The sequence below is a fragment of the Virgibacillus sp. MG-45 genome, from assembly GCF_036409425.1.
Lineage (GTDB): Bacteria > Bacillota > Bacilli > Bacillales > Amphibacillaceae > LDC-1.
In genome coordinates, this window is the sequence record NZ_JAXOFU010000009.1 from 1 (window position 1) to 57671 (window position 57671).

A 57671-nucleotide genomic window follows, 5' to 3' on the forward strand; every position below is an offset into this window, starting at 1 on the left:
TATTCAGCAAAGACGCCAGCTTCCTAGATCGAACCATTGCGGCAGTTAGTCTCGTGCCTGTGCCAATCGGAAAAGTGCTTAAGGTAGCTAAGCTAGGAAAGTTAGGCTTCAGCGCCAATAGTTCAGGTAAAGCTACACGAGGCAGTGGTGCTGCAAGTAATGTGAGTAGGGGTACTAAGGGTACGGGTAAGATTGACAAGACATATAGCCGTCCGTCAGGTTATAGAAAAGGTGTTAGGGATGAAGCTTGGGAAAAAGCTAAAGGTGCAGATGGTGAAGTAAGAGACCCAGGTACTGGAAAAGTAATGAACAAAGAAGAACCATGGGATATGGGACATAAACCTGGATACGAATTTAGAAAGCATCAACAGAGTGCCCAAGAAAGGGGTATCTCAAGAAAAGAGTTTCTAGATGAACACAATAATCCAGACCATTACCGACCTGAATTACCTTCTTCTAACAGAAGCCATAAAGGTGAAGACTTGACCGACAATTATTTCGGAGATTAAAATTGTAAAGATTGATAAGGAGGTTTACTTTGAGTATTTCTAATGAGAATAAAATAATTGCAAAGACAGCACTACATGCTTTTGGTGGTAAACCTAGTGTCTCGAAATACTGGGACGAAAATAATGTCAGTAACATTGATTTGCTAACAACAGTCAATAGACCCTTTGACGGTGTATCATCATACTCAACTATTGGACTATCTGACCATTCAATTGAATTGACTGTTGATGAAACACCTTTGCAAATAGAAATAGTAGGAGCAAGTGCAACAGATTATGAGCAATTTCCCAATATACTGGCAAGCTGTGCATTTTGTATTATTAACTCAAAATTTTCAGTTTCCCATGGTAAAGTATTTCGAGATATAATAAAGATGTATTATCCCAATACTGAGATGAAACATGTGTTATTTGTGTCACCTTTCTTGTGGGAAGATTTAAAGACACTTGAATTTCCAAACAAAAAAGTGGCTTGGCTGCTAGCTGTTCCAATATCTGAGAATGAGTATCTATTTGCTCAAGAAAAAGGAACAGATTCATTAGAAGAATTATTTGAACAGGAAGAAATAGATATCTTTGATTTAGAAAGAGAATCAATATTGTAATTTTCTAGTTTGTTGACCTTGATTGGCTTAATGCCTTTCAAGGTTTTTTTAATAATTTAAAACGGATTATTATAACAAAACACCTTTGAATTTAAAGCTCATAATGGTGCAAACTTACGAGATTGGTTGCAGTGGCATTTAAATAAAACAACCACACTTACTACTCGATTTAAATTTACACACGAGAATGACAAAACTCGTTGTGATAAATAAGGAAATACACTTGTACAGAAGAAAAGGAATGAATCAATAAAAGGAAAAGTTTTATGTTAGGTAGACATTGAATAATGCTTAAGTGAAATTCAGAGCTCATGAAGGTAGTACCATCATGGAGTTTGGTTTTAATACTCGGATATGGTGACAAGTACGATAAATAGGCGAGATGACATTTTACATGGCAGGGGTGGTTATGACTTGGAATGACCCACGGACTAACGAGAGCGTACAAGCTCGTGGCGTTCAACAACGGGTAACGTTTAAGGATGTGTTTTTGCTAACTTGGCTTAATAGTTTTGGGTTGTATATTTACTAGAGACGGTCGTATAATACTCGCTATTCGTTTAAAAAGCGTTACATAAATTTTAATTTTCGTAACGGGAGGGTGAAGATTTGAACATTGCTGGGTATATACGAGTCTCAACGCAAGGGCAAGGCTTGAGATGGATATGGCTTGAAATATACGGATAGCTGTAATAATAAAATGTAAGCAGATGGAGCAGTGTACACCAGAGCCGAAAAGTCCGTCAATATTTGGTAAACTAGGATCATGGGCGAAAAAAGCGACTAAAAAAGCAGCCACGGGGTTACAGCAAGTAGGCGCAGGACTTGTCGTAGGAGCAAAAGTAGCAGGGAAAATCGGCATGAAATCGGCGAAATTCCTTGTGTTCGATGATGTAAATACCCTATTCAGCAAAGACGCCAGCTTCCTAGATCGAACCATTGCGGCAGTTAGTCTCGTGCCTGTGCCAATCGGAAAAGTGCTTAAAGTAGCTAAGCTAGGAAAGTTAGGCTTCAGCGCTAATAGTGCGGGTAAAGCTACACGAGGCAGTGGTGCTGCAAGTAATGTGAGTAAGGGTACGGGTAAATATCAAGTTGGAGCATATAAAGATATTAAAGGAGTAGAAGGACTTGATGCCCATCATGCAGGACAGAAGGCAGCAACGAAGAAATTAGTAGATAATTATGATTTAAATACGGCACCTGCAATTAATGTTCCAAAGGTGGGGCACACCATTAAAGGACCTAATGGAATAGTTTCTAGAAGTACAAAAGGAATAGATAATCCTAGACAGTTATTGGCAAGAGATATTAGGGAACTTAGAAGAGTCTATGATGACATACCGAATTCTGCTTTAAAAGAACTTATTGAATTAAACAAAAAAATGTATCCAGAAATGAGGAAGTAAAATGAATGATATTTTTGTTAAATGGCTTTATGAGTCTATCGTTAAAGAAAACCTTCAACTATATAAAGACTTGTATGAAACAACGAATGTTACTCCTAAAACAGATGATTATTGGAAAAAAGCTATTGGTTTTTACGACAGTTTAACTGAAGAAAATAAAGATACATTAATGAGGATTATTGAACAAACCATGATCGATACCATATCAAACATGCTAGGAGTAATTGATGGAAGTTCAACTTTAAAGGATTGTTCGTTAGAACCTAAATTACTGCTTGACTCTATTGATACAGAAGGAGAACTGCAAGAATCATTTTTAGAATTCATAGAAGAAAGAGGTAGTAACAGCTAATTGAAATTTTGATTAATGAGGTTTCCATAAAGCTCTTAAAAGATATTAGAAAGTTTAAATGAATTCTATAACCTTGATTGGCTAAATGCCTTTCAAGGTTTTTGTTTGAATACTAGCTACCATTTCCCGGAATGGTAGCGTTATTTGTACCGAATTAATCATTTTTTTGACTAATGATTTGCTTGCTTGGGAACGATGCACGTTTGCTTAGAGCAAGCTTGCGAATGGTATTCTTCTGGCTTCTTGTTGCAAGTTCCACGACGAAGCTATGGATGACGGACGCAATAATGATAGAAGCAATGACATCGAGCACAACATGCTGTTTAATAAATAATGTAGACAAAATGATTAATATTCCCATCATGTGTACGAACAATGTATTGAACAGATGCTTCTTTTTTATTTGAATAAAGGCGAGCATGATGACATACGTTGTTAATACATGAATGCTTGGGAAACAATTGTAGGGCTCATCGTTTTGATAAATAAATTGCACCATGCTTGTAATCCAGTCATTGCCTGCTAGCACAGGTCTTGGTACCGTTGTTTGAAAGAAGATATAAAATAAAAAACAAATTACTTCCCCAATAACGATCGTGATTAATGCATGATAATAAACCTTTAGATCCTTAAAGCAAAAGTAAATCATATAACCAAAAATAAAGGCGTACCAGATAATATAAGGAATAACAAAAATCGGTATAAAGGGGATATAGCTATCCACCTTTAGTGGAATTTCGATTGCTTTACTTGGTTGTGTATTTAAATAGGTATATATAAGTCCAAGAATTGGAAATATCAATAAAGAAAGTAAGTGTGGTACTTTTCGTTTCCAGCCACTCATTGGCTTTTCCCCCTGCGATTCAATTTTCTACGCGGCAAATGGGTCGAGTGTTTACCCCATTTATGCTATACCCAAAATAAACGAAACCAAAAATAGATAGTAAAATAAAAACGCTTTAACTCTGTAAAAAGGGTTAAAGCGTTTCTCCGTTATGGAGCATAGCGGGCTCGAACCGCTGACCTCTTGCATGCCATGCAAGCGCTCTCCCAGCTGAGCTAATGCCCCGAATACTGACCGTGATCTATTATATACTGAAAGTTCGTTCTTATCAAGCTGTTTTCATACTGTTACGCGTGTAACGACGGTACATCGTAACGCATTATATGCAATGGCTTTATCAAAGGCTACTGCCTACTTATACAACAAACGACAAGCTTGTTTCCCTCTTCTTTTGTTATTTGCCTCTTTTATACCATCACATAGAATAAAACAAAGGACCACCTTCATACGTTCGTAAGTCTACCCGATGGAGTAGGCTTTCCGGTAAGAAAGGGTCCTGTTTAGAAAGCTAAATAATAAAGTAAGCAAAGATTGATAAACAGATGGAAGCAATGGTCATTGCAAGTAAAGGCTTGAGCGCTCGAGCGCGTAAGTCCTTAAAGCTGACATTTAGACCAAGTCCAACCATAGCAGCGGTTAATAGCCATGAAGTAAGTGTGTACACTCCTTGCATGACATTATCCGATACGGGGATAGAATGCCCAAATACATAGCTTCCTAAAATACTTAACAGGATAAAGCCAAGCAAAAAGTATGGAAAGGCTACCTTTGTATTTTGTTCCCCGTTTGCAGCATTTTTGCGACGCATAAGGAAGATCAATATAAAGCAGAGTGGAACAAGTAAAAATACACGTCCGAGTTTTGCAAGTAATGCGATCGCAAGCGCATCCTGGCCAGCAGGTTCGGCTGCAATTGCTACATGTGCTAGCTCGTGTAGGCTCATACCTGACCAGATACCATAATCCAATGCATCAATTGGTAGGATTGGACGGAGTACGGTATAGACGATAGAGAAAACCGTTCCCATTAACGCAATAATTCCTACACCGATTGCAGTATCTTCATCCTTGGATTTGACGATTGGTGCAACAGCAGCAATAGCAGCAGCTCCACATACACCTGTTCCTACCCCAAGTAGTAAAGATATCATTTTATCTGCTTTGAGCACTTTGGCCAACCACACGGTCAACGATATAGCAAATAGGATGATTAACGCATCTCGAGCAAGTAAACCGAGCCCATCTCTTAATACGATATCAATATTCAGCTTTAAGCCATAAAGGATGATTGCTACACGAAGTAATCGTTTTGAAGAAAATGTAATCCCTGCTCGTAATACTTCTGGGTATCCGAATAACTGCCGATAAACAACGGCAATAATAATTGCACTTGCTAATTGTCCAACATGATTAAAACCTGGAACCATTGCTAGTAGATAGCCTAAAAAAGCAATAAAAAAAGTAAAACCGATGCCAGCTATCCAATTGTACATTGTGTTTGGATTTCTTTTCGGTGTTTGCTCTGTTTCCGATGTTGTGCTCATGAAAAACACCTCCTGATATATAGCATAGTTATTGTTTAACTATAAGTAAAATAAATCATTGTTATATATATGATAAGCAAAATGATATAGTAGGCATAAAAATGTGGAGTGAAAAGAACGTGGATCAACACTTGCTAGTATTTGTCACGGTAGTGCAAAACGAAAGCTTTTCCAAAGCAGCGAAGGAATTACATATGACCCAGCCTGCTGTAAGTCAATACATACGTACATTAGAGGAAAGCCTGGGGGCCAGGTTGCTCGAACGGACGAATAAGTATGTGCGCTTAAATAAAACAGGAGAAATTGTGTTTCACCATGACAAAGAAATAATCGGCCTCTATTCTAAAATGCAACACTTAGTAGAGGATGTAACAAATAAACCCCAAGGCGATATTACGATTGGTGCAAGCTATACGTTTGGAGAATATGTGCTTCCACATATTTTGTCCGTCTTGCAAAAGAAATATCCTGCCATTCAGCCGACTGTTACAATCGCCAACACGAAAACAATTGCTGAGCTTGTAGAAAGCCACCAATTAGATGTAGGCATCGTGGAAGGAGAATTAACAGATAACGAACTTATCGAAGAAAAGCTGGCAAAGGATTACATGGTGGTTGTTGCGTCACAAAAACATCCATTACTGGAAAAGGAGATCGTTACATCAGAAGCACTCGAAAAAGAGCGGTGGATTTTGCGGGAGGAAGGTTCAGGTACGAGAGACGCGAGTGAGAAGGTGTTTGCTCAATTAGAAATAAACCCGTCGAAGCGGATACATTTTAGTAGCACCCAACCAATTAAGGAAGCAGTTGAGGCTGGCTTAGGGGTTAGCTTGCTATCAAAGTGAGCCATTCAAAAGGAGCTTCGAAACGGTGATTTAAAGGTGCTAGAAATAGAAGGACTCCCATTAACGAGGCAATTTTCAATCATAACGAACGCGGTATATCAGACGAAGGCATTAGAAGTGTTTGTGGATCTTCTTCGAAAAAATGATGTATTAACTATCTGAATTTAGATTTGTTTATCCTGGAATGGTAAATCGCTTGGTGGGTAAAATGAATCATTTTTGCATGATAATAGCAAAAGCAGTGCTAAATTACTAGAAATTTACAAAAACTTAATTGTTTCCTCTTTGTTGGTATGGCATATTAAAAGTGTGTCATATTTCAATAATGTGTCATTCTATTATGAAATATGACAAAAACATTAAAAATGGAGGGAACCAATGAGACATGCAAATGTAAGGAAGGTACTTCATCTATTTCTTATTTTAGCGCTGATTTTTATGAATTATTCCACTGTATTCGCAATGAAGACCTCAGCTGCTAGTAATACAGCAGTGGCAAGTGAGCTGTTTATTTCCGAGTATGTGGAAGGTAGTTCCTATAATAAAGCGATAGAGCTTTATAATGGAACTGGACAACCAGTAGATTTAACCAATTATGAATTAGAGCTTTATAGTAATGGTGCAACACAACCAAGCCAACAACTTGCATTAACAGGAAGCTTGAATCATGGTGACGTTTATGTTATTGCACATAACCAAGCTTCAGCAGACGTATTAGCCAATGCGGATTTGCAAAATGGTTCCATCGTTAATTTTAATGGAAATGATACAATCGTATTAAAGAAAAATAATCAAGTCTTAGACATCATTGGAACGGTTGGCGATAGCGCGTATTTTGCCAAGGATGTGACGTTAGTAAGAAATGCTTCCGTTACTGCTCCGAATCCGATTTATACAATTTCAGAATGGACGGAGTATGCGAATGATACCTTTACGTATCTAGGAAGCCATCTAATGGATGGCGTCGATCCAGGAACACCACCTGACCCAGGAAATGGGGAGTATTCGATTGCTGATGCTCGTCAGTTAGCTGATGGGACAGAGGTGATCGTAGAAGGGATTGTTCTTGTCGATAATGTCGCAATCAGTACTGGCACACAATTCACGACTTACATACAAGATGCGACAGGTGGAATTAATCTATATAACTATAATCAGGGACAGCTTGCGAATGTTCAAAAAGGAGATAAAGTAAGAGTTACTGGTGTGCTAGATTCGTATCGCGGCTTAAAGGAAGTTGTCCCTACGACAATAGAAGTACTCGATTCTGGATTACCACTCCCAGCACCGAAATCGCTCACATTAGCACAGCTTCAAGATCCTGCAGTTGCGGAGACGTATGAAGGACAGCTTGTTACGGTGAATGGATTTATTAACAATATCCCTACCTCTCCTGCTGGTGGTGGATATAATGTTTCTTTCATAGACAAAGACTTTCATGGCACAACATTACGAGTAATGGAGAACGCCTTGGATATTACACAAGTTGCATCAGATCATTGGTATGATGTAACAGCAATTGTTAGTCAATATGATAGCTATCAGCTCATTCCTACTGAACAAGCTGATATTCAATTAGCGGCAGAGCAGCCGGCACCCCCTTCTGCAGAAGGAACCTATCAATCTACTGTAAAAAGTGTTACTGATGGGGATACGATTCACCTGCAAACCCCTGTATTAGGAGCAACAAAAGTACGTTTTCTAAACATGGATACACCAGAGACGTATACGGCACATAATAGTGATCCGGCTAGACAGGAAATCAACCAAAATCAAAAATATCATGGCGATTTAGCTACACAATATATCGGTCAACTTTTACAGCCGGGTGATGAAGTGCTTGTGAAGGTTGGGCAAGAGGCTACTGATAATTATGGAAGACTGCTGGCAGAAATAATTCGCAAGCAGGATGGCATGAACATTAATGTAGAAATGGTGCGGCAAGGCTATGCTGTAACCTATTTTATTGCGCCGTTTGATGAAGCGGTATATCCGACCTATCAGGCTGCAGTAAAAGAAGCAAAGGATGCGGGACGTGGTATTTGGAATCCACAAAATCCATTGCTTGAGCTGCCTTTTGAATTTCGAGCAAATGATGATCAAAAAGGATTTTCAAAATTTGTTGGAAACTCAGATACAAAAGAATATGTTCAACCAAATGATTGGGAGCTTGTACCAGTAGATAAGCGTGTGTTTTTCTGGGATGAACAGACAGCAATCGATTATGGCTATTCGCCTGTTGGCACAGGAAATCCAAATCCACAAAATGTACACGTTCAGCTTTTAGGCATGAATGATTTACATGGGAAAATTGATCAAGAATATGCACTCGATCCAGACGGTGACGGTACTTCAGATATGTATGGTCGTATGGATTATGTTGCTACTGCGATAAAAGAAAGAGAACAGGATAACCCGAATACATTACTTGTCCATGCTGGAGATATGATTGGAGGGAGCTCGCCTGTATCTGGCCTACTACAGGACGAACCAACCGTAGAAATCATGGAGGAAATTGGATTTGATGTAGGTACGGTCGGGAATCATGAGTTCGATGAGGGAACAACGGAATTATTACGGATGGTAAACGGTGGTGAACATCCAGACGGACTTGGTACAGCCGATTATGATGGCATGAATTTTCCACTGCTATGTGCAAATTGTGTTTACAAGGATACAGAAGAAACCATTATACCTCCTTACCATATAGCGGAAGTTGATGGTGTCGAAATTGGATTTATCGGTGTCAACACACAGGATTCCGCAAATATGGTCATGCCTGCGGGGATTGAGGATATTCGCTTTACAGATGAGACAGAAGCAGTTAACAACGCTGTTAGTGAGCTTACTTCGCAAGGAATCGAAGCAATTGTTGTGTTGGCACATATTCCAGCAGAACAAGACGGTACTAGTGCAACTGGTGAAGCCGCTGATTTAGCACGAAATATCGATGATGCCGTAGATGTTATTTTTGCGGGGCATAATCATCAGGTAGTAGATGGTGTGGTTGATAATAAGTTAATTGTTCAGGCGTATGAATATGGCAAAGCCTTCGCTGACGTGGATTTAGAAATTGATCGTACAACTGGCGATATTGTAAAGAAAGAAGCAGAAATTGTACACGTTAAGCAGGCAGACTTTACACCAGATGAAACGGTATCGGAGATTTTAACGACGTACACGAACCGAATCGCACCGATTTTAAATGAAGTAATAGGTTATAATGCCCAGGATCTCACAGGTGATTATTCGAATAACGGAGACCATGGTTTAGGGAACTTAATTGCTGATGGAATGAATGCTGCCATGAATAGTGATTTTGCAATGATGAATGGTGGAGGTATTCGAGATGATCTATTAGCAGGAGAAGTGACCTGGGGTGATTTATATAACATCCAACCGTTTGGCAACACATTGATGACGTTTGAAATAACAGGCAAGGATTTATATCCGATTGTAAATGCACAGCTATCGCCAACCTATGGCCCAGATTTCAGTATTAGTGGATTTCATTATACATGGGACCCTAATACGAGTCAGGTGGTAGATATTACACTTCCAGATGGTAGTCCAATTGATATGAATCAAGTGTATACGTTAACGGTTAACAATTATATGGGCACGTCTAATGGATCAAAATATCGTGCGATTAAAGAGCTAGGTAAAAATCCGGTAATCGGACCTTCAGATCTAGACGCAACTGTTGCGTTCGTCAAGTCACTGCAAAGCTCGGAAGTGAATCCAATCGTCTACGGTTCGGAAGGTAGAATCGCGATTGCGCAAGCGCCTACACAGGTTGAAATACAGCCAAAGAAAAATAATGGTACGGCGACTGTTCATACGAAGGATTTGCAACAACTTGAACAAGGAGCACATGTGCTAATTAATATTTATAATGAAAAGAAGCCACGAAAGCTATTGTTGAACAAAAAGCAAGTACAGATTCTGAAAGAAAAAGAAGTAATCCTAGAGGTTACGGATGGGCAAGTATCGAAAACATTTAATATGAAGGATGTTCCATCAGGTGTGCTGAAAGTAGATTTACAGCAAAAATAAGCCAATCATAAAAACTGTCCTACGGGGTTAAACCTATAGGGCAGTTTTTGTTTCCTGCTTTATTCTACTATTCATTTGTAAAAAATAGTAGGAAGCTAACGTTTAAATGTTTTGTGCGCAGTCAAACTGGTAATTTATTGAAAAATTTTTTTGGGGTATAGCTTGTAGGTCTTAATTTATAAATGTTTATAGGAAATAGGGTTAATAAATAAAAGATTCTATTAATTGACGAATATTCTATTTTTGACTAAAATACTTTTGTTACAGAAAATAATTATCAGTCTATTCTGTTATTACAGAGAGGATGCAAGACTACATGACAACACTTGATAAGGAAAAAATCGTCCAAAGCGTTCCCCAGAGAGGTTTTTTTGGACAGCCTAAAGGACTATTTACATTATTTTTCACAGAATTTTGGGAACGTTTCTCTTACTACGGAATGCGAGCACTACTTTTATTTTACATGTACAACGAAGTGGCCAATGGTGGATTAGGGATTGAAGATGGTACAGCTAAATCGATCATGGCGGTTTATGGCTCCTTAGTTTACATGTCTGGCATAATTGGCGGTTGGATCGCCGATCGGATATTAGGCACACAACGGACGGTATTCTATGGCGGGTTATTTATTATGCTTGGGCACATTGTTTTAGCATTGCCTGCAGGAGTGACCGCTTTATTTATCTCCATGTTCTTCATTATCATTGGAACAGGACTTTTAAAGCCGAATGTTTCTAATATTGTTGGTGATTTATATTCTCCACAAGATAATCGCCGTGATTCAGGCTTTAGTATTTTCTATATGGGAATTAATATGGGTGCGTTTATTGCACCGTTTATTGTTGGTACGCTTGGACAAGAGTACAATTACCATCTTGGTTTCGGAACAGCAGCAGTTGGGATGCTCATTGGTTTAATTGTATTTCTGGCTACACGTAAGAAATATCTAGGTTTAGCAGGATCTTATGTACCAAATCCGTTAGAGGATAATGAGAAGAAAAGGATTTTCACTCGAATTGGAATTGGGGTATTGATCATTCTCATCTTAGGTGCGATAACTATTCCAACAGGTATTTTAACAATTGATCGCTTTACTTTCTTAGTGAGTATGCTTGGAATTGTTATTCCAACGATTTATTTTATCGTTATGTATCGTAGTCCAAAAACGAATGAAGATGAAAAGTCTCGTCTGATTGCGTATATTCCATTGTTCATTGCAGCAATGATGTTTTGGGCAATTCAAGAGCAAGGGTCGATCATATTAGCTGAGTATGCTGATAAACGAACACAACTTGAATTTATGGGGATAGAGCTACAATCAGCATGGTTCCAATCCTTAAATCCATTATTTATTATTGCGTTAGCGCCATTGTTTGCAGGGCTATGGATTAAGCTAGGAGATCGTCAGCCATCGACTTCCAAGAAATTTTCGTTCGGGTTGTTTTTTGCAGGGCTATCCTTCCTTATTATGATCGTACCTGCATATATGAATGGAACAGATACTTTAGTAAGCCCAATATGGCTCATATTAAGCTTTTTACTAGTCGTACTCGGAGAATTATGTTTATCTCCGGTAGGGTTGTCAGCGACTACGAAGCTTGCGCCAACTGCTTTTTCAGCACAAACAATGAGTCTTTGGTTTTTAACAAATGCTTCCGCACAAGCGATTAATGCACAAATTGTAAAGCTTTATACACCAGAAACGGAAATCCTTTATTTTGGTGTGATTGGTGGAGTATCGATTTTGCTTGGTATTTTACTATTTACGATGTCTCCGATTATTCAAAAGTTTATGCGTGGTGTGAAATAGTCTAACGCATTTGCTTCGGCAAAGCGTATAACTGCAGGAAACGAGGAGGAAATTCACACTGCTTAAGTATCACTATTAAATATGCCTGTCTTCCATGTGAGAAGGCAGGTTTTCTTTATTTTCAAAGGGTTGCCCGTATTTTGCAGTTCATTTCTCGTAGGATTTACGTTATATTGTTACTAAGATACTAGTACGATTGTTTGTGCAATCTATTTTTAAAGGGTAAAGCCCATCTAGGAATATCACGGAGCGTCCAAGGAGTTTGGACACTTATTTAGTTCAATAGGCGGAAATAGTGCCTAAACAATATACGAGGAGGTATAACGGTGCACGATGTTGATGAGCGTTTTAAGATAGCGAATCGAGAAGCCTTAATTGGTGTAGGGCTAGTGTTGTTCAATTTTATCTGGTGGTTTGGCTTTGCTTATGGATTAGGCTCTAAATCTCCAGAAGAATATACGTATGTACTAGGAATGCCGGCATGGTTTTTTTATAGCTGTATAGTTGGTTTAATCGTGATGATTGTTCTCGTTACAATTGTCGTGAAAGTATTTTTTAAAGATATTTCCTTTGATGAAGAAGGAGCTGGCGAACAATGAATATGCAAGCATTGCTTCCTTTAGTTGCGATTGTCGTTTTCATTTTCTTAGTCGGGATATGGGCAGGAAAGTCTTTGAAGGGTTCGACTTCCTTTTTACAGGATTATTTTTTAGGAGGAAGAAGTCTTGGAGGCTTTATTCTTGCAATGACAATGACAGCTACTTATGGAAGCGCAAGTAGTTTTATTGGTGGCCCTGGTGTTGCGTACACACAAGGTCTTGGCTGGGTCTTGCTAGCTATGACACAGGTTGCGACAGGGTATTTCGTATTAATGATACTCGGGAAAAAATTTGCCATCGTGACGAGGCGTTACCAAGCAATTACGCTAGTAGACTTTTTAAAGGAACGGTACCAATCCAAGTGGGTAGTACTTCTTTCAGCATTTAGTATTATTATTTTCTTATTTTCAGCTATGGCTGCTCAATGGATTGGTGGAGCTAGATTAATTGAATCTCTAACAGGTCTTTCTTATTTAAATGCGCTGTTTATTTTTGCGATTACGGTTCTTCTTTATGTGACGGTTGGTGGGTTCCGAGCTGTAGCGCTAACTGATGCGATTCAAGGAGTCATTATGTTTGTTGGAACATTAATCTTATTAATCGCCGTCATTATCGCTGGTGGTGGTGTGCCACAAATTATGGCGGATTTACACGCGGAAAATCCGAACTTGTTAACGCCATTCGGTGCGGAAGGAAGCTTGACTCCAGCTTATGTGTCCTCCTTTTGGATTTTAGTCGGAGTCGGAGTAGTCGCACTTCCGCAAATCGCAGTTCGGGCCATGTCTTATAAAAGCGCTCAATCGATGCATCGGGCGATTATTATCGGTACGATTGTTGTTGGCTTCATTATGTTAAACATGCATCTCATTGGCGTATTTGCTCGCCCGATTTTACCAGGAATTGAGGTTCCTGATAAGGTCATGCCGTTAATTGCATTAGAGGTAATGCCGCCATGGCTAGCAGGTGTTGTATTAGCCGCTCCAATGGCAGCGATTATGTCAACCGTCGATTCGTTACTCTTGCTCGTAAGCTCTTCTGTAGTGAAGGACATTTATTTAAACTATATTCGACCAAACGAATCGAATGAACGCGTAAAAAAAATAAGCTTTGGTATTACGGCCTTGCTTGGGATACTTGTATTTGTCATGGCGTTAAATCCACCAGATTTAATTATTTGGTTAAATTTATTTGCATTTGGTGGATTAGAAGCTGCCTTTATTTGGCCAGTGGTAATGGGATTGTATTGGAAAAAGGGAAATAAATATGGTGCACTTGCTTCGATGGTAGCAGGAATTGGGCTGTATATTATTGGGGATCTCTTTTTACCAAAACCGTTTGGTATGCATGCGGTTGTCATGCCTGTAATTGTATCGTTTTTTGTTTACGTACTCGTCAGTTTGGGAACACAACGTAGAAATAGGTTGCAGCAAATGTAACGATGTTTCGAGCTGGAGGGGAAATAGATGGAGCGAATCATTTTATTTGATGGTGATTGCCATTTTTGTGATAAAAGTGTTCAATTTATTTTAAAGCGCGATCCAAAGGGTTATTTTAAGTTTGCTTCACTACAAAGTAAAGTAGGGAAAAGGATTAAGATCGCATTGCAAATTCCTGAATCAATTGATAGCTTTCTTTTCATTGATGGAACAACCTACTATACAAAATCGACGGCAGCATTGCGTGTAAGTGGAAAGTTAAAAGGGATATGGAAACTCGGTATTCTATTCCTCGTTATTCCAGTGCCGATAAGAGATTTTCTTTATGATCAGTTTGCCAAAAGAAGATATCGCTGGTTTGGAAAAAAGAAGGCGTGTAGGCTTCCTTCCAAGGAGATGCAACAACGATTTTTATCGGATGAAGAAGATATACCCGCTAATATAAAACAGCAATGAAAATATCCGCCTAAAGACGGACATCTCCTCCGTCTGAGGCGGCTTTTTATTAGCGGAATCCATGGTAAAATAAATGTACAAGCATAGGAAGTGGAGGGACGCTGATGCAGAAGAAGCGAAGAAGGGGATCTAAATTGCTCGGGATTGTTGGTCTTCATAATAAATCTACATTTACACAAACAGGGAATATTGATGCTACTGATTTAGCAAGTGTTAACATAATAACGAAGCATGCTAATGTGGAAGTTACTGTCCATGATGCGCCAAACATTGTGATTCGATTGCACACCTATGATGGGGGGCCAATGCTTTTTGTAAGACGGGATGGAGCTGTCGGTCATATTACTGCGCATTCAGAAGAAACGATGCTGTTTTCCAACACGCTTACAACTGCACGGTTACAGGTTACTGTTCCGAAGAATAGTGACCTATCATGGGACGTTCAAACAAGCTCTGGAAATATGACGATAGAAGAGCTTTCAGGTGAAAATATAAATTTAGCTGTACAATCAGGTGATATTTTTTTCAGGAAAGCAGATTTTCAGAATGTCCGGGTAAAAACAACTACAGGAGAAATAAAGGGATTGGATCTAGCTATGGAAGAGCTGCGAATTGAAACGTCATCAGGGGATGTTCGTTTAAATAAGATTACTGGAAATACATGGGTAAAAACAAACGCAGGGGATATTGATGTGGTAGACATGGAAGGAAATCGTATTGACCTACAATCCGCTTCAGGTGATATAGATATGGTGAACGTTTCTGTTCAACAGGCATTTTCCCAAACGGCTTCTGGCGATATAGAGGCAAAAGACATGTTCGCGACTAAGCTAATGACGATCGCTTCATCGGGAGATATGGTGTTTCAGAGCTTCACAGGGAAGGCGATGGGGCATTCGAGTTCTGGGGATATTCGTTTCATCCTCTCTGAAAATGGCGCGCTCGATTTAGAAACTAGTAGTGGGGACATTACGGTACGTTTTGAATTTGCCGAGGTTGATGCACATGTAACGATTGGGACGAGCAGTGGAAAAATAAATACGACCCTTCCGCTCCAAATTGATGAACAAAAGCAATTAACAAAGCAAAGGTCTGGCGTGATTGGAAATGGCACCAATGCGATTCGCTTAGCCAGTAGCTCAGGAGATATTCGTACCTTTTATTCCGCAAGCAACCAAAAGGAACCTCTCGTATGAGCCTGAGTGGAGGATGAAATAGAGAACCATCAGTAGGATGAAAGATAGCCCTCCTGATGGTTCGTTTCCTATTATAAAGAGGTTTTTGCAAAATCAATAAAGTAGTTTAATAGTGTCGGGTCATTGATGGAGTCTTTGTTAACCACTTTATTAATGTCATGTCCCATAAGAATTTTTTTAATTGGCACTTCAAGCTTCTTGCCGTTTAATGTTTTTGGTAAGGCGGGAACGTGATAAATAGCAGTAGGAACATGGCGCGGTGAGCAATGCTTACGAATTTGCTCCTTTATTTCTTTTTCTATTTGTTCAGTCAGACTGTTACCATACTTAAGCTGTACAAATAACGGAACAAATGAATCCCCATCCTCCTTAGGTATATCGACAATTAAGCTATCCTCTATTTCTTTAATATGATCAACTGCCCGGTAAATTTCACTCGTTCCGATTCGTATGCCACCACGATTGATTGTTGCATCAGAACGTCCGTATATAATGCATGTACCGCGTTCGGTAATTTTTAAGTAATCCCCATGACGCCATATTCCTGGAAACATATCAAAATAGCTTTCTTGTAAACGTGTACCTTCAGGGTCATTCCAAAAATAGATTGGCATGGATGGAAAAGGCGCAGTTAGAACTAGCTCACCAACATGATCGATTTTAGGTTCGCCATTATCAGTATAGCTTTCAATTCTTGCCCCCAGTCCTCTACATTGAAGCTCGCCAGCATATACTGGTAAGGTAGGTATTCCAAGTATAAAGGCAGTGCATACATCTGTCCCACCGCTAGCAGAAGCAATCCAAAGGTCCTCCTTTACGTGATCATAGCACCATTGAAAGCCTTCTGGAGGCAGTGGTGAACCTGTAGAACCGATACATTTTAAGCTGCTTAAATCGAATGTGCTTTTTGGATCGATGTTTCCCTTCATGCAAGCGGTAATATAGCTTGCACTCGTACCGAATACGGTCAGCTTCGTTTCTTCTGCTAGCTGCCAAAGCGTAGTTTGGCTTGGGTAAGCTGGATTTCCATCATATAAAACGATTGTACTCCCGGTTAGTAGGCCACCGACTAGAAAATTCCACATCATCCATCCTGTCGTTGTAAACCAAAAAAATCGGTCATCTTCATGAAGGTCTAGATGGAATGTCAATGCCTTTAAATGCTCAAGCAAAATGCCACCTTGGCTTTGCACAATCGCCTTTGGCTTTCCAGTAGTACCAGAAGAAAACAATATCCATAGCGGATCATTAAAAGCAACATGTACATAGGATAATGTCCTTTTTTCAGACTGTTGCTGCAATGCGTCCTGCCAAGTAATGGATTGTGTTAGAGCGCTAAAGTCAGCTTCTTGATTTAAATATGGAATTGTGATGGTCGTTTTTAAACTAGGAAGTGACTCTTGGATCGTTTTTGCTGTGGAAAGACGGGGAAAGGCTTTTCCGCCATACATATACCCATCTACCGTAATAAAAATTTTAGGTTCAATTTGCTGAAAGCGATCAATGACACTTTGCGTACCAAAATCTGGCGAGGCACTAGACCAAATAGCTCCGAGACTGGCAGTTGCTAAAAAAGCCACAACTGCTTCATAAATATTGGGAATATAAGCGACAACACGATCTCCTTTTTCCACACCAAGCTCTAGAAGTGTATGTTGGAGGGATATAGTATCCTGGTGTAGCTTTCCCCAAGTAATCTTTCTATTTTCACGGAGCTCAGAGGAATGAAGGATTGCTGTTTTGTTCCAATCGCGATTACGAAAAATATGTTCTGTATAGTTAACCGTTGCTTCAGGAAACCAGCTTGCACCTGGCATGCTATGACTACTTAAAACGGATTGATATGGCTTTTTCGATTGAATAGAAAAATATTCCCAGATGGATTCCCAAAACAGCTCTACCTCATTTACAGACCATTCCCAAAGAGAATGGTAGTCAGGAAAGCTTAATCCTTTATGCGTGTGAAGCCATGTTATGTATGCTTGAATATTCGATTGTGCTTTTCTTTTTTCATTAGGCTTCCAAAGCAAGGTGCCTTCTCTTATTTGCTTCATGTAATCCCTCCTGAATATTTTGATGATTATTACTATTATATTGGAAACGCTTACTAAATGTAAATGATGGACAACATGATTCAGGAATCGTACTTGTTTCTTGTTTACATAGAAAGCGATTTTCGATATAAGAAGCGAAAATCGCACCGCCTAAGGATAGGGGTGCGATTCTCCGAACTTGATAAACGTTTTTTCATCCTCAATAAGCCCACAAACGGCACATTGCACGCGATATTTGGGACCATTATAGGTTAAATGAAACGCTTCTGGCTCTTCAGACGTATAGTCATGTAGGATTTCTCCCGTTTTTGGATCGAGCTTCACCGGCTTTACTTGCTGTGTAATAACGTTAAAGCGTGAGCGATTCGTCTGACAGCTTGGACAAAGATAGCGATGAACCATTGTAACACCTCCATGTATAGTATTGCTTTTGAACGTGTTTTTTATCCCGCATGTAACGGCTGTTAATACGCCGCTTATGGACCTTGAACTATGTTTTACCCAATCGCTTAAAAATGAGCCTGTTCTAAAAGATTTCGACATATCCGGTCACCATTTGCTATATTATAGTATAATAGTGAAAGCAGTCATTTTTTTATAATGTTTGAGAGCAGGGTTTAAGATGAGTGTTTGGTATGAGTTGATTGGACAATATGGGTATATTGGTATTTTTTCTTTATTAACATTAGGAATTGTAGGACTCCCAGTGCCAGATGAAGTGTTATTAGCGTACCTTGGCTATGTAACATCCATTGGAACTATGAATTTTTCTCTAACATTTATTGTGGCTTTACTTGGATCGATTTGTGGCATATCAGTTAGCTACTTGTTAGGTATGAAGTTAGGAGAGCCGTTTATCAAAAAGTATGGCTCCCGTTTCTTTTTATCCGAAAAAACAATACAGCGTGTAAATCGGCTTTTCCATCGGTATGGTCCTATTGTATTAATTGGAAGTTACTTTATCCCTGGAATACGTCATGTGGCAGCATATATTGGAGGAATCTCTCGTTATTCCTTTAAACGCTTTGCTTTATTTGGCTATATGGGAGCTTTTTTGTGGGTGATGTTGTTTTTAGCATTGGGAAACGGATTGGGAGCAAATTGGGATATCATAACATCCTTTATGCATAAATATATGTGGGGATTTATATTCTTCCTTATGATATCGCTCTTCATTTTTTCAGGCTTCTATATTTATCGTACCTTTGGTGGAAAAAATCCCCCTTCACAATTTTAAGTGAAGGGGGAGGGGGAAGCTTTCTATCTATCTTCCCATTTTCCAATGGTTTGACCAACTTGAACTTCTTTGTTTTCATGGATGCAAGGTGTGAAGGATGCATGTTCTTCTATAAATAGAAGAACAGTAGATCCAAAGGTAAAGTAACCTAGTTCTTCTCCCTTGTTACAATCATTTTCAGCATGAAGTAGCTGTATGCTATTGATATTCAATGCCCCAACCTTAACAACGGCAACATTACCGTATCGCGTAGAAAGCTCAGAAATTAATCGATAGTTTGTTGAAAAGGGTTTGTCACCATAAGTCATTCCAAAATTGTTTACGGGGAAGGATTTTTCACCTAAAGCATATCGAGAGGCTAATGTGCCTGTTATTGGATAATGAATCCGGTGATAATGTCGTGGTGACAAGTATAAGACATAATAATATCCATTTTTATAAGTAGCTGCCTTCTTTTCACTTCCTAAGATTTCTGGTAAGCTGTATAAATGATCTTTTATGTAGAATGTCTGATTATCTACTATTTTTCCTGCACAACTTAACACACCGTCGACTGGCGAAACAAGTGTACTTGGATCAGGATTTATGGGGCGTATGCCATCTTTTAGCTTGCGAGTAAAAAAATCTTGTAAGCTATCATATTGATGAAGTGGTCGATCCATTTCCTTCTCGTTTATTTGAAACGATTTTGAGAAAGGACGAATAAGCGGTTTGCTTACTCGGGAACTCGTGAATTTTTTTAACATGGAAGAACTAACCGGATTACCAGTAAGTTCAACGAAATATTTTAGTGCAAATCTAATCATTCGTTTCAAATCCTTTTCTTTTTTTAGACGATCAGGCGTATTGTCTGCTCGTCGTAATGAAATGCAAGTAACGTAATACAACGATTTAAGGAGGTCTGTGTATGTTTCTAATTCGACGTTTGGATTATACAAAAATAAAAGCACATTTAGCAAACGCAATTACATTAATGAATTTAAGCTTTGGTATTATTGCTATCTTACTTATTTTAAAAGGTTATGCACATATGAGTCTACTATTTATTTTTTTAGCTGCATTTTTTGACCGATTTGATGGCATGGTTGCTAGAAAATTTCACATCGAATCTGCTTTTGGAAAGGAACTTGATTCTTTATGTGATCTTGTTTCTTTTGGGGTTGCTCCTGGATTATTGATTTTTCAAGCAAGTCTTTATAAAATGCCGGCTGTTGGTCTTACCATTGTAACACTTTATATTTTATGTGGTGCCGTACGTTTGGCTCGTTTTAATGTAAAAGAATTTGATGGTGCCTTTTATGGAATTCCTATAACAGCTGCTGGAATTATACTTACGTTTTTCTCATTATTTGCATCGTCGTTACCAGTTTCATTTTTTGTTGTTCTCACATCAATTTTAACTGTGCTGATGGTAAGTAATGTTCGAATCCCTAAAATGTAAATATGTGATAAAAGGTTGTCCTAGTTGGAATAAAGATCCGCTCGGACAGCCTTTTTGTTTTCGATTACGATTATGAGAACCATTTTTTAACCTTTGAGAAAAAAGATTGATCGTGATTGGTATTCGTATTCTCCGTTGTTTCCTCTTCGGCTTCCTGTTCCTCTAGAAAGATGGTTTCTTTATCAATTGCATAATCATAAGCAAGCACAGCACCGATGTCCGTTTCGATCTCTTCATTTGAAATAATTGTATAGGGGATATGATATGCGTCTGCTAAATCCTTCTCTTCTTTTAAATATTTATAAGCAACGTCTCCATTAAAAACTAATGTTGCCTTCGGGTGATTTTGCATGGTTTCTTCTAGTGCTGCTAAGCCTTTATCTGACATCACCTGGCCGATCGTAAGTGCAAGGACAATGCGTTCTCTTAACGTACCAAGAAAATAATCGCGTTCAGCTTGCTTTGGAAGCCGCTTGCCATATATCCCATCCATGAGATAATCATCCATGTTTTTCTTTGTCATGTACTATCCTTCCTTTCATGCTGTCTCTCTTTATTGTACGAAGAGAATGAAAGCGATGCAATTGATTATACCTTGGTAATGGAAAATGAATAGGAAAGAGGTGAGAAAAGAGGCCAACAAATGATTCGAAAAACAAATCCTGTTGGCGCACGATTAGTTATTTGTTGCTCGCTCGATTATCTGCTTGTCTGCTTCTAATCTGAGCAGCTTTATCATCATCGTCAGCAAGCTCTTCAGAAAACTCGATATCAACACCATCGGATAACTGTGATTTAGGTGTTTGCGCTAGCGTCCGTTTGCCGCGACTTGTTCGATGCTCATCTCTACCCATCTCATCACCTCGTTTCCTATATTTTCATGTTAGTATGTGCAAATCATTTTATTATCATGTACAAAGGATTTTCACCAAAGAAAAACCCGTCGGCATTGTATCATTTTTGCCTGACGGGTTAAATTATGCTTGTTGAAGCAATTAAAATCGTTATTCGGTTTGTTCTCCATTTTCTTCTTGAAGTGTGTCATCCACATTAGTTGTTGATTCATCTTCTTTAAAATCTTCGTCTGCTTCTTTACCGTATTTGTAAATAGAAGCATCAACTGGCTTCCAGTCCTCTGATGGTGTATAGAAACGTAGAAGGTCTCCATAAAGCAGCTTATCTGAAAGTGATAATTCATGCTGTACCTTTTTCCGCAAGTCTTCCATTTCAGCAGTAGGCTCGATTTCTTCACCAGTATTGTCATAATACACGCCAGAAATAACACTGTAGTCTGGAGTAATGAAGTCACCTTTACGGAAAGCTACATATTCTTTATGATCTTTTGAGAACATATCGGTTCCAAACTGAATATAGTCTTTTGCATCGATGCCAAGTAAATGAAGCAGGGTTGGCATGACATCAATTTGACCAGTAAATTCATGAACTGTTCCTTTACCTTCAACACCAGGTATTTTAATCATAAACGGCACACGTTGTAATTGCGCATGTTTATATGGTGTAATTTCTTCACCAAGTAATTCTGCCATTGCACGGTTGTGGTTATCAGATATACCGTAATGGTCTCCGTAAATCATAATAACAGAGTCATCGTATAAACCAGATGCTTTCAAGTCATTAAAAAATTGTTCTAACGATTCGTCTAAATATCTTGCTGTTTGAAAATAGCGGTCTACCGATTTATCTCCTGTTTCAGCAGGAGCAATGGTTGCATCCTCTTCATCAATTAAATATGGGTGATGGTGCGTTAATGTCATCATATGGGCATAGAATGGTTGATCTAACGATTCGAGTAATGGCATTGATTCTTTAAAGAAAGGCTTATCTTTTAGTCCATAATTGATAACTTGACCTTCACTCATATCATAATAGCTAGAATCATAGAACTTGTCGATTGCAAATTCTTTATATACTTCATCGCGATTCCAAAAGGTTTTGCGATCTCCATGAAATACTGCTGATGTGTAATTTTGCTTTTGATTCATGATCGCTGGTAAAGCTTGATACGTGTTACTTCCTTTTGTTACAAATGCAGCCCCTTGTGGGAGTCCGTAAATGGAGTTATCGAGCATAAATTCTGCATCTGCTGTTTTTCCTTGTTCTGTTTGGTGGAAGAAATTATCAAAGTACGTAAAATTCTTCTCCTGTTCATGAACTAAGGAGTTGATAAACGGCGTAACTTCTTCACCGTGAAGCTTGTAATCAATTAAAAAAGATTGAAAAGATTCTAAATGAATCTTAATAATGTTTTTTCCTTCTGCTACGCCAAATAATTCAGGATTTGGTGCAGCATATTTTTCTTTTGTATACTTTTCAATTTCCTCAATATCACTACTATCCGCGAATACACGCTGGGAAGAGGATTTTAAGTTTTGAATCGCATCATAGATTGCGAAGTTATACGCACCTAAATACTTAACGATATAGTTTCGATCGAAGGTACGTTTTAGTAGCTGTGGACGATCTGCCTCAGCCATACCAAGATTAACAGCAAAAGCAATGACACCAGCCATTAAAACAAGTAACGGCTTTTTAAATTGCATTCTGCTTGTTGACCAGCTGCGTCGGCTCCAAATAAATAAGCCAATTAGAATTAAAATGTCTAGTGCATAAAATAAATCATGCCACTCTACTAAGCTAGCAATACTTCCGCCTAGGCTTCCAAAATTACTAGTTTGTGTAAGCGTTGGTAGTGTTATATAGTCTGAATTAAAACGATAAAATACAACATTGGCATATAGGAATACACTCATCAACGTGTCAATGATAATGATCCAAATTCCCGCTCTTTTTCCTCTCGCAAATAAAGCAAGACCTAGAAAGATTAGGGCAGAGCTAAGAGGGTTAAAGAATAATAGGAATTCTTGAACACCATTTTTAATATCTAAATTAAATTCGTTGACATATATAAGATACGTTTTTAACCAAAGTAATACCACAGCTACAAAAAAGAAGTTCATCCTGGAAGAGAATAGTTTCTTCATTGTGAATTTTCACCTCTATTTAAATACATTTCGTAAAACTTTATCAAATCATCAAGTCATTATTTTAACCTATTTGCTTTTTAGTTGCAAGTATGTTGGTAATTTTTTCTAGTGGGAATGGGTGGAAGTGTAGGATATAAAACGGTAATGAAATGTCGCCTTCACGTTTAACAACTCTACACTAGGGATGTGTGTCACGCAGCATGGAAAAGACTCGTGAGCATACCTTTTAATCTGGATGCGATTAAAGCCTCCGTGTAATTGATTTGGATATTTGGTTCGCTATGTTTCTATGTTAAAATATTAATTGTTTGAAAAAACTCGATAGATTTAACACATATACAACTATATATATCCAAATTAAACGATTTTAAAACCACTTTCTATTTTCAGGTGACCATATAAAAAATCACACAACATTCCACCAAGGATATTCGCACTAGAAAGGAAGAAACGACATGAAGAACCTCACAGCTAAACAAAGTTTTAAAGAATATAGCTATATAATTATAGGAGCTACGCTAGTTGGGCTTTCCTATAATGTTTTTTTATTACCAGCAAAGCTTGCAGCAGGAGGTTTGTCCGGAATTAGTACAATTATTTATGAGTTAGCTGGATGGAGCCCTGCTTACGTTCAATTTTTAATGAATATTCCTATATTTATTATCGGCTGGCTCGCAATGGGAAAGGACTTTAGTGGAAAGACACTTCTTGGAACGTTTTGGGTTCCATTTATTATTTGGCTTAGTGCAGATATTCCATATGTAATCACAAACCCACTGCTAGGGGCATTGTACGGCGGCATTGTATTAGGTGTCGGTTTAGGCATTGTATATAAAGGAAACGGATCAACTGGAGGAACAGCTGCAATTGCGCAGATCGTGAAAAAGTTTACCGGTATTTCTAGTGGTTACTCCCAGTTAATTGTTGATGGCGTTGTTGTTGTTGGTTCACTCATTGTGTTTAACTTAGAGCTAACGCTATTTGCGTTGATGGCCATTTATGTAACAAGCAAGACGATTGATATTGTCCAGCTACGAACATCCTCTACAAAGCTAATCATGATTATTACGGAGGATGAAGAAAAGATTCAACATATTATTCGTGATGGCATTGATCGTGGCATGACGAAGGTCCGCTCAATTGGCGGCTATTCGAATACAGAGAAAACGATGATTTTATGCGTCGCTGAGCAACAGGAAGCGGTTTATTTAAAACGGATTTTGCAGGAGGAAGAGCCTGCAGCCTTTGTTGTCTTTATTAATGCATCCGAGATTCTTGGACGGGGATTCTCACTCGACAAATATTACGGACAAAAACTGTAATAGCTGAGGATAAGACAAAACAAGGACATTTAGATCAAAATCCGAACAACTCCATCGCAGTTTGAAAATGGGTTCGCTTTCCCTGGGCACGGCCTCAACTAACTCGGATAAGAAAGTCTGCTTTTCCGAGTGGATTTTCCGACGTACAGGACAGACTAGCGCAGACGTTGCAACAGGGCGTAGTGGTTTTAGTCTCGTTCCCCTGTCGCGGTTCCTGCGGGACAAGGAACGCTCCGACAGCGACACATCGCACGCAGAAAAAGCGACCTTCTTTTTCAAGGAGTCTCACCCATTTCAACTGCTCGGTGAATTCATATATTCAAAAAGAATCTAAATTTATTACTTCGGTTTTGTCATTTCTTTTTTCTTATTTACGGTCTCCACCAAGTAAATCAAATAATCCGCCGGCAATGCTTCCTTCGCCTTTAGATCCGCCTCGTTCTGGTGCGGAAGCGAATACTCTGCTCGCAAGTCTGCTAAACGGAAGTGATTGTATCCAGACCGTTCCTGGTCCGCGTAAAGTGGCAAAAAATAAACCTTCTCCACCAAAGAGTGCAGTTTTAACTCCGCCAACGTATTCGATATTATAATCAATGCTTCCAGTCATTGCGACAAGGCATCCAGTATCTACACGTAATGTTTCACCAACTTGGAGGTCTTTGCGGTGAATCGTTCCGCCAGCATGAACAAATGCCATGCCATCTCCTTCTAATTTCTGCATGATGAAGCCCTCGCCGCCGAAGAAGCCTGTTCCTATTTTTCGTTGAAACTCAATTCCAACCGAAACCCCCTTCGCGGCGGCAAGAAAAGCATCCTTTTGACAAATTAGCTTTCCATCAATTTCACTTAAATCCATCGGAATAATTTTACCAGGGTATGGAGATGCAAAGGAAACATGTTTCTTCCCTGTGCCTTCATTTGTAAAGGCGGTCATAAAAAGACTCTCCCCTGTTAGCACCCTTTTCCCAGCACCGAGCAGCTTTCCCATTAAACCTCCCTGATTGGAAGAACCATCTCCAAAAAGCGTTTCCATTCGAATGTGTTCATCCATCATCATTAAGCTACCTGCCTCAGCAATAACTGTTTCACTAGGATCAAGCTCTACTTCAACAAACTGCATGTCATCTCCATGTAATGTAAAGTCTATTTCATGATTATTCATTTACATCCTTCCTCTCCCATTAGTTTAAACATAATACGATTTGTGGAAAGGTTAGGTTTCATTTTTTTGAATAAATAAAAAACGGAAGATTCCCAAATATAGAGAACCCTCCACATTATCTCTTAATCCTAGTGAGGCATTGGACCACCTTGAATTGGTGCAAAACTATTTGTATATAACTGCATATCCTCGGGCTTTAATTGCGGCACTTGATAGTAGTGGTGTTTGTTTTGGTATAAAAACACTTCATAGGCCATTTCAATTAAATTTGGAACACTATCTTGAAACACTCTTCTTAACACTGGATTGGTCATTTCCAAAGCTGTCATCGTAAAGATGGACGCAGAAGATTTTAAAGATCCCATCATAAAGCTGGAAATACATTCATCATTCAATTCGTTCACAGCTTGTGCAGGTTTTTTGGGTTGGGTTGGCTGCGTGCCATAAAGCACATCATTACTTTCGGTCATCTGATAGCTTTGTGTTTTTACAGCTGGATCTTGTCCAGTTTTTAATGTTTGTACAACTGTATTATAAAGCTGGGAAAGAAAAGCTTTATGTCGTTGCAACATCGATTTCAGCTCGGGATCCTGGATATGCTGTTCATATAGGAGATATTGCTCCATTCCTCCGATGAGTCCCGATATCGCTTCATGTGCATCAAACAGTTCATGGCCACCATGATTTTGTTGGGGCGGCATTTGATTGGACGGGTTAAATTGCTGTGATTGGTTTTTCTGTTGCATTCCATTTACCTCCTTTATTGTTATCGTGATTATTTTGAACGAATAGATGTAAAATATTCGTAATGGGAAATTTAGAAACATGAAAGCTTTACTTCATAAAGAAGATAAAACATTGTATAATTAGTTCGATATTGAACAAGAAGGAGTAATTATATGAAACAAAAACCAATGGAAGAACAGGATACACAGTCCGAGCAATATATTGAGGTGTGGGAAGATGTGGTCCGAATTAAAGATTTGGTTATTAGTTTAATTATTTGCAGTATCACAACATTGGGTGGTTATTTAATCGCACCGAATGAGCCACCAAAACCATTAATTTTTGGCTTGGTCGGTACGGTGTTAGGTTTTATTATTTGCAGTATCATCATCAAGCCGAAACGGACTTTTGAATATATCGGGGAGGAGGAATAACAGATGGATATTTCTTTAATCCTAGAATTAGTTACCGCTTCCGTCCTCGGTGCTGTACTCTACACACTGATAGGAATTGCTCCTGGAACAGATGAAACCGCCGTTTTAGCTCCAGTAACCCTTGTATTAGTGCTTACTGGATTTGAGCCGATTGTTATCTTAGCATTCTTTATCTCTGCTATTGTTGCAAAAAAGCTAACCGATTCTATACCTGTAGCAGTTGCTGGAATTCCCGGTGGAGTAATGGCTGCACCAATGGTCGATCATGCGATGGTTTTAAAAAAGCATGGACTTCCTGAGGTAAGTATTCGCAAAATGGCTTCTGGGTCAGTTATTGGAACGCTTGTTGCAGTACCACTTAGTTTACTTCTTGCTAGTGTGATCGCACCATTTGGAGACGAGATAAAAAATTATGCGAGTCAGATCTTTTTCGGTGGAGCTGTATTTTTAGCGTTGATGGCTAAAAACCGCTGGCTTGCATTAGCAGCAATCTTACCATTTGCTATCCTTATTCAAGGCTTACGACATTTATATTGGGGAATTGGGATTGTTCCTGAGGGTACAACCGTATTTACTTCCTTTTTCCTTGGGATTACAATCGGTCCGATCATTTTAAAGTTATTCGAATTATTAAATCGGGATATTCGAAATAAGCTACCACGTTATCATAAAAAAGAAATTAAATTACAGCGAAGCAAAAAAGAAAAGGGCTTTCCAAATCCCTTTAAAATATTGGATGCAAAAGAGGTAGGAACGACTTCTTTTGCTTCACTTACAGGTGTATTAACCTTTTTTATGAGTCCAGTTGGAATGACGATTTTTCTTGGAGAAACGTTTAGTAATTACATTAAAGATCCAGTGAAAAGAGCTTCACGTGCTATTTCGAGCATGGACGGGTTAACGAATGCAACTTATATTGCCGGAACATTGGTACCGCTTATCGCGATTGGACTTCCGCTTTCACCAATGGCGATTGGACCTGCAATTGCTTTGTTTAAAGCACCACCCGTTTTTACAGAGGATCATAATATGCATCACTTACTTTCAATGAACGAATTTGTAATCGCAACGGTCATCGGAGCAATCGTTGCCATTTCCATTACATATTTTATTACGATTAAATATGCTCAACAAATTTGTGTGTTTGTCTTTAAGTATATTCCTCATGAAGCATTACTAGGGGTATTTTTTGGACTTGTATTAATGCTTGCTTATATGGATGCAGGCTGGCTTAATATTGCTGGAGTGTTATTAATCGGTATCGTTGCTGGAACATTGCATCGCTGGGGTGTTAATTACGGCGTTCAATTTATGGTATTGTATTCCGCTCCATGGATTATGAGCTGGTTTATGTGATGGAAAGGCTGTTCTACACGCTTTTTTGCGTTAGAACAGCTTTTTTGTTAATGAAAGGCTGTGCGGAGAAAATAGGTTTTAGGATTGATTTCAGGAACATAGAAATATGGTAACATGAAAGAAAAATGGTTGGGGGGAGTTATTGTGCATCTAAAGCATCCAATTCGATTAGATAATCGAATTGCTCTTATCGATGGCTTTGACTTAGGAGCTCCAGATCGAACTGGAACCTATGTGATTGATGAAACGGAGCTAACGCTTATTGAAACAGGACCAAGCCCTTCTGTAAAATATATTAAAAAAGGACTTCTAGAGCTTGGCTTTGAACTAAGTGAGGTCAAGTATATTATTGTTACGCATGTTCATTTAGATCATGCTGGTGGGGCAGGGTTGCTATTAAGAGATTGCCCAAATGCAAAGCTGATTGTTCATCCGCGTGGTGCAAGACACTTGATTGACCCGAAAAAGCTAGTGGCTGGAGCACGTGGTGTTTATGGAGATAGTTTTTCAGAGCTCTTTGAACCGATTATTCCCATCCCACAAGATCGCATAGAAATGAAGGGGGAAGGGGATACGTTGCAAATTGGTGCAGATTGCACATTGCAGTTCCTTGATACACCTGGACATGCGAAGCATCATATTACGATTTATGATCCTGTTAGTAATGGCGTGTTTGCAGGGGATACAGTAGGGATTCGCTATGAACAGCTTTTAAGGGAAGGGGTACCTTTTTTTCTTCCATCCACTTCACCGAACCATTTTGATCCAGAGGAAATGCGTAAATCAATCAAGCGATTGCATGAAATGAAGCTTGATCGTATTTATTATGGGCACTTTGGAATGACTACGGATATAGATGCTTCCTTAACAGCTGTATCCGAATGGCTCGATCTGTTTGTAAGCGAAGGGGAAAAAGCATTTGTTGAAGGAAAGGGTTATGATACGCTTGCATCACGTTTACTTTTGCGTGTGCGGCAGTTTTTACGAGAAAAAAGTGTTCCAGATGACCATGATGTTTATGTTTTGATTAACTTAGATTTACAGGTAAGTGCATTAGGTATAATGGATTATTTTCAAAAAAAGGCTTAAGTCGTTAAAGTAGTGCTTTCATTGCACAAAAAAGTCATCTGATCAACTTGATCAGATGACTTTTATCGTGCTGTAAGCAACTTATTTATTTTCGTCCAATTTCATAAATGTTTGGATAGTGAATAAAGCAAAACTAATTAATAGAATTGTTCCCCCGACAATGAAAAAGACAGTTGAAAATGTTTCATTTATATCAAATGGCTTTACATAATAAAGCCACATTCCTGCTGTGAGTCCGATTGCTCCAGCAATTGCTGACCAGACATGAAGTGTTGCAATTAGTTTATTTGCTGGCGTGTATAGCTTATAAAATATCGACCAAGCAAATAGTGTTAACCAACCAACAACAAGTATATGTGCATGAACTGATCGAAATGCATAGCTTCCTGCACCAGCCATATGTGAGCCAAGGAACGCTCCAATTAGTGCGAATATCGCTGAAAATCGTAGCAATGTTTTACTATATTGATTCACAATCATCTCCCCCTCTTTCCCTATAGTAACATGGTATATTCATCATAGCTTACTTTTATGAACGGAATATGAATAACATGTTACATCCATTAAATGAAGCGGAGAGGAAGAAATAAGACAACACGATGTAAAACAAGAGCATTCGTTTAAAAGTTAAATGATTTTCGTCCATATTTCGTTTGGAGTTTTTGGATAAAAAATTATTTTGTCTCAGCCTCGTTCAATTTATCTGGCTGGCGGGTAGAAACGAGAGCTAATATTTTGTCTGTTGCTTCTTCCATGTTTTTGGCATGGATAGGAAAGATGCGATCCTTTTGATGATGGTTCATGGCATGCTTATAGCGTGGATCATAATAATGCTCTAATAAAAGGATAGTCGCAGTTTTAAAATCATTGTCTACTAACGCATGCTCAATTTCCTTTGCAATAGGAATGTGAATCCGCTTTTTAATACGATAGAATGCCTCTAAAAATTGTGCTGGCTCCTTCCATGGCTCATAATCCTCTAAAATATGCTTTACTCTCTCCTCCATAGGAAGGTGGATAATGAGCTGGATTCCCTTTTCTTTTTGTTCATAAAGAAATTCTGGTAAGCAGACTTTTCCGATTCGCCGACTTTCTCCTTCAATAAATACAAAGGGTTCGTTTTTGTATTGGCCTAATTTCTCTACAAGCAAAGAATCGAACTTTTTTTGGTTGCTAGGTTCTGTCCCGATTTGTCCAAAAATAGAGCCCCGGTGTCCAGCCATCGCTTCTAAATCAATCACCGGATAGCCTTTGACGGCTAAGTTTTTTAAGATTACCGTTTTTCCAGCGCCGGTATAACCGTTTAATACATAGAGCTCTGGTGCAAATGCTTCTCGATCTAATTCACTAACAACCCATTGGCGATACGCACGAATACCGCCACTTAGACGATTCACATGGATGCCCATTAAATCAAGCACGGTAGCGGCAGTCTTACTTCGCATTCCACCACGCCAGCAAAATACGGTTATGGGCGTTTGGATTTGTTGAAACGTCTTAATAAAAGAAGGAAGCTTTGCAGAGAAAATTGCTAATCCTCTTTCTTTCGCTTCTTCCGGACTTTTTTGCTTATATATCGTTCCGATTTCAGCCCGTTCTTCGTTCGTGAATATTGGTATATTCACGCTTCCTGGAATGGTCGCTTCTTCAAATTCCTTTGGAGAACGTACATCTACTGTTGTATGTGCTTGGTTGTTACTTCGTATTTTCTGTAAATCGTTCCACGTAATATCATGAAACATACTTTCACCTTCTATTGTCTGAGTCTGCTTCCAATGTTTATTTTACAATAATTTGACCTGGATGGTTTTCCGTTACTTCGCCGATTTGTGCTGCTTCTACTCCATTGAGCTGTAAATTTTTAAGCAGGTCATCTGCTTGCGAAGGGTGGACGGAAATAAGTAACCCACCAGATGTAACCGCATCACATAAAATCCATTTATCAATTTGGTCCATTGCATCTGAATAGATGACCGAATCTGCTACATGGTTAAAATTATTTTTTGTTCCGCCTGGCACTGCACCTTCTTGTGCGAGTTCTTTAACACGAGGCAAAACAGGTACCTGATCATGATAAATTTCAATACCGACCTTACTTCCTTTCGCCATTTCTGTTGCATGACCTAATAGTCCAAAGCCAGTTACATCTGTGGAAGCATGGACATCATATGTCGCCATAGTTTCTGCAGCTGTTTTATTCAGTGTAGTCATCACGCTTGTTACACGATCAATTTCTTCCGCTGTTGCAAGATTGTTCTTAATGGAAGTAGTCATAATCCCAACACCAATTGGTTTTGTTAAGATAAGCTTATCGCCTGGCTTTGCTCCTGCATTTGTACGCACTTTATCTGGATGAACGACACCAGTTACGGAAAGGCCGAATTTCGGTTCTTTGTCATCAATAGAATGGCCACCGATGAGCGCAACTCCTGCTTCCTTCAATTTATCACCGGCTCCACGTAAAATATCGGACAATATTTGCTTATCCAATGTGGAGATAGGGAAAGCAACAATATTAAGAGCAGTTATTGGCTTTCCTCCCATTGCATATACATCACTAATCGCATTTGTAGCTGCAATTTGACCAAAATCATATGGATTATCAACAATCGGCGTAAAAAAGTCTAATGTTTGTACGATTGCTAGCTCCTCTGTTAATTGATACACACCTGCATCATCACTCGTATCAAGTCCAACAAGTACGTTTGGATTAATCGTATTAGCAGGTAAATGACGTAGTACCTGAGCTAAGTCAGCAGGTCCAATTTTGCATCCACATCCTCCTTTAGAGGATAAGGCGGTTAATTTGATATCATTTGATTGCTCCATGTTTCATTTTCCTTTCTATGTTTTGTCATTGCATCAAACATGCGTTAAATCGTTTTCTGATTCATTTCACTATCATCGATTTCAAGTAGGATGGGACAATGATCACTACCAAGCACGTGCATCTGTGCTTGTGCGTCTTTCAACGCCTGTGTGATGCGCTCGGAAAGGATAAAATAATCGATGCGCCAGCCAATATTTCTTTCCCGTACTGTTTTCATATACGACCACCATGTGAAAATATCGTTGTCTTCCGGATGAAAATGACGTAGCGTATCGACAAAGCCAGCGGCAAGCAAGCGTGTCATCTTGCCACGCTCTTCTGTTGTAAATCCCGAGTTGCCATGATTGGATGATGCGTTTCTTACATCTATATCCAAATGTGCGACATTCAAGTCTCCACAATAAATAATCGGCTTTTTCGCATCAAGCTCCAATAAATATTCGAACAGATTATCCTCCCATTGCAAGCGGTAGGATAATCTAGCTAAATCCCGCTTGGAATTTGGCGTATAGACATTTATTAGAAAGAAATCGTCGTACTCTAATGTCAATATCCGTCCTTCAGGTTCAGTACTTTCTTCTCCTACACCATAGCGAACAGAAAGTGGCTTTTTCTTCGTAAAGACTGCAGTTCCCGAGTATCCTTTGCGCGTAGCATAATTCCAATATTGATAATAGCCGTCAAGCGCTAAATCAATTTGTCCTTCCTGTAATTTTATTTCTTGCAGACAAAAAATATCTGCATCTATTTCATGAAAATAGTCAAGAAAACCTTTGCGCATACAGGCTCTTAGCCCGTTTACATTCCATGATACGAGTTTCAAATTATTCTTCCCCTTTAACAAAGTCTCTCTATTTATTTTAGCATACATGTTTAGAGAGACTACAGCCGACGCATTGAGAAATGCAGACAATTTATTTACAATTTCTTATTGACTTCTAATGTGTATGAAGCATATAATACACATTAGAGGTGTATTAGCCGCTTAATACATATTTTTTTGAGGTTGGTGTATTAAATGGTTAATACAGGATCATTGGGTTGAAACATCAAGAAAAAATTAGGAGCTGGGGTTATGAAACTAAATTTTAATAATAGAGACCCTGTGTATGTGCAAGTTATTCGGCATTTTAAAGAGCAAATTGCTACTGGTCTACTAGAGCCTGGCCAAGAGATTCCATCGCGAAGAGAGCTAGCAAACCAATTGAAAATTAATCCGAATACTGCACAAAGGGCGTATAAAGAAATGGAGGAGCAAGGGTTGATTTATACAGAGCGGAATTTACCTAGTCGGATTACGAAAGACGAAAAAGTATTAAGTATCGTAAGAGAAGAGCTCATATTACAAGCTGTTAACTCCTTTGTATCATCAGTGCAATCAATTAATGTTCCCTTAGAGGAAGTCATTGAATTGGTTAGGGCAAACTATGAACAAGCAAGCGAGGAAGTGAGGGGTCAAGATGATAGAAATTAAAGACGTAAAGAAAAATTTCGGACGTAAAAAAGTATTAAAAGGCGTTAGTTTCACCGCTGAAAAAGGAGAAATCACCTGTCTTATTGGTATAAATGGAGTAGGAAAAACTACTATTTTAAATGCAATTACGGCATTAACTCCGATTCAAAGTGGTGAGATCCTTATTGATGGCGAGAAGCTTCATAAAGGAAGCTATGAAAAAATTATGTTTATCCCAGATGCGATTACGATGCTTCCTAGTATGCGTATTGCTGATGCGATGGAATTTATGAATGATTTTTACGATTGCTGGAACGAAGCAAGAGCAAAAGAATTACTGCAATTCTTTAAATTAAAGGAAAGTGATCGTATTTCAGATCTATCGAAAGGGAATACAGCCAAAGTGAATTTGCTGCTTGGTTTGGCACTTGATGTCGATTATTTATTAATGGACGAACCTTTTTCAGGGATTGATATTTTTAGCAGAGAGCAAATCGCAGATGTGTTTACGAGTCATTTAATCGAAGAACGAGGCGTTATTATTACAACGCATGAAATTAATGATATCGAGCATTTAATCGATAAAGTTGTTCTGATCGATGAGGGAGTTGTATTAAAGGAATTCCGTACCGAGGAAATCCGGGAGAACGAAGGGAAATCGGTTGTTGATGTCATGAGAGAGGTGTATCAGAAATGAATCGCTATATAAAGCTAGTGAATTTTGAAATGAATCGGATTGCGAAGCTATATGTTGTGCTGTTAGCGGTGACGTTCGTTTCGCAAGTTGTTGGTGTTATCTATTTCTCAAAGCATTTTTTAAAGCAAGTAAATGAAGCAATGACAGGGAATCCGCAAAATAGACAAGAAGTTATAGAGTCGATGAGTCCGCTGTCATTTGATCAAGTTACAGAAACCCTTTTGTTTGTTGGGCCTATTTTGATATCCATTACAGCGGTTGCTTTTTACATTTTTATCATTTGGTACCGCGACTGGCTTGGGAAAAATACGTTTGTTTATCGTCTATTGATGCTTCCCACCGCACGTATAAATGTATTTTTTGCGAAACTAACGACAATTTTGCTTATGACCTTTGGTTTGGTTGCGTTTCAACTTATGTTACTACCATTTGAAATGAAAATTATGCAATGGATTGTGCCCAAAGATCTGCGTATCGACGCTAGTATAAATGCGGTACTTGATCGTTTTGTCGAGCTACGCATTATTTTTCCGGAAAGTTTTATTGAGTTCATCCTTCATTATGGACTTGGTACGATTATCGTAGCGATTGTATTTACGTTTATTTTATTTGAACGTAGCTTTCGTTGGAAAGGGATAATATTTGGATTCGTCTATGGATTTATAGCATTTATGCTTTTATTCTCACCGGTACTTCTCAATGAATTGGTGTTGAACAGTTACTTATATCCATCGGAGATAGTGCTGTTAGAAGTAGTGGCAGGCATAATTGTAATGGCATGTACGGTATGGATGAGTCATTATTTATTAACGAAAAAGATTCGGGTATAGGAGGGTTTGAAATTGGTTGAAAAATATTGGAAACTAATTGTTTTAATAGTCATGATTACTTTAGGAATTGGAACATTTTACGTTACATCTGCAAAGACAGTAACAACATATCCGGAATTTGGTATAACACATGTTAATGGTGATAAAGCAAAGATTGAGGAAGTAATTATTCAAGCAGATTATTTTCGACAAAATATTAATCAAGCTGCGTTAATTACAACAAATAATACCTTATATCGGAGTGAGTTTTCCTATGTCGAGCGCTTGGAAGGCGCATTTAGAGAACCTACCATAAAAAGGTGGGAAAAGGATTATAAATCATTTATGCGTGGAAAAAGGGGCTGGCTGGATTCGTTTTATGAGGATGAAAATTACCTAGTGTTTGGTGACATTAAGATAAATTATAACAATGTCGATGCGTCAATGAAGGATTCCAAGCTATATGTTGCACGCTTAGATAAGAAAACCGGTGAAGCAACATCTTTTGAAGTAAAATTGCCAAACAGTGGTGAGTATTACTTTGCTAATTTACAGGATATCCAATTCGTGGACGGAAAGCTAAAGCTAATTGCGATGAATGGGATGGAAAACGGGGGAACAGCGGTGCATATGTACACCCTTGATATGAAATCAAAGAAGCTGATTGGTGATGAGCGAATAATTGGCCCTGAAGCGCTACCTGATAATCAGAATACAGAAATAATGATGCTAGGGCAGGAATTTATGACACATAAACCGAACGAGTATGCAGTATTTCGGAAAGTAGTAATAGATGAGACCTATAGTAAGGAAGGAGATTATCAGCGGCAAGAGTTGGCAAATGAGCTTATCGCTTATCACTATGCTTCTGGAAAAACAGAGCAGCTTAAATTACCCAAAAAGTTAGAAGAACAGGGACAGGTGAGCTTATTTGATGGGGCGCATTTATATTATACAACGCCAAATGAAAAAGGAATTGATGTTATCGTCTATAGCATTACAAATCAAAAAATCAAAAATAATTATCTGGTTGCAATCCAAGTCGGAGCTAATGAAGAGTTACCATATATGACAGTAAAAGATGATGTGCTATATGTTATGAAGCGTATGGTAGATGAAGAGAACGGAGCAACCATTCAAGCGTTCGATGCGATGACAGGTACGTCTGTATATGAAGGAAAGATTGGATTGAAAGAAGAGAATAAAGCGGTGGATGAATTTCAGCTGTACTTATCGCAACTTCAATTTGATGAATGATATGGAAAGTTAATTTTGCAAAACAGAATAGAAACCGTAGGAAGTTATCATGATATTTCGCATTCATTTTATTGGTAAACAAATGAAAAAAAAGAAGGCGCTAGATAGGGGAAGATGATTTGATTAATGTAAAAAAGCTTAGTCATCAATTTGTTTTAGGTAAACGTGGTAATCAAACAACGCTCCCAATATTACAGGATATTTCCTTCCATGTGAATAAAGGAGAAATCGTCACAGTTGTTGGAAAGAGTGGGTCAGGGAAATCGACGTTATTAAATTTAATAAGCGGATTTATTCGACCTACACAGGGTGAAATTTGGATTGCGGATCAGCAGGTTAGTCAGTTTTCAGAAGCGGAATTTGCTGATTTTCGATTGCAGCATATGGGATTTGTTTTTCAAAACTTTCAATTGATCCCAAGTATGACAGCCTTTCAAAATATTGAATTACCATTAACCTTGAAAGGTGAGCCGGAGGAAAAAAGGAAAACAATTGTCATGGACCTACTTGATAGAGTCGGACTACTTGCTTATAAGGATCATTATCCGAGTGAATTATCTGGTGGGCAGCAGCAACGAGTCAGTATAGCGAGAGCTTTAGTACTTAATCCACCTCTGATCTTAGCTGACGAGCCAACAGGAAGTCTTGATAGTGAAACAGAAGCAGACTTGCTCGAATTAATTACACAGTTAAATGAAGAACTAAATTTAACGTTCTTAATTATTACCCATGATGATGAGGTAGCCAAAATTGGTCATCGAACCATTCAAATACAGGATGGAAAACTCCTAGAAGGGAGTAATATCCAATGAGGTGGAAGGATCAGTTTCGTTTTATCCGACAAAATTTAAAAAAGAATCGTGTTCGAACATGGATGACGATTTTTGCTACAGCAATTGGTTGTGCATTTTTAATTGTATTAGCTTCGGTAGGTTATGGCTTGCAAAAGTCCATCGTGAAGGATGCAATGGAAGAACAGATTGTTACGCAAATTAATGTACACGGGATAGAAAGAGATGAGCAGTTTAAACCGGTAACAATGAAGGATATTCGCTATTTAGAATCGGTTGATGGTGTGCGGGCCGTGACACGCAGAAACGATTTATACCAAATTCCAAGTTTTTCTGTTGATGGTTATCGTACAGAGGCAAGTGCTATTGCAACGCATTTTCCATCAGAAAAACAATCAGGGCTAACCCTTTCAGAAGGAAGGTTACCAGAGAAAGATAATGAAGTGGTCGTTGGATACAATTTCTCAAGCTATTTAGCTTCTGAGAAGGAATTAGATCAAAAGGATATTTACGATGAGCAAGGAAAAATAAAAGCAGAATATCGTTATGACAGTCCTTTGCTTGGAAAGACCCTTGCCATGACCGTTGATAAGGAAGCAGAAGAAAAAGTTGAAACGCATACGATTTCCTTAAAGGTTGTAGGGATTTTAGAAAAACCAACAAGAGAATGGTTTGAGGATCAAAATGTATATATTACACAGGCTGTCCTAAAAGATATAGAGAAATTTACAGGTACCTATCGTGGAGACCCAAGTGCAGATGCTGTTAAAGATGGATTGAACGAAGATGAACAAACGTTTGATCAAGTTAAGGTTTATGCAACAGATTTAGAATCGGTAACAGCTGTATCGAATCAGCTGGAAGAGAAAGACTATGCTATTTACTCTGTAGTTAGTGAAATGAAGCAAATAAACATGTTTTTTACAATAGCAAAGGCAGGGTTGATTCTCGTTGGAACGATAGCGGTATTAATCGCTTCTATCGGAATCTATAATACGATGACGATGGCTGTAACAGAACGCGCTCCTGATATCGGGATTATGAAAGCAATTGGTGCAAATCCAAAGACAATCAAGCAAATCTTTTTGTTAGAAAGTGGTTATATAGGGTTGATGGGAGCGGCGCTTGGTACAGGCATTGCGTATGTAACAAGTATTCTCATAAACACAGGCGTGCCACTTATATTAAGCATGGCGTTCGAGGAAGAGCTGCCAGAAGGACTACAGTTTTCTTCCATCCCACCGGGTCTCGTCGCTATCTCCGTAGCGATTTGCTTAATCGTTACCATTCTATCTGGATTACGTCCAGCAAAGCGAGCAACGGAAATTGATGTATTACAGGCGATGCGCCGTGAGATATGATTAATTAGGGTACAATAGTGCAAGCGCTCGGATAGAAATCGAGCGCTTGCGGTATTAGTACACTTCGAAATTTTGACCTGTTTGGCCACTGTATACACTTTTTAGATAGGCTTTGGCGATTCGTTTGGCAGGGACTGCTTCAAAACCAGGGAAGAAGCTTTCTAGTCGGTCTAACGATTCTTGAACAACCGTAGGACTAACACTGTTGATTCGGATTCCTCTTGGCATTTCAATGGCAGCCGCTTTTACAAAATGTTTGACAGCTCCATTAACCATGGCGATCGAAGCTCCTTGGAGAATGGGGTCATCCATCATCACACCAGTTGTTAATGTAAAGCTTCCACCATCTTTTACATGTGCTAAACCCAATAACACCAAGTTAATTTGTCCTTTTTGCTTGTAATTAATTCCGACTTCATTTAATTCTGGGGTCAGCTCTGTTAGAGGTGCAAACTTCGCACCCCCAGCAGCATTGACTACAGCGTCCACTTTACCGACTTTTTTGTACATTTCTTTAATACTGTCAACGGAAGTAATATCAACTTGAATGTCCGCACCATTTCTGCCTGCGCGAATAACTTCATTTTCCGCTTCAAGTTCTTCCACGACTTTTTGCCCAATTGTTCCACTTGCACCGATCACGAGAATTTTCATAAAGGCACCTCTTTTCCACTTTACCTAATGGCTACAAATAGGAGATTACCTTAATTTATGAAATTGATTGGCCTCATATGCTTTCGAAATCCGATTTTAAGAAAGGTGAATGGAATGCATTATTCTGCCATATGATGGTACACTTTCTTCAATTTTTCTTCAAGTAAGTCCATGTGAACAATGCGTGCTTCTCGTATGAATTCCTTTCCTTCTACAAAGAGCAGTAGGACAGGAACTGTAAAGATAGAAAAACGCCCTGCGACTGCTTCAACCTCATGTGCATCAATATGGCCTAATTGGATTTGTGGAAATTGCTCCATCAAGGTTTGTACTTGCGGTAGTAATCCGTGGCAGACACTGCAATTTGGTTGAGAAATATATAGAAAAGCAAGTTTATTCGCTGTAATAAAGTGCTCGATTGCTTCCATTGATTGTAGTTCGTTAAATTCTCGCATTTCTTTCCCTCCGTTCTTACTATAATCATATCATCATTTTTTCATACAGACATCTTTCGTGTTTGCCGGAGGATGAAATGAGGCTATTAGATGATAAAAAGGTGGTAGTTTTGAAGGAAGTGCTGTGCATCGAAGGTTCGTGAGCTTATAGAGAAATTGTTATGAAAATCTCGATGGAAAAAGCAGCTTAACATAAAAAGTGGAATTACTGTTTGTTAACAGGGGTGGTATGGTGGAAGAGGGGTGATTGGATCTAGGCATTGAATGGACGAATAATCCTCTAAATCAATTGTTAAGCATATACCAGTTTCGCGAAATTGAATTGTTTTATATGGTGTCTTATGGCAGAAGAAATCGCAAAGCTTATCGCCGCCATCTGCAACAGGTAAGCCATTCGCATTAACGGGTTGAAGTAATTCAACTTGTACACAGCAGTGTGTGCCTTTTATAAATTTTTTAGCTTTTAATACAGGCGTTTCTAAGCAACCATAGTATGAATGTTTTGGATAGTTGTAGATAGGATGTTTGAAAATGCCGCTTGCAATAAAAGGTTTACAACTATATTTGCAATATAAAATGAACGGAATTATTGTCTTATCATTATTGTTCTTTCGCGGTGAAAGAAGTTGTTTAATGGAATTCTCACAGCTTGCTCTGCAATGGTGACCTTCGGCGGCTTTTTTATCTTGTGCTGCGACAATTTTATGGACTGTACTACAAACGCAATGCTTTTTGTATTCGTGATGGATCATGAACCTCACTCCTTTTTTATTAAGCGTATACTCTATTCTATGCTGTATTTTCATGAAGGGTTGTTTCATAGTCTATTTTTTCATTAATAGGGCTACTAGTGCTTTTTCAAAGGAAATATACGGATGGACTAGGGAGAGTGACGATGCAACTTAATATGCAAAGCATATAGATAATAGAAACCCTCACACATAGTTAATGTGGGTTCCATCTTCAACCTATGAGACATAGGAAGCTGGCAGTGCCGGCTTCCGATTATTTTACACCTATTAAGCTAGAGGCATGTAGGTTAATATCTAGTAAACGATTGTCCCTATAATGCGTGTGTGTTTTTGGTAGGATTGTATCGTATACCGTGCGTTAGAAGTCGATGCATATGTATACGGACAAGTTAGATTTACTGCTGTAGTGATAAGATAATAGAAAAACCTGCTTCTAGTATGGAAGCAGGCTAAAAATATTGATTCCTATGTATGGCGGAGAAGGTGGGATTCGAACCCACGCGGCGCTTACACGCCCTAACGCATTTCGAGTGCGTCCCCTTCAGCCGGGCTTGGGTACTTCTCCGAAGCATTTGATGATGCTGCGCAAAGCTCCCCGCATTTATTATGTGAATATATTATCATAATCAATTTTTCACATCAAGCATATTTAGTTGAGGGGTTCTGTTAGTTAACTTTCCATATTAACAATTTTTCAATCAGCTTTATCACGTCATGACTCATTTGATAGCTTCTTTATTTTTATTTGCAATAGGTTACAGTTACAAAGGAACTGTAACCTATTGTTTAGCTCTATTTAATCTCATCATATGCTTCCATTATTAAATCTTCCATAACATCTAAATACTTCTTCAGCATTTGCTCGCCCTTTTCCTTAGATGAAAGTGTAGCGTCTCCAAAAACACCGCTTTTGCTCAATTTCCCTAAAGAAATAGTCGATTTTCCGTATAAGTTTGGTTTTTTAGGATATTCATTCACAGCTCTTTCCATTTTAACTAGTTCAGGTTTTACTGCAAGCATTAATGAGGTTTCAAATTCACAAGCATGAATCATGCCATGCCATGTTGGAGATTCACAAACCTCGTTACGAATTTGTTCTAAATTAGGATAGAATAGATATATAATTGGCATTTCCAACTCATCCATTAGCTCTCTTGTAGCATATTTCATACTTGAATTATTGGAATCATGTCCATTTACTAGTATTAGTAGTTTCACCCCATAGCGCGAAACACTATGGGCTACATCTTTTATGATGTTTTCTACATTATGTTGTTGTATGGAAACTGTACCTGGAATGTCTCGCCACACCCAAGAATAGCCATAAGGCATCGATGGTAACATTAGTGCCCCAGTTCTTTCTGATAATTTTCTAGATATTGCTTCTGATAAATAAGTATCGACACCTAATGGCAGGTGGTGTCCATGTTGCTCGGTTGCACCTAAAGGAAGTATAGCAACAGGGGTTTCCTCGATAGCAGCAGACACTTCATCGCGGTTCATTTTTATAATTTCTTTAGCTCGTCCCAAGACTATGCCTCCTTTGTTATCAAGTGTTTAAATGTATTTGCATTTTCCTTAATCTTTTGTAAGTCGCTTTCTGTTGCCTCTCTTGGTACTAGATCGCTGCCAATGGCGAAGGCAGAATAACCAGCTTTTTTAAAATCAATAATATTCTCCTTCGTTACTCCACCCACTGCCATAAATTTCATATCTGGAAAAGGACCTTGAATGTTTTTTATAAATCCTATTCCTAAGTCAATAGCTGGAAAAACTTTAACAGTATCTATACCAAGACTAGCAGCTTGCATAATTTCACCTGGGGAAAATACTCCAGGAAAAACAACAACATTTTTTGAGAGTACATATTTTGTTAATTTACGGTCCCAACCCGGCGTAATAATATATGTTGCACCAGCAACTAACGCTGCATCTACTTGTCGCTCTGAAATTACAGTGCCTACTCCTAGATGAATTTCGCCCTTAAATTCTTTTCTAATTCTACGAATACATTCTAAGCCTTTTTCTTCTTCGCTTAATGAAACTTCTACCCAAGTAATATCTGACTCTATCAATGCTCTAGTAATGTTGACAATATTATCAGGATCGACACCACGAATAATTGCAATTAGCTCATTTTTTTTCATTATCCCACCTACTCAAACCGTGCTAACCAAGTTGCTGGATTTTTAACAAAAATAGTGTCGATATTCTTTTGGGTAATACCCTCATTTAATAATCTAGGAATGAATTTTTTTAATATAAATTCAAATCCAGGTCCCCCACCATAAGAGTGCAAGTAGCACTGACGTCCCATATCAGCAGAGATAAGTACGTTATTAGCAAACCCATTATCAATCAGGTTATGAATAAGTGACACGCGTGTGCTGTCAGGATAATACTTAATTTTACTAATCCCATCGAACTGTACAAACGCGCCTCTTTTTGCTAATTGTAAATGATAATATGGATCGCAATTCCTATCACTATGACCAACAGCAACTAACGATAAATCAACGCCTTCTTCTTCCAAAATATCGAGTAGTTCTATTCCCATTGTTCCGGCTTCTGTATGCAACCAAATAGGTGCTCCCGTTTGTAGCTGTGCTCTTGCAACAGCACGTGTAACTTTTTCCTCTAATGGATGAATTAGTTGATTCCAAGAACCAGACTTTAAGAATCCAGCTTTTGCTTCCGTTCCATCCATACCAATTGTTACATCCCTCACTAGTTTTTGTGTAATTTCTTCAATTGATAAAGCCTCTACCCAATTTGGGAAATATATATGCTTATTAAATCCAGAAGCTGCAATTACATGAACTTCTGTCTCCAAAGACATTCTTACTAGTTTGGATGCATCACGACCATAGTCTAAAGTTGTAGCATCTACTAATGTATTTCCTCCAGCTCTTTTAAAACGCCATAATTCACTTACACTTGCCTCATAATCCGTTAATTCTAAATCACGATCTTGTTGCATAGCAGGAGGATTGGTCCATAAATGCTCATGACTATATGTGAATCCAAGTTCTTCTTTTTCTATATCTCCTAAAACAGTTCTAATTTTTTTCATTAATTGTAACACTCCTTCTTTTGTAGTTGAATAAAGTAGAGAGAGTTGAATGGTTATTAGTAGCACAATTCTTTTACCGAAAACCATACGCGATAAGTTACTAGAATTATAAGCCTATCCCAAATAGTAAGCCTATTAATTTAATAAGAATAACTACTATTATGACATCGGGGGAGGCGAACCATAAACCGTTAATTCCATATTCAGAAAGTCCAACTAATGGATATGCTAGAGCAACTAATAGGGAAAAACTGAACCCTAGAAAAAATCCCGAAATAATTGATCCGCGTAATCCGCCTCTAGCGTTACCGAATACCCCTGCAGCTCCTCCCATAAAGAAAAGTCCGATTACAGAAGGCAAAACTGCAACTGGTAAGAAGCTAGATAGGAATGTAACTATTAATCCACCAACTAATGCTGATAGAAACCCGATTGTTACAGCAACCGGTGCATATGAATAAAAGATTGGAACATCAAGTGCTGGTTTTGCTCCGGGAACAATTTTTTCCCCAATACCTTTAAATGCCGGAACAATTTCAGCAAGGAACATACGAACCCCCATTAATAAAATTAATATGCCAACTACAAACTCTAAAGCTTCAAAAATGGCAAATTGATAACGATTAACGCCTCCAGAAATTTCATTCATAACATCTGGGTTAATAAAGCTAGCTGTTATCGAATAAACGCTGATCATAATAATACCCATTAAGATACTCATATCTTTTAGAAAATCGATGGATTTTGGAACCTTCACATCTTCAGTGGATAATGCTTTATTTCCGAGCTTTCCTCCTATCCATCCAGATAAAGAAATCCAAGAACTTCCCCAAAAACCAAAAGCAACATTATCATTTCCGATTACCTTACGTACGGAAGATTGAGAAATCGCAGGGAAAACAACCATTGCTACACCCTGAATAATAGAGCCTAATATAATTGTCATTACACTAGAAAGCCCCATTTGACTAAGTACAATTGCCATTGTTGCTGCAAAGGAAAACATCATGTGACCAGTTAAAAATATATACTTGAATTTTGTAAATCTTGCTATTAAAACATTAATTAAAAACGAGAAGATTAAAATGAAGGCGGTTTCTTTTCCGAGTACAGTTTGGACAGCTGCAGCAATTGCGTTATCTTCTGCAACAATACCAGTTAAGCCAAAAGCTTCTGTAAACATAGTGCTAAAAGGTATTAGTGAACCAACAATAATATTTGCACCTTGTTGAAGGATTAAAAATCCGAACAACGTCTTCATCGTACCTTTAATAATATCTGAGGTTGACTTTCTTAATGCAATCAATCCTAATCCAGCGATTATAGCTATAATAATAGATGGGTTACTTAAAATAGATACCAAAATATCGATCATTGCTATCACTCCTTAGATAGTTTTTCAATTATTGGTAGTACTTTTTCTTTAATTTCATTTTTATCTAATAGATTGTCTATAGAGATAACTGGAACACTCTCACCAGATAACTCGGAGGCAATTTCACTAGAAGCGACCATGAAACTACAATTTTTCCCTTTAGCACTCCCTAGATCTGAAGCTTCGCCATCTACTGTATAGCCGTGTTCTTTTGCCATCGCTTGAATATCCATTAATAACATTAAACTTGTACCAAACCCCATTCCACAAACACTAAGAATATACATTTTAACCCTCCTAAATCGTTATTATTTTTGATAATTCAGTATAGTTACTTGCCTTTAAAATTTGTTCATGCGTACGTTGATCACCTAGTACAGTAGCTATTTTTTGCAGCATTTCAACATGGCCATTGTTTCCTATCCCAGTAATGGCGCAAACTAAATTTACCGGGTCGTTTTTTTCGTGACCAAATTCAATCGGCTTTTTTAATCTCAATAGAGAGAACCCTGTTGCGATAGCACCACGTTCCGGACGGGAATGTGGAATGGCTATCCCTGGTGCAATAACTATGTATGGGCCCACATTTTGAAATCCTTCTATCATTGCATAGGTATATTCTTCAGATGCATAACCTGCTTTGACTAATAAATCTCCACTTAAAAGAATAGCCTCCACAGCATCACTTACTTCTGCATCTAATAGTACGGCTTCCTCCCTCAATAAATTCATGTTATTCACTCCTTTATAATTCTATTACGATTACGTCCTGATACTTTTATATGGTATTCATATTTATCTGAGCGGCTTACCAACTCTACCAGCTCAAATGGAGTACCGTTTGGAAGATAAGTAGTTCTAGTAATATGCATTACTGCGTCATCAGGGGATATATTTAATGATGACGCTTCTAAATCAGTAGCAAGCCTAGCCCTAATCTGTTCATCAGCCTCTTCTAGTAAAATGTTGTAGTTTTCTTCTAGCTCTTCATATAATGACTCTCTAGTAAATCCTTTCTTTAGAAAACCAGATATATACTTTTCTCTTAAATAGTTAAACATTAATGCAATTGGCTCTTCATCTACGAGTCTAACTCTTTCTACACAAATAATTTTTTCATTTGGATGTAAACGTAATTTGTTCTTCATCTTTTTAGAGGGTTTTACTTCATAAATATTAAGCCTTTTGGTTTTAGTTTTTTTTCCTTTTAAATGCATTTCTTCCGTCCAACTGGTAATGCTATTAGCGTCTTGAACGATTTTGGTTGATATAACAAAAGTACCTTTCCCTTGTATTTTCTCAACATAGCCATCCGTGACTAACTCATCGATTGCTTTGCGAATCGTAATTCTACTCACTGCAAATTTTTCTTCTAATTCAGCTTCTGTTGGAATTACATCGCCGGTCTTCATACATTGATTTATTTCATTAAATATCTTCTGCTTAACTTGTTTGTATAAAGGGATATTAGTCATGTATAACAATGCCTCCTAACTTTATTAAAGGTTATAATGAATTATTTTTATATCGCTATTCATCATAATGAATTTACCATAGAGAATTATACATGTAAAGGCTTTCATAAATATATTTATGAATTTTTATAAAATTATGGCGAATTAGTGTCGGTTTTACTAAGCTTTACTTTAGTAAAAGGCCAGTTATTTTATAATTTATATATATTACTTTGAAAGTGAATTTGAGGAGATAACCTTTATGGATATAAATACATAGGTTCTATGGCTAATCGAATAAACTGGCTCTATTAGAAGAGTCATCACATAAGGTATATTAGAAGAAAGATAAGTGGTTAACAAATTACTTCTAACTATAAATAATATTAAGAGCGCTCTATCCACTAAGGATAGAGCGCTCTATAAGATGCTGGTGAGAGGACTCGAACCTCCGACCCCTTCATTACGAGTGAAGTGCGCTACCAACTGTGCCACACCAGCGATTCATGAAATTGTTATATTACATAAAAGATAATAATATATTATTACATTTTTTTCAATATCTCTGCCTATATTCCGACTTGAAAAGCGATTATATGATTTGTGGAACAAAAAAGAGGTTGAGACAAACCTAAAACAGGTTACTTAAAAGAAGACGAATAATAAGATATGAAAGCAATCTAAGTGTAGTCAAAATACAGAGCCTCCTGCGGGAACAGCAATAGGGGAACGCAGACTAAAACCGCTACGTCCTGTACGTCGAAAGCTCCACTTGGTAAAGGGCTTTTCTTTACCAAGTTAGTTGAGGCCGTGCTGCGGCAAAGAAGACACTGCGAAAGTCATTTTGAGCAGAAGTCACGCTTGTGCCTGTGGTGAAAGCGAAGTATTTTGACGAAGCGATGATAAATGCTGTTTTTGAATACAAATAATCCGAACTGATTCGAGTGAATCGTTCGGATTTTACTATGCACAAAATACTTTTGTCCCAGCCTCTATTAAAAGTGATATGGATAGATTTTTAAAAAGCCGAGCTGGTTCGAGATAAGGCATGCTATCAAAAAAGTAATGAGCATACATAAGAAAAAGAATCCATCCTGTTTTTTTACGTTAAACTGGCGATAGTAGGTTCGGTTTCGATCTCCTGTGAATCCTTTTGATTCCATGGCAATTGCGGTTCGTTCTGCTTTTCGAATCGCGCTTGCAAGTAACGGGATAGCAAATCGCTTATAATGCTTCCATCTTTCATTGTATCCATTGCCACGAGCTCCTCGAATACGGTGAGCAGCATGAAGGAGCTGCCATTCTTCCTTCATCATCGGTAGAAAACGAAATCCAGCAAGTACTCCATAAGCGATTTTCGGAGAAAGTCTCATCTGCTGATTAAGGCTAAGAATAAAATCTACCATATCTGTTGTAAAAATAAATAGTAATGATAGTGCCGCAACGCTTAATACTCGCAAGGCAAGTGCGAGTGCTGTCAAAAGTGCTTCATAGGAAAACGAAAGTCCGAACAAATGGATGACGTTTTCTAGATTCTGGGATGGTGCGCCAACGAAAAGTGTCGTCCAAAGCATGCCAAAAGATAATATACTAAATGGAAGTAAATAGAGCACATAGCGCTTCCAATGAATCTGTCCTCCGATAAAAGTTAGTGTAATTGTCCAAACAAATAAGAGTGCGGGAGTGATAGGGTCAAAAACAAGTGCTAATAAGATAATGGTTACGACGATTGTTAAGGCCTTTACACTTGGATTAAGTTGGTGTAGAAACATTCTTGCCCCTCCTTTCACAGCATCGTTTGAGCTGAATTGGAGTAGGAAGCGTTAATTGCCATTGTTGGAGAAGTTTTTCTGATTTTGCCCATAAATGTTCTGGTTCACAATTTACAGCTATTTCTCCTTGATTCATAACAATGACCCGTGTTGCATGTTCATAGACAAGGTCCATGTCATGGGTAATCATGACGATGGTTGTTCCTGTCTTGTGTCTTTCTGATAAAAGGTGCATCAATTCGCGATTAGAAAGGGCGTCCTGTCCGAATGTTGGTTCATCCAGGATTAACATTGCTTGATTATCAATTAACATCGTTGCAACACTTAACCTTCGTTTTTGTCCTTGACTCAAGTGGAACGGATGGTGATTTTTCAAGTTAGTTAATCCACAGTTATCGAGCATCTCCATTGTTTTTGTTTTTATAACTTCATCTGAAAGCTCCTTTAAACGTAAGCTGTAAGCAACTTCCTCGAAAACGGAATCGGTAATAAATTGATGCTCAGGATTTTGAAATACGTACCCAATGTTATCCCGTAGCTCCTTTTCTTGCCATGAAGCAAGTTGTTTATTCTTTAGAAGAATCGAACCTTCTGAGGGCTGTTCAATTCCTGCAAGCAAACGCGAAAGCGTCGTTTTTCCGCTTCCATTAGATCCAATAATAGCAACAAAATCCCCATGATAGATGTTTATTGACACATTTTGAATAATTTTTTTCTTCCTTTTAGAATAGGCTATTTGGTTTGCTACTAACAATGCCTGCTTATACGTCTGTTTTGGCATGATGTTATTGTCCCAGTATGCTGGTTTATATTGTTCGGCCTGACAAGCAAAAGCGGACAGTGTTAATGGAATAGGGAGTGTTTTATTGTGATAAGGCAATACATAGTTTGCTACCCTAGGTAACCAGATGCCTTCTTTTTGAAGTAAAGGACGTTTATGATTAATCGCACCACGTAATGGGCCATCATAAAAAATAGTTCCATCATTATTAAGTAACACACACCGTTCTGCTAGTTCTGTCCAACCATCAAGCTGGTGTTCAATAATAATGAGGCTACACCCTGTCTGCACTTTTATAGAACGTATCGTTTCAATTAATTCCATTGCCGCCATAGGGTCTAGGTTTGCAGTTGGTTCATCAAGTATCAGCAGCTTTGGCTCTAAAGCAAGTATACACGCGAGCGCCAATTTTTGTTTTTGTCCGCCAGATAAGCTTGAAATAGTAGCCTTCTTAAAAGGCATTAAACCGACTAACTCTAAGGCGACGTCTATTTTTTTCGCTATTTTCATCTTAGGGATGCGGATGTTTTCTAGTCCGAAAGCTACCTCATCCTCTACTGTGAGCATACAAAATTGTGTTTCCGGATCTTGAAACACAACCCCGACATGTTGTGCAAGCTCCCCAGGACGATAATCTGTTGTTCGTTTCCCATTTATTATGACGTCACCTTGCATTTCCCCGTCCAATTCACGAGGATAAAGTCCATTCAAGCAGTAGGTTAATGTACTTTTTCCGCAACCACTTGGTCCAAGCAGAAGGATGCTTTCTCCTTCCAGTAATTCGAAGTTAACCGCATTTAATGTATCTCTGTTAGATGAAAAATCGTATCGCACATGCAACTGATTTACTTGTAAAAAAGGCATCATGCAGATTTCTTCCTACGTAATTCTTTTCCTAGTGCAAAGCTGGAAAGCACACCTGTCTTAGCTAAGCCGTCACTGATTGCCTTCCCGATTAAACCTGCAATAAGAGCACCACTAATAAGACGTGTGAAAAACATTGCGGTTACGTAACCTGGATGTAAAACCGCATATCCACTCATCACATACCCATACGCAAAGCTCGTAATTGCTGACCCCATTCCAGCTGCTACTAGAACCCAGGTTGAATATATCTTCCATCTTGTAGCAGCAAATACTGCTTCCGCACCAATTCCTTGTACCATACCAGCGATAATGAGCATTGGTCCTGTCGCGTTACCTATTAATACTTCAACCATAGCGGCGATTGTTTCTGATAAGAATGCAGCACCAGGCTTTCGAATGATATAAGCAGCTATAATCGATACGATAAACCAGATACCAAAAATTAGATCATATCCAATCGGTCCAAATAAACCAACGAGAAGCTTCCCAAGTGGAAAAAAAGCTAAATAAATTACGGCGAAGACAACTGATAAAGCGGCCATTACTACCACTTCTTTGAACCGCCAATTACGCATGCTTATCACTCCCAACTTCTGTTGGACTATTGGCAGATAAGGAAACTGTCATTACTGTATGAGAAGAACCGGCTTGAGCAGTCGCTGTAAATACAGTTTCTAATCCTTTAAAAACATCCATGGCATCTCCATCCAAACGAGTAGAATAGTGTGCAGGAGAAACCGTAACATAAGATTTCATTGCTTCAATTTGTTTGTAAATAAGCTCCATATAATCGCCATCTCCTAGTGGATACAATGAAAATTTTGCCCCGGCAATACTTGATAGCTTACTTGCCTTAGCGTGGTTAAGTGGAATATCATCTGCTGCTAAATAAACATCCCCATCCGAATCACCTGGACAGCCTACCGAATAGGTAGCATGAAACGCAATATGTTCACCAGTTGCTGCTGCGAGAACAAAGATCGCTTTTGTAACATCAAAGACGTGTGTTGCTTTGCCACGAATGGTTGTCGTTATATCATCCGTTTTTATCCATACCTTGTCTGTATTTACTTCTTCAAGAACACCAACAATAATTGCTATAAAATTACTGCTCATTGGATGAAGTGAAAAGCTTGCTCCTGTAATTTGTTTACCTGCCCCGCATTCCGTTGTCATTTTCATTCCATTTCCTCCCTCATATTGATTTAAGACAATAAAAAAACTGCATCCCATAGGGAATGCAGTCAACATGGCAAATCATATGAAATAGTCCATTCATGTTTTCTTAGCCGACTGCACTTCCCCACGCTGGTATTATCCAGATCGGGTGCAAAGGGTCAGAATACATTAATTCCTCTCAGCCGCTTTCACAGCTCCCCTAGCGCTTCATACCTGTATACAGTTTTCTTATGGATTATCATATCGTGCTTAACAAAAATTGTAAAGCTCTGTTACATTAGTGGCCTTCTCCGTGTTCATTCGCAATCTCTAATTTCTCATCAAGCTTCCCTTGGTTCATAAATGAGATTGCATCAAAAGATCCAGTAATAAATCCATGATTATATGGACCGTTTTGCGGGTTAGCTGTAAATGTTGGACGAATCATTGCTAGAAAGTCATAAATTGCCTGGTTAGGTACGCCATCTTCCAACCAAATTAATGGTGCATGTTTACCGAGATGAGAAAGGGGTGCACTAGCAATTGCTAGATCGGGTGTAGAAGTCGAAATAAATGACACACCATGTCCAGGTTCATCAAAGCCCCAACCGAAATCAGTTTTTTTATCTTTAAATGCTGCAAAGTTGATGGCGTTCTCTACAACGTTTTTTCCTTCAATGCGTGTCACGTTTCCTAACTTTTTCAAGTCGTTTTCTACATCATTTGAAACAACCGATTTTGGTCCTAAAATATATATGTTTAGAGCATCTTTTTTTCGTTTTTTTAATGCTTCCACAGTTTGTTTTGGAATGTCATTTTGCTCAACATAAAGGACAGGCTCTGGCATGTGGGCAATCCAATTCACTGCTGGCAACGAATAAAGCTTTCCTTTTTCCTCAGAGGAAGCGATTATGACATTTTCAGGGAACGCTCCTGTAAGATTGGCATATTTTTCATCGATGTTGGCTGCGAACGTAGCTGGATCATCACTCTTTATATGGTCAGTTGGATAGTTTTCTAATTTGCTTCGCACGTTTTGAGAAACATCTCCAATAACCATTATTTTAGTTCCATTTTCATTTCCCTTCGGTTGTAAACGCTCAATTTCTTCCAATGTTTTGTTTGGGATACGATTTTCTTCGATAAATAGAATCGGGCCATTGTTAGGGTGATGAATGAGGTTAGCACTTGCCATGGCTATTTGCCAGGAATCCTCCGCAACGAGCAAAATGGTTCCTGGCCTATTTTCAGCATGTGTAGCTGGCCAGATTGTTTGTGAAACATGGATAGACGTGTCTATTAATTTGTCGCTGTCGGAGCCAATGCGTGTTATGTTTTTAGTACTCCCAATGACCAGATTATTAATTGCTTGCTTATTTTCGTTTTGAGGTTGTTGTCTAAATTGTTCATTGCTTGATTCAGAAGCATTCTCCTCTTTCGTTGTTTTACCATGTGTGTTGTTATTTTCCACTTCTGGAGCACAGCCTATAAGAAGGAAGATCGTAATGAAAATAGTGAATGTTGAATTCCGAGACATAGCTTTCTCTCCTTTCATGTCTTTTCACATCAAAGAATTCCCAAAAAAAATGCAGAATATCTGCAGATTGGATTACACTTGAATAACAAAAAAGGTTTATAGTTGGTGTTCTGCATCAATTCTTGATACTTTTGTATTAACCTAGGTAACGTCAAGAAACCTACATATTAGATTGGATAATTCAAAAATTTCAATGACCAGAGAGGTAAACGATGGTAAATAAACTTTCTGTAAAAATAGGTGTGTTGTTTTTTGGATTTATCGTAATTATTGAGTCGCTGTTGTTTTTTATCTTGTATATAAATTTAGAAAATGATCGTATTGATGAGGTAATGGGTGGGCTATTAGCAAGAGGGAATTCTCATCGAGATGTGTTAGAAAGTAAATTTGATCAAACAACAATGGAGCACGTTAGTCTAATGGAATCTGCTTCTGAATTTATCGTTGTAATTACAGACGAAGCTGGAAATGTCTTGGAGTCATCTGAGCATGTTGATTCTGAAATGATGCAAGTAATACAGCTTTCAGAAGGTACCGCGATTGCCAAAAAAGGAGAAGTTGTAGAAGACCAATGGAAAGATAGCATGTATATCGCTACAGATAGTCCTATTACAATCAACGATAAGCATAAAGGGCATGTATTTATGTTTGCTCATACAAGTTATGTCAAGAAGATTGTCGATCAGCTAAGTAACCAATTTGTTGTTATTAGTGTCATAACGGTTCTTTTAACGATTGTCGCAATTTTAATTTTATCGCGTGTTATCACGCTTCCGTTAATTCGAATGAAGGAGGCAACAGAAAAGCTTAGTCTTGGGGAAAATAAGGTAGAGCTTACTACGTCTCGTCAGGATGAGCTTGGTGAGTTAGCAAATTCGATTACAAAGCTGTCGAATGATCTGGAGGAAATGAAACAGGCGAGAAATGAATTTTTAGCAAGTATTGCTCACGAGCTTCGAACACCATTAACTTATATAAAAGGATATGCGGATATTATCAATCGACAGGACTTATCACAGAAAGAGGTTGTCGAATATGCCGGTGTTATTCGAGAAGAAGCAGAGCAGCTGACAGCGCTAATTAAGCAATTGTTTGATTTGGCGAAAATGGATCAGCATAATTTTGTGATTGAAAAACAACATGTAAAGCTTTGCTCGATTATTCAAAAAGTATTGGAGCGGATGCAACCCGTCTTTGATGAAAAACAGCTTTCAATTAAGGTTTTCTGTGGGCAACATATAACTGCTTTTATAGATCCTGAGCGGATGCAGCAAGTGTTGATGAATATTTTAGATAATGCAAGGAAGCATTCTCGAACTGGAGGAAGTGTTTCCGTTTCAGTAGTTGATGAGCCAAACGAAGTTGTTGTCATTATTAAAGATGAAGGGGAAGGAATTCCCGCTGCAGATCTTCCTTATATATTTGATCGGTTGTATCGTGTAGAAAAGTCAAGATCGCGTAAAAGCGGCGGCATCGGTTTAGGGTTATCGATTGCCAAAGAAATTGTTGAATCACATGGAGGAAGCATTCATATTGAGAGCGAACAAAGAGCTGGAACAAAAGTGCGAATTCATTTGTCCAAGAGGTGATTATTATGTATAAAGTATTAATCGTTGATGATGAGCAAAGAATGCTTGATTTACTTGCCTTGTATTTGCGACCTCATTCTTACATTTGTCAAAAAGCTTTAGGGGCTAAAGAGGCGTTGTCTAAACTCAAAGAAGATGTGTTTGATATTGTTTTGCTCGATATTATGATGCCGGATATGAACGGATGGGAGCTTTGTGGTGAAATTAGGCGATTTTCAGACGTACCAATTATTATGGTGACTGCACGTGATCAGCAAGAGGATCTTGTGAAGGGACTAAAGCTTGGGGCAGATGATTATATAACGAAGCCTTTTAATGATGGTGAACTCTTGGCTCGTATGGAGGCATTACTTCGTAGAGTTCAACCGCAAGATCGAGTAGAAGTGAATGGTTTAGTATGGGACAAAGATCGATTTGAGGTTTTGTATAAGGGAAAGCAGATTAAAATGACGCCGAAAGAGTTTTCGATGATTGGGAAATTCATGCAAAATCCAGACCGTGTTTTTTCAAGAGAACAATTGATTGAACTCCTTTGGGGATATGATTCTCATACGGAAGGGCGAACCATCGATTCGCATGTCCGTAATATGAGAGAAAAAATTCGCCAGGCTGGATTTCCTATAGATGACCATTTTAGAACAGTATGGGGCATTGGGTATAAGTGGATAAATGCGCAACCTTAAATGCTGTTCCTATTTTCGACATTGTTTCTTCATTATTTCTCGATAAATTTTCGTTAGGATAAAGTCGAAGGGAGGAGTAAAACAATGAAGAAAAAAATGGTAGGCATTGTTTTAGCAGCTACGCTCGTTTTTGGTATAGGGAATATCGCTTTTGCTCATGGTAATAATAATTTAGAAGGCTGGAGCTTTGAAGAAATGCTCCCATTCATGAAAGAAATGCATCCGAATGTACAGGATGAGCAATTAGAACAAATGTATCAAAACTGTCATGGTAACTGGCAGCAATCTCCAATGCAGGATGCTGGAGCATTTTAACGCCTTACATGTAATTTTATAATTCAAACCTGATATGTTATCTTTTATCCTGCATGTAATTGGTAGGAAGGAGAAGTGGGGGAGAAAGAAGAACCCCGTTCATTAAAACTTTTATGATAGAAGAGAGTGTGTGAATTTATCTGCACTCTCTTTTTTCATCCTTTTATATCGAAAATTCGCTTTGCATTTTTTCTGTTCTAATCTAGCCGAAGTATGCTATTTTAAGGGTAGGGAATAAGGAAATATTTTAGTTATTGCCTTTTTCCGCCGTTGGGAATAGCATGGTAGTAAGACATTTTTTGGAGAGGGTTTGGATAATGAAGAAAACGAAAGTTGGTATTATATTTGGTGGAAAATCAGCAGAGCATGAAGTATCCTTGCAATCTGCGAAAAACATTGTAGATGCCATTGATAAAGAAAAATACGATGTTGTGTTAATTGGGATTGATAAGCAAGGAAAGTGGCATTTAAATGATAGCTCGTCCTATTTACTAAATGCGGAGAACCCCAAACTAATTCAATTAAATAAATCAAATGATCCGGTGGCAATTGTTCCAGGAACTTCTGAACACCAGCTTATCCATGCAGCAAATGCAAGTGTATTAGAGCAATTGGATGTTGTTTTTCCAATTGTCCATGGAACACTGGGAGAGGACGGTAGCCTTCAAGGAATGCTGCGTCTTGCCAACTTGCCATTTGTAGGACCAAGTGTGCTTGGCTCATCGATTTGTATGGATAAGGATATTGCAAAACGCCTCTTGCAGGATGCAGGTATTCAAGTAGCGAAAGGTGTTTCCTTCACAAGCGCGAAGCGAAATGCAATCAATTATACTGAAATCGCAAATGATCTTGGTACACCAATGTTTATTAAGCCAGCGAACCAAGGATCCTCAGTTGGAGTAAGCAAGGTAGATACAGAAGCGGAATTTTACGAAGCAATTAGAGTTGCTTTCCAATATGACCATAAAGTAATTATTGAAGAAAATGTGGTTGGAAGAGAAATTGAGTGTTCTGTATTAGGAAATGAGAATCCGATTGCATCACTACCGGGAGAAATCTTACCACAAACAGCGTTTTACTCCTATGAGTCCAAGTACATTGATGAAAAGGGAGCGGATTTAGCCATTCCGGCTAATCTATCTCCTGATTTAAGAGCTAAGGTCCAACAAACAGCAGTTCAGGCATTCGAGGCACTTCAATGTGAGGGGCTTGCTCGAGTAGACTTCTTTTTAACTGCATCGGGTGCATTGTATGTAAATGAGATTAATACATTACCAGGCTTTACAAAGATTAGTATGTATCCAAAGCTTTGGGAAGTAACAGGTATTTCTTATCCACAATTAATTAATAAGCTAATCGATTTAGCAATTGAACGACATGAACGGGATCAGAGCTTGAAAAGCTCTGTTTGGGAATAAAAAAAATAGCAAGTGACCAGCCTACACAGTGCTGGTCACTTGCTTTATATTATGAGCCTTTATAGGTTGAGAATTTTTCTGTTGCTGGAATACGCTCTTTTCGAATAGGCTTTTCATCAAAATAACCTAAGTGAAGGAAACCAACTATTTTTTCGTTTTCTTGTATGTCAAGAATCGCTTTTACGTTTGGATCATAAATATGTGGATTTGTTTTCCACACAACGCCTAGCTGTTTTTCCCATGCTAGCAACCAAAAATTTTGTATCATACACGCAGTTGCTCCGTAATTCTCTTCCCATTGCTTTTGATTATCAGGCTCTTCCATAATAACAACTAGAATTGCACGTGGTTCATTTAAATAGTTTTCCCGATTTTCCTGTTTTTCTTCAGGATAGGTGGCAGCCACTTGCTTAGCGAATGCTGCTTTATGTTCGGCATCGATGAATATAAACCGCCAGGGCTGGCGCATCCCATGTGTTGGCGCCCAAACGGCATTGTTAAGAAGCTCGAGGACGGTTGCTTCTGTAACTTCTTGTTTCGTATACTGCTTTTTTATTGATCGACGATCTTTAATAATTGTCGCAATGCTATCCATATCTATCTCCCCTTTAAATGCCCCATTATTCTATAATGATAATCATTCTCAACTATAGATTGTAATTCATCTAGTTTCATAATGCAACTAGATGAAAAAGTTGGTAAAGTAATGTATGATTGTGCAGGTCGTTTTATGATATACGAGTAAAGGACTTGATTCGTACAAAGATTCAAGTAATAATAAGAGATGGTATTTCGATTCAACTGGGAAATTGTAATACAAATCATGTGAATCATTTCACAATAGGGGGATTTTTAGTGAAGGCATTTTTGCAGAAAAAAGGGGTTTCACTTTCTCTACGTGCGTATGTAATTACCGCGTTAAGCTACATGGCGCTTGGATTATTTTCTTCATTGATTATTGGATTGATTATTAAAACAATTGGTGAACAGTTGTCTTCTTATCAATTTTCAACCGTTGGTGCATACCTAGTCGAAATGGGTACATTTGCAATGGATCCGAAAATAATGGGGGGAGCAATTGGCGTAGCGATTGCATATGGCTTGAAG

Annotated in this window: 57 protein-coding genes, 3 tRNA genes, 1 pseudogene and 1 riboswitch (1 of these 62 running past the window's edge); of the genes and pseudogenes, 28 read left to right on the forward strand and 33 right to left on the reverse strand. The window is 38.4% G+C overall.

Annotated features, from left to right (window positions below):
• The 4 genes from SPK86_RS10620 to SPK86_RS10635 form a co-directional block, all read left to right on the forward strand.
• Positions 1-509, forward strand: a 509-nt coding sequence (locus SPK86_RS10620) for an HNH/ENDO VII family nuclease (RefSeq protein WP_330949339.1), incomplete at its 5' end; no start/stop codon positions are given.
• Between the two features lie 29 nt (positions 510-538).
• Entirely contained in the window at positions 539-1114 is a 576-nt protein-coding gene (locus tag SPK86_RS10625) for a suppressor of fused domain protein (RefSeq protein WP_330949340.1), read from the forward strand.
• Between the two features lie 710 nt (positions 1115-1824).
• Positions 1825-2520 (forward strand): hypothetical protein, encoded by a 696-nt coding sequence (locus SPK86_RS10630; RefSeq protein WP_284140769.1) that lies wholly within the window; start codon positions 1825-1827, stop codon positions 2518-2520.
• Between the two features lies 1 nt (position 2521).
• The gene (locus SPK86_RS10635; protein WP_284140770.1) at positions 2522-2872 is read left to right on the forward strand and encodes a transposase; all 351 of its coding nucleotides are present in this window, start codon (positions 2522-2524) and stop codon (positions 2870-2872) included.
• 154 nt (positions 2873-3026) lie between these two features.
• On the opposite strand, the gene SPK86_RS10640 is transcribed toward SPK86_RS10635, so the two are convergent.
• The 3 genes from SPK86_RS10640 to SPK86_RS10650 form a co-directional block, all read right to left on the reverse strand.
• Positions 3027-3716 (reverse strand): phosphatase PAP2 family protein, encoded by a 690-nt coding sequence (locus tag SPK86_RS10640; protein WP_330949341.1) that lies wholly within the window; start codon positions 3714-3716, stop codon positions 3027-3029.
• A gap of 152 nt (positions 3717-3868) precedes the next feature.
• Positions 3869-3941: transfer RNA gene (locus SPK86_RS10645), tRNA-Ala, on the reverse strand.
• A 283-nt stretch (positions 3942-4224) separates the two neighbouring features.
• Complete coding sequence (locus SPK86_RS10650; RefSeq protein WP_284140772.1) at positions 4225-5259, reverse strand: YeiH family protein; 1035 nt, start codon at positions 5257-5259, stop codon at positions 4225-4227.
• Positions 5260-5378: 119 nt separating this feature from the next.
• Between SPK86_RS10650 and SPK86_RS10655 the strand changes: the two are divergent.
• The 7 genes and pseudogenes from SPK86_RS10655 to SPK86_RS10685 all read left to right on the forward strand — a co-directional run bounded on the left by SPK86_RS10655 (position 5379) and on the right by SPK86_RS10685 (position 15657).
• Positions 5379-6266 (forward strand): annotated as a pseudogene (locus SPK86_RS10655) (LysR family transcriptional regulator).
• A 216-nt stretch (positions 6267-6482) separates the two neighbouring features.
• Complete coding sequence (locus SPK86_RS10660) at positions 6483-10160, forward strand: 5'-nucleotidase C-terminal domain-containing protein (protein WP_330949342.1); 3678 nt, start codon at positions 6483-6485, stop codon at positions 10158-10160.
• 316 nt (positions 10161-10476) lie between these two features.
• Complete coding sequence (locus SPK86_RS10665) at positions 10477-11970, forward strand: peptide MFS transporter (RefSeq protein ID WP_284140775.1); 1494 nt, start codon at positions 10477-10479, stop codon at positions 11968-11970.
• 326 nt (positions 11971-12296) lie between these two features.
• Positions 12297-12569 carry a YhdT family protein gene (locus tag SPK86_RS10670; RefSeq protein WP_330949343.1) on the forward strand — a complete coding sequence of 91 codons (273 nt, stop codon included), beginning with the start codon at positions 12297-12299 and terminating at the stop codon, positions 12567-12569.
• Positions 12566-14005 (forward strand): sodium/pantothenate symporter, encoded by a 1440-nt coding sequence (panF, locus tag SPK86_RS10675; protein WP_330949344.1) that lies wholly within the window; start codon positions 12566-12568, stop codon positions 14003-14005. The genes SPK86_RS10670 and panF overlap by 4 nt, the downstream gene beginning before the upstream one ends.
• Before the next feature lie 27 nt (positions 14006-14032).
• The gene (locus SPK86_RS10680) at positions 14033-14461 is read left to right on the forward strand and encodes a thiol-disulfide oxidoreductase DCC family protein (protein ID WP_284140777.1); all 429 of its coding nucleotides are present in this window, start codon (positions 14033-14035) and stop codon (positions 14459-14461) included.
• Positions 14462-14565: 104 nt separating this feature from the next.
• Complete coding sequence (locus SPK86_RS10685; protein WP_330949345.1) at positions 14566-15657, forward strand: DUF4097 family beta strand repeat-containing protein; 1092 nt, start codon at positions 14566-14568, stop codon at positions 15655-15657.
• A gap of 71 nt (positions 15658-15728) precedes the next feature.
• Here SPK86_RS10685 and SPK86_RS10690 read toward each other — a convergent pair whose 3' ends face one another.
• The gene (locus tag SPK86_RS10690; protein WP_284140779.1) at positions 15729-17711 is read right to left on the reverse strand and encodes an acetoacetate--CoA ligase; all 1983 of its coding nucleotides are present in this window, start codon (positions 17709-17711) and stop codon (positions 15729-15731) included.
• 150 nt (positions 17712-17861) lie between these two features.
• Positions 17862-18113, reverse strand: a complete 252-nt coding sequence (locus tag SPK86_RS10695) for a DNA alkylation repair protein (protein WP_284140780.1) — start codon at positions 18111-18113, stop codon at positions 17862-17864.
• Positions 18114-18333: 220 nt separating this feature from the next.
• Here SPK86_RS10695 and SPK86_RS10700 point away from each other — a divergent pair, with 220 nt between their 5' ends.
• Entirely contained in the window at positions 18334-18948 is a 615-nt protein-coding gene (locus SPK86_RS10700) for a DedA family protein (protein ID WP_284140781.1), read from the forward strand.
• 23 nt (positions 18949-18971) lie between these two features.
• Here the strand turns inward: SPK86_RS10700 and SPK86_RS10705 are convergent, their stop codons facing one another.
• Positions 18972-19754: a phosphatidylserine decarboxylase gene (locus tag SPK86_RS10705; RefSeq protein ID WP_330949346.1), complete on the reverse strand. Its 783-nt coding sequence runs from the start codon at positions 19752-19754 to the stop codon at positions 18972-18974.
• A 101-nt stretch (positions 19755-19855) separates the two neighbouring features.
• Here SPK86_RS10705 and pssA point away from each other — a divergent pair, with 101 nt between their 5' ends.
• Positions 19856-20389, forward strand: coding sequence for a CDP-diacylglycerol--serine O-phosphatidyltransferase (pssA, locus tag SPK86_RS10710; protein WP_284140783.1), 534 nt, complete (start codon positions 19856-19858; stop codon positions 20387-20389).
• Between the two features lie 70 nt (positions 20390-20459).
• On the opposite strand, the gene SPK86_RS10715 is transcribed toward pssA, so the two are convergent.
• From SPK86_RS10715 to SPK86_RS10725, 3 genes are all read right to left on the reverse strand, one after another.
• Entirely contained in the window at positions 20460-20912 is a 453-nt protein-coding gene (locus SPK86_RS10715; protein WP_284140784.1) for a YueI family protein, read from the reverse strand.
• Positions 20913-21069: 157 nt separating this feature from the next.
• Positions 21070-21243 carry a YfhD family protein gene (locus tag SPK86_RS10720; protein WP_284140785.1) on the reverse strand — a complete coding sequence of 58 codons (174 nt, stop codon included), beginning with the start codon at positions 21241-21243 and terminating at the stop codon, positions 21070-21072.
• Between the two features lie 150 nt (positions 21244-21393).
• Entirely contained in the window at positions 21394-23391 is a 1998-nt protein-coding gene (locus SPK86_RS10725) for an LTA synthase family protein (protein ID WP_330949347.1), read from the reverse strand.
• A gap of 458 nt (positions 23392-23849) precedes the next feature.
• Here SPK86_RS10725 and SPK86_RS10730 point away from each other — a divergent pair, with 458 nt between their 5' ends.
• Positions 23850-24716: a YitT family protein gene (locus SPK86_RS10730; RefSeq protein ID WP_284140787.1), complete on the forward strand. Its 867-nt coding sequence runs from the start codon at positions 23850-23852 to the stop codon at positions 24714-24716.
• A gap of 367 nt (positions 24717-25083) precedes the next feature.
• On the opposite strand, the gene SPK86_RS10735 is transcribed toward SPK86_RS10730, so the two are convergent.
• Positions 25084-25878 (reverse strand): TIGR00266 family protein, encoded by a 795-nt coding sequence (locus SPK86_RS10735; protein WP_284140788.1) that lies wholly within the window; start codon positions 25876-25878, stop codon positions 25084-25086.
• Between the two features lie 128 nt (positions 25879-26006).
• Positions 26007-26624 carry a spore coat protein gene (locus tag SPK86_RS10740; protein WP_330949348.1) on the reverse strand — a complete coding sequence of 206 codons (618 nt, stop codon included), beginning with the start codon at positions 26622-26624 and terminating at the stop codon, positions 26007-26009.
• A gap of 153 nt (positions 26625-26777) precedes the next feature.
• Between SPK86_RS10740 and SPK86_RS10745 the strand changes: the two genes are divergently transcribed.
• The 3 genes from SPK86_RS10745 (at position 26778) to SPK86_RS10755 (ending at position 29483) form a co-directional block, all read left to right on the forward strand.
• Positions 26778-27038 carry a hypothetical protein gene (locus SPK86_RS10745; protein ID WP_284140790.1) on the forward strand — a complete coding sequence of 87 codons (261 nt, stop codon included), beginning with the start codon at positions 26778-26780 and terminating at the stop codon, positions 27036-27038.
• A gap of 3 nt (positions 27039-27041) precedes the next feature.
• On the forward strand, positions 27042-28394 hold the full coding sequence (locus tag SPK86_RS10750) for a tripartite tricarboxylate transporter permease (RefSeq protein ID WP_284140791.1): 1353 nt from the start codon (positions 27042-27044) through the stop codon (positions 28392-28394).
• Between the two features lie 144 nt (positions 28395-28538).
• Positions 28539-29483 (forward strand): MBL fold metallo-hydrolase, encoded by a 945-nt coding sequence (locus tag SPK86_RS10755; RefSeq protein WP_330949349.1) that lies wholly within the window; start codon positions 28539-28541, stop codon positions 29481-29483.
• 81 nt (positions 29484-29564) lie between these two features.
• Here the strand turns inward: SPK86_RS10755 and SPK86_RS10760 are convergent, their stop codons facing one another.
• The 4 genes from SPK86_RS10760 to SPK86_RS10775 form a co-directional block, all read right to left on the reverse strand.
• Positions 29565-29963, reverse strand: coding sequence for a hypothetical protein (locus SPK86_RS10760; RefSeq protein WP_284140793.1), 399 nt, complete (start codon positions 29961-29963; stop codon positions 29565-29567).
• Positions 29964-30157: 194 nt separating this feature from the next.
• Positions 30158-31225 (reverse strand): tRNA 2-selenouridine(34) synthase MnmH, encoded by a 1068-nt coding sequence (mnmH, locus tag SPK86_RS10765; RefSeq protein ID WP_284140794.1) that lies wholly within the window; start codon positions 31223-31225, stop codon positions 30158-30160.
• A gap of 37 nt (positions 31226-31262) precedes the next feature.
• On the reverse strand, positions 31263-32312 hold the full coding sequence (gene selD / locus SPK86_RS10770) for a selenide, water dikinase SelD (protein WP_284140795.1): 1050 nt from the start codon (positions 32310-32312) through the stop codon (positions 31263-31265).
• A 44-nt stretch (positions 32313-32356) separates the two neighbouring features.
• A complete protein-coding gene (locus SPK86_RS10775; RefSeq protein ID WP_284140796.1) occupies positions 32357-33136 on the reverse strand; it encodes an exodeoxyribonuclease III in 780 nt (259 codons plus the stop codon).
• A gap of 252 nt (positions 33137-33388) precedes the next feature.
• On the opposite strand from SPK86_RS10775, the gene SPK86_RS10780 reads away from it, so the two are divergent.
• From SPK86_RS10780 to SPK86_RS10805, 6 genes are all read left to right on the forward strand, one after another.
• Complete coding sequence (locus SPK86_RS10780; protein WP_284140797.1) at positions 33389-33787, forward strand: GntR family transcriptional regulator; 399 nt, start codon at positions 33389-33391, stop codon at positions 33785-33787.
• Entirely contained in the window at positions 33774-34463 is a 690-nt protein-coding gene (locus SPK86_RS10785; RefSeq protein ID WP_284140798.1) for an ABC transporter ATP-binding protein, read from the forward strand. Before SPK86_RS10780 ends, SPK86_RS10785 begins: the two co-directional genes overlap by 14 nt.
• The gene (locus SPK86_RS10790; RefSeq protein ID WP_284140799.1) at positions 34460-35293 is read left to right on the forward strand and encodes a hypothetical protein; all 834 of its coding nucleotides are present in this window, start codon (positions 34460-34462) and stop codon (positions 35291-35293) included. Before SPK86_RS10785 ends, SPK86_RS10790 begins: the two co-directional genes overlap by 4 nt.
• Positions 35294-35305: 12 nt before the next feature.
• Positions 35306-36529, forward strand: a complete 1224-nt coding sequence (locus tag SPK86_RS10795; RefSeq protein ID WP_284140800.1) for a hypothetical protein — start codon at positions 35306-35308, stop codon at positions 36527-36529.
• 119 nt (positions 36530-36648) lie between these two features.
• Complete coding sequence (locus SPK86_RS10800; protein WP_284140801.1) at positions 36649-37341, forward strand: ABC transporter ATP-binding protein; 693 nt, start codon at positions 36649-36651, stop codon at positions 37339-37341.
• Positions 37338-38681, forward strand: a complete 1344-nt coding sequence (locus tag SPK86_RS10805; RefSeq protein ID WP_330949350.1) for an ABC transporter permease — start codon at positions 37338-37340, stop codon at positions 38679-38681. Before SPK86_RS10800 ends, SPK86_RS10805 begins: the two co-directional genes overlap by 4 nt.
• Before the next feature lie 54 nt (positions 38682-38735).
• Here SPK86_RS10805 and SPK86_RS10810 read toward each other — a convergent pair whose 3' ends face one another.
• From SPK86_RS10810 to SPK86_RS10890, 17 genes are all read right to left on the reverse strand, one after another.
• Complete coding sequence (locus SPK86_RS10810) at positions 38736-39335, reverse strand: short chain dehydrogenase (RefSeq protein ID WP_284140803.1); 600 nt, start codon at positions 39333-39335, stop codon at positions 38736-38738.
• Between the two features lie 119 nt (positions 39336-39454).
• A complete protein-coding gene (locus SPK86_RS10815; RefSeq protein ID WP_330949351.1) occupies positions 39455-39790 on the reverse strand; it encodes a thioredoxin family protein in 336 nt (111 codons plus the stop codon).
• Positions 39791-40005: 215 nt separating this feature from the next.
• On the reverse strand, positions 40006-40542 hold the full coding sequence (locus tag SPK86_RS10820; protein WP_284140805.1) for a CotY/CotZ family spore coat protein: 537 nt from the start codon (positions 40540-40542) through the stop codon (positions 40006-40008).
• 472 nt (positions 40543-41014) lie between these two features.
• Positions 41015-41107 (reverse strand) — tRNA-Ser (locus SPK86_RS10825).
• A gap of 227 nt (positions 41108-41334) precedes the next feature.
• Positions 41335-42045, reverse strand: a complete 711-nt coding sequence (locus tag SPK86_RS10830; RefSeq protein WP_330949405.1) for a creatininase family protein — start codon at positions 42043-42045, stop codon at positions 41335-41337.
• A 29-nt stretch (positions 42046-42074) separates the two neighbouring features.
• Complete coding sequence (locus SPK86_RS10835; protein ID WP_284140807.1) at positions 42075-42689, reverse strand: bifunctional 4-hydroxy-2-oxoglutarate aldolase/2-dehydro-3-deoxy-phosphogluconate aldolase; 615 nt, start codon at positions 42687-42689, stop codon at positions 42075-42077.
• An 8-nt stretch (positions 42690-42697) separates the two neighbouring features.
• Positions 42698-43615, reverse strand: coding sequence for a phosphotriesterase family protein (locus tag SPK86_RS10840; RefSeq protein ID WP_284140808.1), 918 nt, complete (start codon positions 43613-43615; stop codon positions 42698-42700).
• Positions 43616-43721: 106 nt separating this feature from the next.
• A complete protein-coding gene (locus SPK86_RS10845; protein ID WP_284140809.1) occupies positions 43722-44990 on the reverse strand; it encodes a PTS ascorbate transporter subunit IIC in 1269 nt (422 codons plus the stop codon).
• Positions 44991-44995: 5 nt separating this feature from the next.
• Positions 44996-45277 (reverse strand): PTS sugar transporter subunit IIB, encoded by a 282-nt coding sequence (locus tag SPK86_RS10850; protein WP_284140810.1) that lies wholly within the window; start codon positions 45275-45277, stop codon positions 44996-44998.
• A gap of 10 nt (positions 45278-45287) precedes the next feature.
• The gene (locus SPK86_RS10855; protein WP_330949352.1) at positions 45288-45722 is read right to left on the reverse strand and encodes a PTS sugar transporter subunit IIA; all 435 of its coding nucleotides are present in this window, start codon (positions 45720-45722) and stop codon (positions 45288-45290) included.
• Between the two features lie 5 nt (positions 45723-45727).
• Positions 45728-46465 carry a GntR family transcriptional regulator gene (locus SPK86_RS10860; protein ID WP_284140812.1) on the reverse strand — a complete coding sequence of 246 codons (738 nt, stop codon included), beginning with the start codon at positions 46463-46465 and terminating at the stop codon, positions 45728-45730.
• 407 nt (positions 46466-46872) lie between these two features.
• Positions 46873-46945: transfer RNA gene (locus SPK86_RS10865), tRNA-Thr, on the reverse strand.
• Positions 46946-47439: 494 nt separating this feature from the next.
• A complete protein-coding gene (locus SPK86_RS10870; protein WP_284140813.1) occupies positions 47440-48216 on the reverse strand; it encodes an energy-coupling factor transporter transmembrane component T family protein in 777 nt (258 codons plus the stop codon).
• The gene (locus tag SPK86_RS10875; RefSeq protein ID WP_330949353.1) at positions 48197-49864 is read right to left on the reverse strand and encodes an ABC transporter ATP-binding protein; all 1668 of its coding nucleotides are present in this window, start codon (positions 49862-49864) and stop codon (positions 48197-48199) included. The genes SPK86_RS10870 and SPK86_RS10875 overlap by 20 nt, the downstream gene beginning before the upstream one ends.
• Positions 49861-50439, reverse strand: a complete 579-nt coding sequence (locus SPK86_RS10880; protein WP_284140815.1) for an ECF transporter S component — start codon at positions 50437-50439, stop codon at positions 49861-49863. Before SPK86_RS10880 ends, SPK86_RS10875 begins: the two co-directional genes overlap by 4 nt.
• Positions 50432-51046, reverse strand: a complete 615-nt coding sequence (locus tag SPK86_RS10885) for a YkoF family thiamine/hydroxymethylpyrimidine-binding protein (RefSeq protein WP_330949354.1) — start codon at positions 51044-51046, stop codon at positions 50432-50434. The genes SPK86_RS10880 and SPK86_RS10885 overlap by 8 nt, the downstream gene beginning before the upstream one ends.
• A gap of 101 nt (positions 51047-51147) precedes the next feature.
• Positions 51148-51254, reverse strand: a riboswitch (TPP riboswitch).
• Between the two features lie 66 nt (positions 51255-51320).
• A complete protein-coding gene (locus SPK86_RS10890; protein WP_330949355.1) occupies positions 51321-52559 on the reverse strand; it encodes a cell wall-binding repeat-containing protein in 1239 nt (412 codons plus the stop codon).
• Between the two features lie 212 nt (positions 52560-52771).
• Between SPK86_RS10890 and SPK86_RS10895 the strand changes: the two genes are divergently transcribed.
• From SPK86_RS10895 to ddlA, 4 genes are all read left to right on the forward strand, one after another.
• On the forward strand, positions 52772-54148 hold the full coding sequence (locus SPK86_RS10895) for a sensor histidine kinase (protein ID WP_284140817.1): 1377 nt from the start codon (positions 52772-52774) through the stop codon (positions 54146-54148).
• A 5-nt stretch (positions 54149-54153) separates the two neighbouring features.
• Positions 54154-54831: a response regulator transcription factor gene (locus tag SPK86_RS10900; RefSeq protein ID WP_284140818.1), complete on the forward strand. Its 678-nt coding sequence runs from the start codon at positions 54154-54156 to the stop codon at positions 54829-54831.
• 84 nt (positions 54832-54915) lie between these two features.
• Positions 54916-55146 carry a CUE domain-containing protein gene (locus SPK86_RS10905; protein WP_284140819.1) on the forward strand — a complete coding sequence of 77 codons (231 nt, stop codon included), beginning with the start codon at positions 54916-54918 and terminating at the stop codon, positions 55144-55146.
• Between the two features lie 317 nt (positions 55147-55463).
• Positions 55464-56564, forward strand: coding sequence for a D-alanine--D-alanine ligase (gene ddlA / locus SPK86_RS10910; RefSeq protein ID WP_284140820.1), 1101 nt, complete (start codon positions 55464-55466; stop codon positions 56562-56564).
• 49 nt (positions 56565-56613) lie between these two features.
• On the opposite strand, the gene SPK86_RS10915 is transcribed toward ddlA, so the two are convergent.
• The gene (locus tag SPK86_RS10915; protein WP_284140821.1) at positions 56614-57159 is read right to left on the reverse strand and encodes a nitroreductase family protein; all 546 of its coding nucleotides are present in this window, start codon (positions 57157-57159) and stop codon (positions 56614-56616) included.
• Between the two features lie 260 nt (positions 57160-57419).
• On the opposite strand from SPK86_RS10915, the gene SPK86_RS10920 reads away from it, so the two are divergent.
• Positions 57420-57671 carry the 5' end (the start) of a PTS transporter subunit IIC gene (locus tag SPK86_RS10920; protein ID WP_284140822.1) on the forward strand. Its footprint extends 786 nt past the window's final position, so the window shows 252 of its 1038 coding nt (coding positions 1-252); it begins with the start codon at positions 57420-57422; its stop codon lies beyond the right edge, outside the window.

Coding starts and splice junctions, on each gene's coding strand:
- SPK86_RS10630 (WP_284140769.1), top strand. CDS start 1,825: ATGGAGCAGTGTACACCAGAGCCGAAAAGTCCGTCAATATTTGGTAAA.
- SPK86_RS10635 (WP_284140770.1), top strand. CDS start 2,522: ATGAATGATATTTTTGTTAAATGGCTTTATGAGTCTATCGTTAAAGAA.
- SPK86_RS10640 (WP_330949341.1), bottom strand. CDS start 3,716: ATGAGTGGCTGGAAACGAAAAGTACCACACTTACTTTCTTTATTGATA.
- SPK86_RS10650 (WP_284140772.1), bottom strand. CDS start 5,259: ATGAGCACAACATCGGAAACAGAGCAAACACCGAAAAGAAATCCAAAC.
- SPK86_RS10660 (WP_330949342.1), top strand. CDS start 6,483: ATGAGACATGCAAATGTAAGGAAGGTACTTCATCTATTTCTTATTTTA.
- SPK86_RS10665 (WP_284140775.1), top strand. CDS start 10,477: ATGACAACACTTGATAAGGAAAAAATCGTCCAAAGCGTTCCCCAGAGA.
- panF (WP_330949344.1), top strand. CDS start 12,566: ATGAATATGCAAGCATTGCTTCCTTTAGTTGCGATTGTCGTTTTCATT.
- SPK86_RS10680 (WP_284140777.1), top strand. CDS start 14,033: ATGGAGCGAATCATTTTATTTGATGGTGATTGCCATTTTTGTGATAAA.
- SPK86_RS10685 (WP_330949345.1), top strand. CDS start 14,566: ATGCAGAAGAAGCGAAGAAGGGGATCTAAATTGCTCGGGATTGTTGGT.
- SPK86_RS10690 (WP_284140779.1), bottom strand. CDS start 17,711: ATGAAGCAAATAAGAGAAGGCACCTTGCTTTGGAAGCCTAATGAAAAA.
- SPK86_RS10695 (WP_284140780.1), bottom strand. CDS start 18,113: ATGGTTCATCGCTATCTTTGTCCAAGCTGTCAGACGAATCGCTCACGC.
- SPK86_RS10700 (WP_284140781.1), top strand. CDS start 18,334: ATGAGTGTTTGGTATGAGTTGATTGGACAATATGGGTATATTGGTATT.
- SPK86_RS10705 (WP_330949346.1), bottom strand. CDS start 19,754: ATGATTAGATTTGCACTAAAATATTTCGTTGAACTTACTGGTAATCCG.
- pssA (WP_284140783.1), top strand. CDS start 19,856: ATGTTTCTAATTCGACGTTTGGATTATACAAAAATAAAAGCACATTTA.
- SPK86_RS10715 (WP_284140784.1), bottom strand. CDS start 20,912: ATGACAAAGAAAAACATGGATGATTATCTCATGGATGGGATATATGGC.
- SPK86_RS10720 (WP_284140785.1), bottom strand. CDS start 21,243: ATGGGTAGAGATGAGCATCGAACAAGTCGCGGCAAACGGACGCTAGCG.
- SPK86_RS10725 (WP_330949347.1), bottom strand. CDS start 23,391: ATGAAGAAACTATTCTCTTCCAGGATGAACTTCTTTTTTGTAGCTGTG.
- SPK86_RS10730 (WP_284140787.1), top strand. CDS start 23,850: ATGAAGAACCTCACAGCTAAACAAAGTTTTAAAGAATATAGCTATATA.
- SPK86_RS10735 (WP_284140788.1), bottom strand. CDS start 25,878: ATGAATAATCATGAAATAGACTTTACATTACATGGAGATGACATGCAG.
- SPK86_RS10740 (WP_330949348.1), bottom strand. CDS start 26,624: ATGCAACAGAAAAACCAATCACAGCAATTTAACCCGTCCAATCAAATG.
- SPK86_RS10745 (WP_284140790.1), top strand. CDS start 26,778: ATGAAACAAAAACCAATGGAAGAACAGGATACACAGTCCGAGCAATAT.
- SPK86_RS10750 (WP_284140791.1), top strand. CDS start 27,042: ATGGATATTTCTTTAATCCTAGAATTAGTTACCGCTTCCGTCCTCGGT.
- SPK86_RS10760 (WP_284140793.1), bottom strand. CDS start 29,963: ATGATTGTGAATCAATATAGTAAAACATTGCTACGATTTTCAGCGATA.
- mnmH (WP_284140794.1), bottom strand. CDS start 31,225: ATGTTTCATGATATTACGTGGAACGATTTACAGAAAATACGAAGTAAC.
- selD (WP_284140795.1), bottom strand. CDS start 32,312: ATGGAGCAATCAAATGATATCAAATTAACCGCCTTATCCTCTAAAGGA.
- SPK86_RS10780 (WP_284140797.1), top strand. CDS start 33,389: ATGAAACTAAATTTTAATAATAGAGACCCTGTGTATGTGCAAGTTATT.
- SPK86_RS10785 (WP_284140798.1), top strand. CDS start 33,774: ATGATAGAAATTAAAGACGTAAAGAAAAATTTCGGACGTAAAAAAGTA.
- SPK86_RS10790 (WP_284140799.1), top strand. CDS start 34,460: ATGAATCGCTATATAAAGCTAGTGAATTTTGAAATGAATCGGATTGCG.
- SPK86_RS10805 (WP_330949350.1), top strand. CDS start 37,338: ATGAGGTGGAAGGATCAGTTTCGTTTTATCCGACAAAATTTAAAAAAG.
- SPK86_RS10810 (WP_284140803.1), bottom strand. CDS start 39,335: ATGAAAATTCTCGTGATCGGTGCAAGTGGAACAATTGGGCAAAAAGTC.
- SPK86_RS10815 (WP_330949351.1), bottom strand. CDS start 39,790: ATGCGAGAATTTAACGAACTACAATCAATGGAAGCAATCGAGCACTTT.
- SPK86_RS10820 (WP_284140805.1), bottom strand. CDS start 40,542: ATGATCCATCACGAATACAAAAAGCATTGCGTTTGTAGTACAGTCCAT.
- SPK86_RS10830 (WP_330949405.1), bottom strand. CDS start 42,045: ATGAACCGCGATGAAGTGTCTGCTGCTATCGAGGAAACCCCTGTTGCT.
- SPK86_RS10835 (WP_284140807.1), bottom strand. CDS start 42,689: ATGAAAAAAAATGAGCTAATTGCAATTATTCGTGGTGTCGATCCTGAT.
- SPK86_RS10840 (WP_284140808.1), bottom strand. CDS start 43,615: ATGAAAAAAATTAGAACTGTTTTAGGAGATATAGAAAAAGAAGAACTT.
- SPK86_RS10845 (WP_284140809.1), bottom strand. CDS start 44,990: ATGATCGATATTTTGGTATCTATTTTAAGTAACCCATCTATTATTATA.
- SPK86_RS10850 (WP_284140810.1), bottom strand. CDS start 45,277: ATGTATATTCTTAGTGTTTGTGGAATGGGGTTTGGTACAAGTTTAATG.
- SPK86_RS10855 (WP_330949352.1), bottom strand. CDS start 45,722: ATGAATTTATTGAGGGAGGAAGCCGTACTATTAGATGCAGAAGTAAGT.
- SPK86_RS10860 (WP_284140812.1), bottom strand. CDS start 46,465: ATGACTAATATCCCTTTATACAAACAAGTTAAGCAGAAGATATTTAAT.
- SPK86_RS10870 (WP_284140813.1), bottom strand. CDS start 48,216: ATGTTTCTACACCAACTTAATCCAAGTGTAAAGGCCTTAACAATCGTC.
- SPK86_RS10875 (WP_330949353.1), bottom strand. CDS start 49,864: ATGATGCCTTTTTTACAAGTAAATCAGTTGCATGTGCGATACGATTTT.
- SPK86_RS10880 (WP_284140815.1), bottom strand. CDS start 50,439: ATGCGTAATTGGCGGTTCAAAGAAGTGGTAGTAATGGCCGCTTTATCA.
- SPK86_RS10885 (WP_330949354.1), bottom strand. CDS start 51,046: ATGAAAATGACAACGGAATGCGGGGCAGGTAAACAAATTACAGGAGCA.
- SPK86_RS10890 (WP_330949355.1), bottom strand. CDS start 52,559: ATGTCTCGGAATTCAACATTCACTATTTTCATTACGATCTTCCTTCTT.
- SPK86_RS10895 (WP_284140817.1), top strand. CDS start 52,772: ATGGTAAATAAACTTTCTGTAAAAATAGGTGTGTTGTTTTTTGGATTT.
- SPK86_RS10900 (WP_284140818.1), top strand. CDS start 54,154: ATGTATAAAGTATTAATCGTTGATGATGAGCAAAGAATGCTTGATTTA.
- SPK86_RS10905 (WP_284140819.1), top strand. CDS start 54,916: ATGAAGAAAAAAATGGTAGGCATTGTTTTAGCAGCTACGCTCGTTTTT.
- ddlA (WP_284140820.1), top strand. CDS start 55,464: ATGAAGAAAACGAAAGTTGGTATTATATTTGGTGGAAAATCAGCAGAG.
- SPK86_RS10915 (WP_284140821.1), bottom strand. CDS start 57,159: ATGGATAGCATTGCGACAATTATTAAAGATCGTCGATCAATAAAAAAG.